This is a genomic window from Pseudomonas sp. NPDC088322, assembly GCF_044740745.1.
GTDB classification, from domain to species: Bacteria; Pseudomonadota; Gammaproteobacteria; order Pseudomonadales; family Pseudomonadaceae; genus Aquipseudomonas; species Aquipseudomonas shirazensis.
Map to the genome: position 1 here is coordinate 339883 of NZ_JBIURK010000001.1, position 55133 is coordinate 395015.

Below are 55133 nucleotides of genomic sequence, written 5' to 3' on the forward strand. Positions count from 1 at the left end.
ATGTTCGCCGTGCTGCTGTGGGCCGCTGAATGGGGTGTCATGTGAGCCGTAGGCAACGGATCACGGTGCTTGGCGCTACCGGTTCGATTGGTCTGAGCACGCTTGACGTGATTGGCCGTCACCCAGAGCGCTACCAGGTATTTGCGCTCAGCGGCTATTCCCAGGTCGAGCAGCTGCTGGCGCTGTGTTTGCGCCATAGCCCAGCGTTTGCTGTGGTACCAAGCGCTGACGCTGCGCTGCGGCTGCGTGCGGATCTGGCGGCGGCGGGCAGTGCTACCGAGGTGCTCGAAGGCGAGGCCGGCCTGTGTCAGGTGGCTGCAGCCAGCGAAGTCGACGCGGTAATGGCTGCGATCGTCGGTGCTGCTGGCTTGCGTCCAACCCTGGCGGCGGTTGAGGCCGGCAAGAAGGTCCTGCTCGCCAACAAGGAAGCGCTGGTTATGTCCGGCGCATTGTTCATGGACGCAGTGCGGCGCAGTGGCGCGGTGTTGCTGCCGATCGACAGCGAGCACAATGCTATTTTCCAATGCTTGCCCGGCGATTATGCGCGTGGTCTGGGTGCAGTTGGCGTGCGCCGCATCTTGCTGACGGCCTCCGGCGGGCCGTTCCGCGAAACGCCATCGGCGCAGCTCGAAGCAGTCACGCCCGAGCAGGCCTGTGCCCATCCCAACTGGTCGATGGGGCGCAAGATTTCGGTCGACTCGGCGAGCATGATGAACAAGGGCCTCGAGCTGATCGAGGCGTGCTGGCTGTTCGATGCTGCGCCAGCTCAGGTCGAAGTCGTGGTGCATCCGCAAAGCGTGATCCACTCATTGGTGGATTACGTCGATGGTTCGGTGCTCGCCCAATTGGGTAATCCGGACATGCGCACGCCGATTGCCAATGCGCTGGCCTGGCCAGAGCGGATCGACTCCGGCGTTGCCCCGCTTGACCTGTTTGCCATCGCCCGGCTGGATTTCCAGGCGCCCGATCCGCAACGCTTCCCCTGCCTGCGCCTGGCGCGTCAGGCGGCAGAAGCCGGCGACAGTGCACCTGCGGTACTCAATGCGGCCAATGAAGTGGCAGTTGAGGCATTTTTGCAGCGGCGTATCCGCTTCCCGGAGATCGCGGGTATGATCGAGCAGGTGCTCGAACAGGAGCCAGTTGTGCCACTGACGTCGCTGGATGCGGTGTTTGCTGCCGACCAGCGCGCGCGGGAGCTGTCCCGGGAATGGCTGCGGCGGAACGGCCGCTGATGCGTGCTCGCTCCAGGGTTGTCCTGAACGTCTTTCGGAGATGGATATGACTGCGCTCTACATGATCATCGGTACCCTGGTTGCGTTGGGCGTGCTGGTCACCTTCCATGAATTTGGTCATTTCTGGGTTGCGCGCCGTTGCGGGGTCAAGGTGCTGCGTTTCTCGGTAGGCTTCGGCACCCCGCTGCTGCGCTGGCACGACCGGCATGGCACGGAATTCGTGGTTGCGGCCATTCCGCTGGGCGGTTACGTGAAGATGCTCGACGAGCGCGAGGGCGAAGTGCCGCCGGCGCTGATCGAGCAGTCGTTCAATCGCAAGCCGGTCGGCCAGCGCATCGCCATTGTCGCCGCTGGGCCGATCGCCAACTTCCTCCTGGCAATCGTGTTCTTCTGGCTGCTGGCCATGCTTGGCACCCAGCAGGTACGGCCGGTCATCGGTGCGGTCGAGGCGGGTAGCCTGGCCGCCAGTGCCGGCCTCGCTGCTGGCCAGGAAATCGTCTCGGTGGACGGCAAGGCGACCAATGGCTGGTCTGCGGTCAACCTGCAACTGGTGCGCCGCCTTGGCGAGAGCGGCACCCTGCGCGTGGGTGTGCTGGACGAGGGCAGCACTGCCGAGAAGCAACACGAGATCAACTTGAACCAGTGGCTGCGCGGGGCGGATGAACCCGATCCGATCCAGTCGCTGGGTCTGCGCCCGTGGCGCCCGGTGATTGCCCCGGTACTGGCCGAAATCGACCCGAACGGGCCGGCGGCGGCAGCGGGGCTGAAAACCGGTGACAAGCTGCTGAGCCTGGATGACATTGCCCTTAACGACTGGCAACAAGTGGTCGACAGCGTGCGTGCCCGCCCAGAGGCCAAGGTGCAGCTGCGGATCGAGCGCGATGCTGCGGTGCTGGATGTCGCGGTAACCCTGGCGCGCAAAGGCGAAGGCCAGGCCTCCGGTGGTTACCTCGGGGCAGGGGTCAAAGGTGGCGAATGGCCGGCGACGATGCTGCGCGAAGTCAGCTATGGGCCGCTGGCCGCGATGGGCGAAGGCCTGACGCGGACCTGGAACATGAGCATTCTGACCCTTGAGTCGTTGAAGAAAATGCTGTTCGGCGAGCTCTCGGTAAAAAACTTGAGCGGACCGATAACCATTGCTAAAGTGGCGGGCGCTTCAGCCCAGTCGGGCGTTGGGGATTTCCTGAATTTCCTGGCCTACCTGAGCATAAGCCTGGGGGTTCTGAACCTGCTGCCCATTCCAGTACTGGATGGGGGGCATCTGTTGTTCTACCTGATCGAGTTGGCACGCGGCCGTCCGCTGTCGGATCGGGTGCAAGGTTGGGGGGTCCAGATCGGTATAAGTTTGGTCATAGGGGTGATGTTGCTCGCCCTGATCAACGATCTGGGTCGACTATAAAGCTTCGCTCAATTGCAAACCTGCCGCCTTTTTGCGGCGGGTTGTTTATTGCCAGTTGGAATAAAAGGACTTCATGAAACGTCTGCTGCTAACTGCGGTCCTCTCCGCACTGATGATCGCTGAAGTTCACGCTGAGTCCTTCACCATCTCCGATATCCGCGTCAACGGCCTGCAGCGGGTTTCCGCCGGCAGCGTGTTCGGCGCACTGCCTCTGAACGTGGGCGATCAGGCTGACGACCGTCGCCTGGTGGATTCCACCCGCTCGCTGTTCAAGACTGGCTTCTTCCAGGATATCCAGCTGAGCCGCGACGGCAACGTCTTGATCATCAATGTGGTCGAACGTCCGTCGGTAGCCAGCATCGAGATCGAAGGCAACAAGGCGATCAGCACTGAAGACCTGATGAAAGGTCTGAAGCAGTCTGGTCTGGCCGAAGGCGAGATCTTCCAGCGCGCCACCCTCGAGGGTGTGCGTAACGAACTGCAACGTCAGTACGTGGCCCAGGGCCGCTACTCGGCCGAGGTCGAAGCTGAAGTCGTGCCACAGCCGCGTAACCGGGTTGGCCTGAAGATCAACATCAACGAAGGCACGGTTGCCGCGATCCAGCACATCAACGTGGTGGGCAACACCGTGTTCGATGATGACGAACTCGGCCAGTTGTTCGAGCTGAAAACCACCAACTGGTTGTCGTTCTTCAAGAACGACGACAAGTATGCCCGCGAAAAACTCTCCGGTGACCTCGAGCGTCTGCGCTCCTACTACCTGGACCGCGGCTACATCAACATGGACATCGCTTCTACCCAGGTGTCGATCACCCCGGACAAGAAGCACGTCTACATCACCGTCAACATCAACGAAGGTGAGAAGTACACCGTTCGTGACGTGAAGCTGTCCGGTGACCTCAAGGTTCCGGAAGACCAGGTCCAGTCGCTGCTGCTGGTGCAGCCAGGCCAGGTCTTCTCGCGCAAGGTGATGACCACCACGTCTGACCTGATCACCCGTCGTCTGGGTAACGAAGGCTATACCTTCGCCAACGTCAACGGCGTGCCGCAGGCGCACGATGAAGACCACACCGTCGACATCATGTTCGTGGTCGACCCGGGCAAGCGTGCCTACGTCAACCGCATCAACTACCGCGGCAACACCAAGACCGAAGATGAAGTGCTGCGTCGCGAAATGCGCCAGATGGAAGGCGGCTGGGCTTCGACCTACCTGATCGACCAGTCCAAGACTCGCCTTGAGCGTCTGGGCTTCTTCAAGGAAGTCAACGTCGAGACCCCGCCTGTGCCGGGTACCGATGACCAGGTCGACGTCAACTACAGCGTTGAAGAGCAGGCCTCCGGTTCGATCACCGCCAGCGTCGGTTTCGCCCAGAGCGCTGGTTTGATCCTCGGTGGTTCGATCAGCCAGACCAACTTCCTCGGTACCGGTAACAAGGTTTCGATCGGTTTGACCCGCAGCGAATACCAGACCCGCTACAACTTTGGCTTCGTTGACCCCTACTGGACTGCCGATGGCGTCAGCCTGGGCTACAACGCCTTCTACCGCAGCACCGACTACGACGACCTCGACGTCGACGTGGCCAGCTATGCAGTAGACAGCCTGGGTGCCGGTGTCAGCGTCGGTTACCCGATCAGCGAGACATCGCGTCTGACCTACGGCCTGAGCGTGCAGCAGGACAAGCTGAAGACCGGTCGCTACACCGTTGACGAGATCTTCGACTTCGTCGACAAAGAGGGCGACAACTTCCTCAACTTCAAGGCGTCTGTCGGCTGGTCCGAATCGACCCTGAACAAAGGTGTACTGGCTACCCGTGGTCACTCCCAGAGCCTGACCCTGGAAAGCACCGTGCCGGGCAGCGACCTGTCGTTCTACAAACTGGACTACCGTGGCCAGCTGTTCAAGCCGCTGTCCAACGATTACACCCTGCGTCTGCACACTGAGCTGGGTTACGGTGACGGTTATGGCAGTACCTCTGGTCTGCCGTTCTACGAGAACTACTACGCCGGTGGTTTCAACTCGGTACGTGGCTTCAAGGACAACACCCTCGGCCCGCGCAGTACGCCGAGCAAGGGTAACCGTCCGGGTACCGCGGCTGACCCCGATCAGGATCCGTTGGCCTTCGGTGGCAACGTGCTGGTCCAGGGTGGTGTCGAGTTGCTGTTCCCGCTGCCGTTCGTCAAGGACCAGCGCTCGCTGCGCACCTCCGTGTTCTGGGACGTGGGTAACGTGTTCGACACCAACTGCGGTTCCAAGCCTGATTGCACCAAGGTCGGCTTCTCGGACATGGCCAGTTCGGTTGGCCTGGGCGTAACCTGGATCACTGCGCTGGGCCCGTTGAGCTTCAGTTTGGCAATGCCGATCAAGAAGCCGGCAGAAGCCGAAACCCAGGTGTTCCAATTCTCTCTGGGGCAGACCTTCTAAGGTCGGCCCCGTGCTTAACGACAACGGATTCTCCAGGAGTGCATCGTGCGTAAGTTGACCCAACTGGCCTTCGTGGCTGCGGCGCTGGTCGCCACCCCCGCTTTCGCCGAAATGAAAGTGGCTGTGCTGAACTATCAGATGGCACTGCTCGAGTCGGACGCCGCCAAGCGTTACGCCGTCGATGCCGAGAAGAAGTTCGGCCCGCAACTGACCAAGCTCAAGGGCCTGGAAAGCAGCGCCAAAGGCATCCAGGACCGTCTGCTCAAAGGCGGCGACAAGATGCAGCAGCAAGAGCGTGAGCGTCTTGAGCTCGAGTTCAAGCAAAAAGCCCGTGACTTCCAGTTCCAGTCCAAGGAACTCAACGAAGCCAAGGCCGTTGCCGACCGTGACATGCTCAAGCAGCTCAAGCCGAAGCTGGACGGTGCTGTTGAAGAAGTGATCAAGAAAGGCGGCTTTGACCTGGTACTCGAGCGCGGCGCAGTGATCGATGTCAAACCGCAGTACGACATCACTCGCCAAGTCATCGAGCGCATGAACCAAGCCCGTTGATATGACCGTGACCATGACGCTCGGCCAATTGGCCGAGGCGCTCGGCGCTACCCTCAAGGGGCCCGAGGCGCTGCAGATTACCGGGCTGGCCACCTTGCAGGAGGCCGGTCCCGGGCAATTGAGCTTTCTCGCCAACCCGCAGTACCGCAAGTACCTGGACAATTCCCAGGCTTCTGCGGTTCTGCTCAAGGCAGCAGACGCCGAAGGCTTCGCCGGCAACGCCGTGATCGTCGCCGACCCGTATCTGGCTTACGCGCGCATCTCTCACCTGTTCGACCCAAAGCCCAAGGCTGTAGCGGGGATTCACCCCAGCGCCGTGGTTGCTGATGACGCTCAGGTCGATGCCAGTGCCAGCATTGGGCCGTTTGCGGTGATCGAGAGCGGTGCGCGCATCGCTGCCAATGTCACCGTGGGTGCGCACTGCTTCATTGGTGCGCGCTGTGTGATTGGCGAAGGCGGCTGGCTGGCCCCGCGGGTCACGCTGTATCACGACGTGACCATTGGTGCGCGGGTGACGATTCAGTCCGGTGCGGTGATCGGCGGCGAGGGCTTCGGCTTTGCCAATGAGAAGGGCGTCTGGCGCAAGATTGCCCAGATCGGCGGTGTGAGCATCGGTGATGATGTCGAGATCGGCGTCAATACTGCGGTAGACCGCGGTGCATTGGCGGATACCCAGATCGGCAACGGGGTCAAGCTCGACAACCAGATCCAGATCGCGCACAACGTGCAGATTGGCGATCACACGGCCATGGCCGCGTGTGTCGGCATCTCTGGCAGCACCCGCATTGGCAAGCATTGCACCATTGCTGGCGGTGTCGGCATGGTTGGCCATATCGATGTCTGCGACAACGTGTTCGTCTCCGGCATGACCATGGTTACCCGTTCGATCACCGAGCCGGGTGCCTATTCTTCCGGCACGGCCATGCAGCCGCTGGGTGATTGGCGCAAGAGTGCGGCGCGGATTCGCCAGCTCGACGATATGGCCAAACGCCTGCAGCAGATGGAAAAACGCTTCGAGACCGTGACCTCAGGTGGCCAGCCGACATCAGAAGGCTGATACCATTTCCTGAGCCAAGAGTGATCCGTTGCTAGCTGGCTCCTCTATTGGATTGCTAAAGGAGCGTGTGGTCAGCACCTGCGCTCCCTATTCTTACTACAGGCTTCCCCCCGAAATGATGGACATCAACGAGATTCGCGAATACCTGCCTCACCGTTACCCGTTCCTGCTGGTGGACCGGGTCACGGAGCTGGACTTCGAGGCCCAGAGCATTCGTGCCTACAAGAATGTCAGCATCAACGAGCCGTTCTTCAATGGCCACTTCCCGGCCCACCCGATCATGCCAGGCGTGCTGATCATCGAAGCCATGGCCCAGGCAGCCGGGATTCTCGGGTTCAAGATGCTCGATGCCAAGCCGGCAGACGGCACGCTGTACTACTTCGTTGGCTCCGACAAGCTACGCTTCCGTCAGCCAGTGTTGCCAGGCGACCAGTTGGTCCTGGAAGCCAAGTTCCTCAGCCGCAAGAGCATGATCTGGAAGTTTGAGTGCCGTGCCCTGGTTGACGGCAAGCCGGTATGCTCGGCGCAGATTACCTGTGCGGAACGCTCCCTATGAATTCAATTGATCCGCGGGCTATCGTCGATCCTTCTGCCAGGCTGGCGGACGGTGTCGAGGTGGGCCCCTGGTCGATCATTGGTCCCGATGTCGAAATCGGGGAGGGCACAGTAATCGGCCCACATGTGGTACTCAAAGGGCCGACCCGGATCGGCAAGAACAACCGTATCTACCAGTTTTCCTCGATTGGCGAAGACACCCCTGACCTCAAGTACAAGGGTGAAGCGACGCGTCTGGTGATCGGCGACCACAACGTGATCCGCGAAGGCGTGACCATTCACCGCGGAACCGTTCAGGACCGTGCTGAAACCACCCTCGGCGATCACAATTTGATCATGGCCTATGCCCACATCGGCCATGACAGTGTGATCGGCAACAATTGCATTCTGGTCAACAACACTGCGCTGGCTGGCCATGTGCATGTGGGCGACTGGGCAATTCTGTCTGGTTACACCCTGGTTCATCAGTACTGCCATATCGGCGCTCACGCGTTTTCCGGCATGGGCACCGCGATCGGCAAGGACGTACCCGCGTTCGTCACTGTATTTGGCAGCCCGGCCGAAGCCCGCAGCATGAACTTCGAAGGCATGCGTCGGCGTGGATTCAGCGAGGAAGTCATCCTCGCGCTGCGCAAGGCCTACAAAATGGTCTATCGCCAGGGCTTGACGGCTGACGAGGCTATCAACGAGTTGCAGGAGTTGGCTGCATTGCACCCTGAGGTCGAGCTGTTCCGTGCCTCCATCCAGAGCTCCGCTCGCGGCATCACCCGCTGATATGAGTGAGCTTTGTGTAGCGTTGGTCGCAGGTGAGGCCAGCGGCGATATCCTTGGCTCCGGTTTGATGCGCGCACTCAAGGCGCGCCATCCTGGTGTGCGCTTTATCGGTGTCGGCGGCCCGTTGATGGAGGCCGAGGGCATGCAGTCCTACTTCCCCATGGAGCGCCTGGCAGTGATGGGTCTGGTTGAGGTGCTCGGGCGTCTGCGTGAGCTGCTCAAGCGACGCAAACTGCTGATCGAGACCCTGCTTGACGCGAAGCCCGATGTGTTCATCGGCATCGATGCACCCGACTTCACCCTCAATATTGAACTGAAACTGCGCCAGCACGGCATCAAGACCGTGCACTACGTCAGCCCGTCGGTCTGGGCCTGGCGGCAGAAGCGGGTGCTGAAGATCCGCGAAGGCTGCGACCTGATGCTGACCCTGCTGCCATTCGAGGCGCGCTTCTATGAAGAGCAGGGTGTACCGGTGCGCTTTGTCGGCCATCCGCTGGCCGATACGATTCCGCTGGAGGCTGACCGTCAAGCCGCTCGTGCCGAGCTGGGCCTGCCCGCCGGGCCGCTGGTGGCATTGATGCCCGGCAGCCGCGGCGGCGAAGTCGGCCGGCTGGGTGCGCTGTTCCTAGAGGCCGCCGAGCGTTTGCAGCAGTTGATCCCGGGTGTGCGGTTTGTCTTGCCCTGCGCCAACCAGACCCGCCGTGAGCAGATCGAGCAGATGCTGGCAGGTCGCGACCTGCCGCTGACTCTGCTTGATGGTCAGTCACATCAGGCACTGGCCGCCTGCGATGCAGTGCTGATTGCGTCGGGTACCGCTACGCTGGAAGCGATGCTGTACAAGCGGCCAATGGTTGTCGCCTATCGCCTGGCGCCGCTGACCTACTGGATTCTCAAACGCATGGTCAAAAGCCCCTACGTGTCGCTGCCTAATCTGTTGGCGCAGCGCATGTTGGTGCCGGAACTGCTGCAGGACGCCGCCACCAGCGAGGCCCTGGCGCAGACCCTGGCACCGTTACTTGCCGATGGTCAGCATCAGACTGACAGCTTTGATCAGATTCACCGCACCCTCCGCCGTGACGCCTCGAACCAGGCGGCGGACGCAGTGCTGGCCTTGTTGGAGCGACGCTAGATGCAGCTGGGACTGGATTTCAACCTGGTCGAAGAACTCGTTGCAGGCGTCGACGAAGTTGGCCGCGGGCCACTCTGCGGTGCGGTGGTCACGGCAGCGGTGATCCTCGATCCACGGCGGCCGATCCTCGGTTTGAACGACTCCAAGAAGCTCACCGAAGCCAAGCGTGAAGCGTTGTTCGATGAAATCTGCGAAAAAGCCCTGAGCTTTTGCATTGCGCGGGCTGAGGTTGATGAAATCGACCGGCTGAACATTCTCCATGCCACCATGCTGGCCATGCAGCGCGCGGTCGAGGGCTTGAGCATCACGCCCAAGCTTGCCTTGATCGATGGCAATCGCTGCCCGGTGCTGGCTGTGCCATCCGCCCCAGTGGTGCAGGGCGACGCCAAGGTGCCTGCGATCGCTGCCGCGTCGATCCTGGCCAAGGTCACCCGCGACCGTGAGATGAGTGCCTTCGAGTTGATCTACCCCGGCTACGGCATGGGTGGTCACAAAGGCTATCCGACCCCCGTGCACCTTGAGGCGCTGGCCCGGCTTGGGCCTACGCCGATCCACCGGCGCTCCTTCGCGCCGGTGCGGGTGGCCTGGGAAGCCCGCGCGGGTGTGCCTACCTCACTGATCTGATTGCCTGCGCGGGTCGCGCTGCGACCCTGCAGGCCGTCACGTGGCAGCGCAGCCGTTCACATTTGCGGTACAATCCCGCGCTTGTCCGCTGCTCTGCTATAGGCCCCCTTACATGTCGGTTTCTTTCGTTCACCTTCGTGTGCACTCCGAATTCTCCCTGGTCGATGGCCTGGTGCGGATCAAGCCGCTGGCCAAGGCCTTGGCCGGACTGAACATGCCGGCAGTGGCGATTACCGACCAGAGCAACATGTGCTCGTTGGTGAAGTTCTACAAGAGCGCGATGGGCAACGGCATCAAGCCGATTTGCGGCGCCGATTTGTGGCTGGCCGGGGCTGATCCGGAAGCGCCATTGTCGCGTATCTGCTTCCTGGCGATGAACCCCAAGGGTTATCGCAACCTCACCGAATTGATTTCGCGCGGCTGGGTCGACGGCCAGCGCAATGGCTTGGTGGTCATCCAGCGCGACTGGATAGCCCCGGCCAGCGAAGGCTTGATCGCACTGTCTGCCGCCCGCGAAGGGGATATCGGCATGGCCCTGCTCAGCGGCCGCAGCGCAGAGGCCGAAGCGTTGCTGCGCGACTGGCTGGGCATGTTCCCCGGGCGCTTCTACGTCGAGCTGCAGCGCACCAATCGCCCTGGCGATGAAGACTACCTGCACGCCGCTGTAGCCCTGGCGGACCGGGTTGGCGCGCCGCTGGTCGCGACCAACGATGTCCGCTTCATCAAACAGACTGATTTTGACGCCCACGAAACCCGCGTCTGCATCGGCGAGGGCTGGACCCTCGACGACCCGCGCCGACCGCGCCTGTACAGCGATCAGCAATACCTGAAAAGCCAGGAAGAGATGGTCGAGCTGTTCAGCGATCTGCCCGACGCCGTGGCCAACACGGTGGAAATCGCCAAGCGCTGCAACATCGAGGTGCAACTGGGCAAGCACTTCCTGCCCGACTTCCCGACGCCCAATGGCATGGGCATCGATGACTACCTGCGCCACGTTTCCCACGAGGGCCTGGAAGAACGCCTGACTGTGATCCTGCCCAAGGACACTACCGAGGACTACGAGGCCAAGCGTCAGGTCTATCTGGACCGGCTCAAGTTCGAGCTGGATATCATCATCCAAATGGGCTTCCCCGGTTACTTCCTGATCGTTATGGACTTCATCAAGTGGGCCAAGAACAACGGCGTACCGGTCGGCCCTGGCCGGGGTTCGGGTGCCGGTTCGCTGGTCGCCTACGTGTTGAAGATTACCGACCTGGACCCGCTGGCCTACGACCTGCTGTTCGAGCGCTTCCTCAACCCTGAGCGGGTATCGATGCCCGACTTCGACGTCGACTTCTGCATGGATGGCCGCGACCGAGTCATCGAGTACGTCGCCGACGCCTATGGGCGTAACGCGGTAAGCCAGATCATCACCTTTGGCACCATGGCTGCGAAAGCGGTGGTGCGCGATGTGGCGCGGGTGCAGGGCAAGTCCTACGGGCTGGCTGATCGTCTGTCGAAGATGATCCCGTTCGAAGTCGGCATGACCCTGGAAAAGGCCTACGAGCAGGAGGAGGTGCTGCGCGACTTCCTCAAGAGCGACGAGGATGGCCGCGAGATCTGGGACATGGCCCTCAAGCTCGAGGGCGTCTGCCGCGGTACCGGCAAGCACGCGGGTGGTGTGGTTATCGCACCGACCAAGCTCACCGACTTTTCGCCGATCGCTTGTGACGAAGAGGGCGGCGGCCTGGTAACCCAGTTCGACAAGGACGACGTCGAGGCGGCGGGGCTGGTCAAGTTCGACTTCCTCGGCCTGCGCACCCTGACCATCATCAAGTGGGCGATGGAGACGATCAACCGCGAGCAGGCCAAGGAAGGCTTGCCTGATCTGAACATCGACTTCATCCCGCTGGACGACAAGAAAACCTACGAGCTGCTGCAAAAGGCCGAGACCACTGCGGTATTCCAGCTCGAGTCGCGCGGCATGAAAGAGCTGATCAAGAAGCTCAAGCCCGACTGCCTGGAAGACCTTATCGCATTGGTGGCGTTGTTCCGCCCAGGCCCACTGCAGTCGGGCATGGTTGATGACTTCATCAACCGTAAACACGGTCGCGCCGAGCTGGCCTACCCACACCCGGACTACCAGTACGAAGGCCTGCAGCCTGTATTGGCACCGACCTACGGCATCATCCTGTATCAGGAACAGGTGATGCAGATCGCGCAGGTCATGGCCGGCTACACCCTCGGCGGCGCTGACATGCTGCGTCGGGCGATGGGTAAGAAAAAGCCCGAAGAGATGGCCAAGCAGCGTGGCGGCTTCATCGAGGGTTGTGCCAACAACGGCATCAGTGCGGATCTGGCCGGTAACATCTTCGATCTGGTAGAAAAATTCGCCGGCTACGGCTTCAACAAGTCGCACTCGGCCGCCTACGGCCTGGTTTCTTATCAGACCGCCTGGCTCAAGACGCACTACCCGGCGCCGTTCATGGCGGCCGTACTTTCTGCGGATATGCACAACACCGACAAGGTGGTGGTGCTGATCGAAGAAGTGCGCACCATGAAACTGCGCCTTGACGCCCCGGATGTGAACGCCTCCGAGTTCAAGTTCACAGTCGACGACGATGGCCGCATCATTTATGGCCTGGGCGCGATCAAGGGTGTAGGTGAAGGGCCGGTGGAGGCCATTGTCGAGGCGCGCAGTGCCGGCGGGCCGTTCAAGGATCTGTTCGACTTCTGTGAGCGCATCGACCTCAAGCGGGTCAACAAGCGTACTCTCGATGCACTGATCCGCAGCGGTGCGCTGGATCGCCTCGGGCCGCACTTCCACGACGAGATCAAGGCCTACCAGGCCAACATCGACCGCAACCGGGCAGCGCTGATGTCGGCGCTCGAAGAGGCGGTGAAGTCGGCCGAGCAGACCGCGCGGACCGCCGATAGCGGCCACATCGACCTGTTTGGCGGGCTGTTCGTCGAAGCCGATGTCGACGTTTATGCCAACCACCGCAAGGCGCGCGAGCTGACCCTCAAAGAGCGCTTGAAAGGTGAAAAGGACACGCTGGGGCTGTACCTGACCGGCCACCCGATCGACGAGTACGAAGGCGAAATCCGCCGCTTCGCCCGCCAGCGGATCATCGACCTGAAACCGTCGCGCGAAGTGCAGACGGTGGCCGGGATGATCATTGCCTTGCGCGTGATGAAGAACAAGAAGGGTGACAAGATGGGCTTCGTCACCCTCGATGACCGCTCCGGACGCATCGAAGCCTCGCTGTTCGCAGACTCGTTCATGGCCGCCCAGGCACTGTTGCAGAACGATGCCATGGTCGTGGTCGAGGGCGAGGTCAGTAACGATGATTTCTCTGGCGGTCTGCGCCTGCGCGTCAAGCAGGTGATGACCATGGAAGACGCGCGCACGCGGCTGGCCGAGAGCCTGCGCCTGAAGGTCGCCCATGATGCACTCAAAGGTGACCGCCTGCGCTGGCTGGGTGAACTGATCACCCGCCATCGTGGCGGTTGTCCGATCACCCTTGAATACACCGGTAACGACGCCAAGGCCATGCTGCAGTTTGGTAATGACTGGGCGATCGACCCGGCGGACGGGCTGATTCAAGCCCTGCGTGACCAGTTCGGGCGTGAGAACGTCTTCCTGCAATACCGCTAATGCGATGAATTTTTAATCTCGACCTGAATGCGCCTGATCCTTTAAGGTAGGGCGCCAAACGGATCAACCGGCCGGCCGCCTGGCCGTAGACCCAAGACGGATGCCTATGAACCCGAATTTCCTCGATTTCGAACAGCCGATTGCCGACCTGCAAGCCAAGATTGAAGAGCTGCGTCTGGTTGGCAATGACAACTCGCTGAACATCAGCGATGAGATTGCCCGTCTGCAAGACAAGAGCAGCACCCTCACCGAAAGCATCTTCAGCAATCTGACCAGCTGGCAGATTGCGCGCCTGGCTCGTCACCCGCGCCGGCCGTACACACTGGACTACCTGCAGCACATCTTCACCGAGTTCGAAGAGCTGCACGGCGACCGCCACTTCTCCGACGACGCTGCCATTGTTGGTGGTACTGCGCGTCTGGACGGCAAGCCAGTGATGGTCATCGGTCACCAGAAAGGCCGCGAAGTGCGCGAGAAGGTGCGTCGCAACTTCGGTATGCCGCGTCCGGAAGGCTACCGCAAAGCTTGCCGCCTGATGGAAATGGCCGAGCGCTTCAAGATGCCGATCCTGACCTTCATCGATACTCCGGGTGCCTACCCAGGCATCGACGCCGAAGAGCGCAACCAGAGCGAGGCTATTGCCTGGAACCTGCGTGTCATGGCGCGGCTGAAAACCCCGATTATCGCCACCGTGATTGGCGAAGGTGGTTCGGGCGGTGCGCTGGCCATTGGTGTCTGTGACCAGTTGAACATGCTGCAGTACTCCACCTATGCGGTGATCTCGCCGGAAGGTTGCGCTTCGATCCTGTGGAAAACCGCCGACAAGGCTGCCGATGCAGCCGAAGCCATGGGTATCACTGCCGAGCGCCTGAAGAGCTTGAATATCGTCGACCAAGTGATCGAGGAGCCGCTGGGCGGCGCCCATCGTGATCCAGTCAAGGTTTCGCAAACCATTCGTGGCGAGCTGATTCAGCAGCTGGATATGCTCAGTGGACTGGACCATGACACGCTGCTCAAGCGTCGTTATGACCGCCTGATGAGCTACGGTCTCTGATCTGAGTTGATGCCGTCGGGGTCGCGCAGCGACCCCAGCTTCTCAGTGAGGCACACATGATCGACCTCACCCACAGCCTTTCCCCCTGGCAGCACGCTCCCGCGTGGTATGTCGCCCTCTCCGGCGGCCTCGACTCCAGCGTCCTCCTGCACCTTCTCGCTGACTACGCCCGCCACCACCACGCGCCCCCCCTGCGTGCCATCCACATCCACCACGGCCTGCAAGCCGCCGCCGACAGCTGGCCAGCCCATTGCCAATCCCTGTGCGACAAGCTCGCCATCGAACTGCAGGTCATCCACGTCACGGTCGCGCCCGGCGCCAGCCTCGAGCAAGCCGCGCGCAATGCTCGTTATCACGCCTTTGCCGACATTCTGCGCCCCGGTGAAGTCCTGTTCACCGGCCAGCACCGCGACGATCAGGCTGAAACCCTGCTGTTCAGGCTATTGCGCGGCGCCGGCTTGCGTGGCCTGGCGGCAATGCCAGCAGCCAGGCCGCTTGGCCAGGGGCAGTTGGTCAGGCCGTTGCTGGCCCTGTCGCGGCAACAATTGCACAGCTATGCCGAGCAGTCCCAACTGTGCTGGATAGAAGACCCGAGCAATGCCGACACCCACTATGCCCGTAATTTTCTGCGCGGCGAGGCTTTGCCGCTGCTGCACCAGCGCTGGCCGCAAGCCAGCCAGAGCCTGGCGCGCAGTGCCGATCATCTGGGCGAGGCGCTGAGCCTGCTCAACGAACTCGCCGCTGACGACCTGGCGCTGGCAGGGCAGGGCGCTCCGAGCGCATGGCCTGGGCTGGACTCACTCGCTCTGGAAGCGCTCAAGGCACTCTCGCCCGCCCGTCAGCGCAATGCTTTGCAGTACTGGTTAAGCACTCGCACGCGGTTGCCGGATAGCCGCCATTGGGTCGGTTGGGAAGCGTTGCGCGACGCCGCCGATGACGCGCAACCCATCTGGCGCCTGGCCGACGGTCAGTTGCAACGCAGCCACGGCCGCATCTGGTGGCTCAGCGGCGATTGGCTGGCCGCCCCTTCAGGCGAGCTTGCCTGGCCGGATCATGGCCGGCCGCTAGAGTTGCCGGGCAACGGCCGCGTACGCCTGTGCGGTACGTTGCCGCAGGCAGCGCTGCGGATTGCCTATCGTCAGGGCGGCGAACGGCTGGCGCTACCCGGCCGCGGCCACCGCGACCTCAAGCGCTTGCTCAACGAACATCAGGTGCCACACTTCATTCGGCCAAGGCTGCCGCTGCTGTGGCAGGGCGAGCGCCTGCTGGCAGTGGCCAACCTGCCGCAACTGGCCCAGGGCGACTGTACCTTGGAGTGGCGGATGCCGAGCAACGCGCAAGGTTTGAGCTGAGGATTAGATTCCGGTAGACTACCCTCCCTTCTTGATACAACTTCTGTGGCTTCATCGAAAACACAGCAGTTGCCGATTACCAAGCAGTTTTTTGCTGGGCTGATTTCCTAAAATGACGAGCGAGCTCCATGCCGGGTATGCACCTGGTCTGTACAGACGCGGCAGTTTTTCGAGATGCACTGTGATTGACGCAGGTGATCGGGGGCTTCGGCCTTCCTTCGCTTTCTCCGGCGGCGCTAGCCGCTTTAACGCAGACTTCTAGGGTTTTTCATGACGCGCTACATATTCGTCACGGGCGGTGTTGTTTCTTCATTGGGGAAAGGCATTGCCTCGGCTTCCCTGGCGGCCATCCTGGAAGCGCGGGGGCTTAAGGTCACCATGCTCAAACTGGATCCGTACATCAACGTCGATCCAGGCACCATGAGCCCGTTCCAGCATGGTGAGGTGTTCGTCACCCATGACGGCGCCGAGACCGACCTTGACCTGGGCCACTATGAGCGGTTCATCCGCACCACGATGACCCAGAACAACAACTTCACCACTGGCCGTGTCTACGAGCACGTGCTGCGCAAAGAGCGCCGTGGTGATTACCTGGGCGCGACCATTCAGGTCATCCCGCACATCACCGACGAAATCAAGCGCCGCATCATCAAGGGTGCTGGCGACGCTGACGTGGCCCTGGTCGAAATCGGCGGCACGGTCGGCGACATCGAGTCGCAACCGTTCCTCGAGGCGATCCGCCAGTTGCGCTTCGAAGTCGGCGCCAAGCGCGCGATGCTGATGCACCTGACGCTGGTGCCGTACATCGCCACTGCTGGCGAGACCAAGACCAAGCCGACTCAGCACTCGGTCAAGGAACTGCGCTCGATCGGCCTGCAGCCTGACGTGCTGGTATGCCGTTCCGATCACCCGATCGACAACTCGTCGCGCCGCAAGATCGCCCAGTTCACCAACGTTGAAGAACGTGCGGTGATCGCGCTGGAAGATGCCGACACCATCTACAAGATCCCGGGCATCCTGCATGCACAGGGTCTGGACGACTTCGTCACCGAGCGCTTTGGCCTGCAGTGCGACAGCGCTGACCTGTCCGAGTGGGACAAGGTGGTCGACGCCAAGCTCAACCCTGAGCATGAAGTCACCATCGCCATGGTCGGCAAGTACATGGAGCTGCTGGATGCGTACAAGTCGCTGATCGAAGCGATGAGCCACGCCGGCATTCAGAATCGCACCAAGGTCAACCTGCGTTATATCGACTCCGAAGACATCGAGAACCAGGGCACCAGCCTGCTCGAAGGTGCTGATGCCATTCTGGTCCCGGGCGGCTTCGGTCTGCGCGGTGTCGAAGGCAAGATCAAGGCGGTCCAGTTCGCTCGCGAGAACAAGGTGCCGTACCTGGGTATCTGCCTGGGCATGCAGGTTGCCGTGATCGAGTTCGCCCGTAACGTAATGGGCTGGGCTGACGCCAACTCCACCGAGTTCGACCGCAACAGCGAGCACCCGGTGGTGGGTCTGATTACCGAGTGGGCCGACAACACCGGTTCCGTCGAAACCCGTACCGAAGCCTCCGATCTGGGCGGCACCATGCGTCTGGGCGCCCAGGAATGCCAGCTGATCGGCAACTCCAAGGTCCACGATTGCTATGGCAAGGACGTCATCGTCGAGCGTCACCGCCACCGCTACGAGGTCAACAACAACCTGCTGCCGCAGATGATTGAAGCTGGCCTGCAGATTTCCGGGCGTTCCGGTGACGGCGCGTTGGTCGAAGTGGTCGAGTCGAAGGACCATCCGTGGTTCGTTGCTTGCCAGTTCCACCCCGAGTTCACTTCCACCCCGCGTGACGGTCATCCGCTGTTCAGCGGCTTCGTCAAGGCGGCACTGGTCCAGAAGAACAAGGCCTGATCCATGACCCAGAAGATCATTCGCGTCGGTAACATCGAGATCGCCAACGACAAGCCGTTCGTTCTGTTCGGTGGCATGAACGTGCTGGAGTCGCGTGATCTGGCCATGAAGGTTTGCGAAGAGTACGTGCGGGTTACCGAAAAGCTCGGTATCCCTTACGTGTTCAAGGCCAGTTTCGACAAGGCCAACCGCTCTTCGGTCAGCTCCTACCGCGGCCCGGGCATGGAAGCAGGGCTGAAGATCTTCGAAGAGATCAAACAGACCTTCCACGTGCCGGTCATCACCGACGTGCACGAGCCGTATCAGGCTGCACCGGTTGCCGAAGTCTGCGACATCATCCAGTTGCCGGCCTTCCTCTCGCGTCAGACCGATCTGGTCGTGGCGATGGCCAAGACCGGCGCAGTGATCAACATCAAGAAAGCCCAGTTCCTTGCACCTCAGGAGATGAAACACATCCTGGCCAAGTGCGTCGAGGCGGGTAACGATCAGTTGATCCTGTGCGAACGTGGCTCGAGCTTCGGCTACAACAACCTGGTTGTGGACATGCTCGGCTTTGGCCTGATGAAGCAGTTCGAGTACCCGGTGTTCTTCGACGTGACCCATGCCCTGCAGATGCCGGGTGGTCGCTCGGACTCTGCCGGCGGCCGCCGCGGCCAGGTCACCGACCTGGCCAAGGCTGGCATGAGCCAGGGTCTGGCCGGGTTGTTCCTGGAAGCACACCCGGACCCGGACAACGCCAAGTGCGATGGTCCATGCGCGCTGCGCCTGGACAAACTGGAGCCATTCCTGGCCCAGCTCAAGCAATTGGACGACCTGGTGAAAAGTTTTCCGACGGTAGAAACCGCGTAACACTCATTTCTCGGGTAAAGTACCGCCCGTTCTACCCCTGACCCTCGGGTCAGGGGCTCCCCTTCGCCAGGTCTGCCCTCTGCATATTCGCCTGGTGAAAGGCTCGAATTCCCTAAGCTGCGTTGTTTTCGTCAATTCTGGAGTGCTTACAACAATGGCAAAGATCGTCGACATCAAAGGTCGTGAAGTTCTCGATTCGCGTGGCAACCCCACCGTGGAAGCCGATGTACTGCTCGACAACGGCATCATCGGCAGCGCGTGCGCGCCGTCCGGTGCTTCCACCGGCTCGCGCGAAGCGCTGGAGCTGCGTGATGGCGACAAGAGCCGTTACATGGGCAAGGGCGTACTCAAAGCCGTTGCCAACATCAACGGCCCGATCCGCGACCTGCTGCTGGGCAAGGACCCGGTTGACCAGAAAGCCCTCGACCGCGCCATGATCGAACTGGACGGCACCGAGAACAAGGCCAAGCTGGGCGCCAACGCTATCCTCGCCGTGTCGCTGGCAGCTGCCAAAGCCGCCGCACAGGACCAGGACCTGCCGCTGTACGCGCACATTGCCAACCTCAACGGCACTCCAGGCCAGTACTCGATGCCAGTACCGATGATGAACATCATCAACGGCGGCGAGCACGCCGACAACAACGTCGACATTCAAGAGTTCATGGTCCAGCCGGTTGGCGCCAAGACCTTCTCCGACGGCCTGCGCATGGGCACCGAAATCTTCCATCACCTCAAAGCAGTGCTCAAGGCCCGTGGCCTGAACACCGCAGTCGGTGACGAAGGTGGTTTCGCACCAAACCTGGCCTCCAACGAAGACGCTCTGGCAGCCATCGCCGAAGCCGTTGCCAACGCTGGCTACAAGCTGGGCACCGATGTCACCCTGGCCCTGGACTGCGCTGCCAGCGAATTCTACGAAGACGGCAAGTACAACTTGTCCGGTGAAGGCAAGTCGTTCGACTCCGAAGGCTTTGCCGAGTACCTCAAAGGCCTGACCGAGCGCTTCCCGATCATCTCCATCGAAGACGGTCTGGACGAGTCCGACTGGGCTGGCTGGAAGATCCTCACCGACAAGATCGGCGAGAAGATCCAGTTGGTTGGCGATGACCTGTTCGTCACCAACACCAAGATCCTCAAGGAAGGCATCGACAAGAGCATCGGTAACTCGATCCTGATCAAGTTCAACCAGATCGGCTCGCTGACCGAAACCCTCGAAGCCATCCAGATGGCCAAGGCTGCCGGCTACACCGCAGTGATTTCGCATCGCTCCGGCGAAACTGAAGACTCGACCATCGCTGACCTGGCTGTCGGCACTGCCGCTGGCCAGATCAAGACCGGCTCGCTGTGCCGTTCCGACCGCGTCTCCAAGTACAACCAGCTGCTGCGCATCGAAGAGCAACTGGGCGCCAAGGCGGTGTACCGTGGTCGCGACGAGTTTCGCGGCTAAGCAAGAGATGGTAAAAAGGCAGCTGCCGAGGCTGTCTGAGCGTTCTTACTGAGCTTTCAGACACCTCCTACGGGTTTCTGTCAACGAAGCCTGGCCTCGGCCAGGCTTCGTGCTATCGGAAGCCCCGCAGCGGCGGCCTTTTAATCCTGGATACTTTGATGCGCAGTCCTTATTGGTTGTTTCTCATCTTGCTCCTGTTGCTGGGTGGCCTGCAGTACCGCCTTTGGGTGGGCAGTGGCAGCCTCGCGCAAGTGACCGAGCTCAAGCAGCAGATCGACGAACAGCACGCCGAAAACGAACGGCTGCTGGAGCGTAATCGCGTGCTCGACGCAGAAGTCATGGAGTTGAAGAAAGGTATGGAGACCGTCGAGGAACGGGCCCGTCACGAATTGGGCATGGTCAAAGAGGGCGAAACCCTCTTCCAGTTGCCACAGAAATGACCTCGCCACTGCCGGCCTTCTGGGCCGTGATCCCCGCTGCCGGGGTCGGTGCGCGAATGGCTGCCGACCGTCCCAAGCAGTACCTGCAGTTGGGCGGGCGGACGATTATCGAGCACAGCCTCGACTGTTTTCTAGGCCATCCCTCGCTCAAAGGGGTGGTGGTCAGCATTGCTGGCGACGATCCGTACTGGCCAGGCCTGGCCTGCGCCAACGATGCGCGTATCCAGCGTGCTGCCGGCGGGCGCGAGCGGGCCGACTCCGTGCTCAATGCCTTGTTGTTGCTGCACGCTCAAGGCGCGGCAGATGGCGACTGGGTGCTGGTACACGACGCCGCACGGCCTAACCTGGCTCGCAGTGACCTCGACCGGTTGCTGGCGGAACTGGCTGACGATGCGGTGGGCGGCTTGCTTGCAGTGCCGGCCCGCGACACCCTCAAGCGCGCCGACAGCAATGGCCGGGTCAGCGCCACGGTTGACCGCAGCACCATCTGGCAAGCCTTCACGCCGCAGATGTTCCGCCTCGGTGCCCTGCACCGGGCACTGGCCGAATGCCTGGTATCCGATGTGACGGTGACCGACGAGGCGTCGGCGATGGAGTGGTCGGGATTGGCTCCGCGCCTGGTGGAAGGGCGCAGCGACAACATCAAGGTTACCCGCCCCGAAGATCTGGAGTGGTTACGCCAGCGTTGGTCGGCACGCGGTTGACACTCAGGCACTGCCTGCGTATTCCGGCAACTGTCCAAGCTCCGCCTTCAAGTAATCCACCAGCCTTCTGACCTTGGGCGAGAGATGCCGTTGCTGCGGATACAGCGCCCACACCGCGGTATTGGGCGGCTGATGCGCTTCGAGCAGCGATACCAGTGCGCCGCTACGCAAATGCTCCTGCACGTAATAGTCCGGCAACTGACACAATCCAATCCCCTGCAGTGCGGCATCCAGCACTGCCTGACCACTGTTGCAGCGCCAGTTGCCCTGCACCCGTTGGCTCAGTTCACGACCTTCCTGTTTCAACGCCCAGACATCACTGCTGCCAATCAGGCAGTTGTGCCGAGCCAGTTCCGATAGGCTGTGCGGCCGGCCGTAGCGCTCCAGATAAGCCGGCGAGGCGCACAGGTACATCTGTCGCGGTGCCAGGCGTGTGGCGACCAGACGTGAGTCCTGCAGGCGGCCCAGGCGGATCGCCAGGTCCATGCCCTCGTGGAGCAGGTCCAGGGTGCGATTGCTCAACTCGACCTCGACCCGCAGCTGCGGGTACTGGGTCATGAAGCGCGTCACCAGTGGCACGATGAAACGCTCGCCATAGGCCACGGCGCAGGTCATGCGCAACAGCCCCTTGGGCTCGCTGGCAAGATCGCCCATCGCCCGCAGAGCCTCCTCGTGGCCATCCTGCAAGCGCTGGCAGTGCTGCAGGAAAGTCTGCCCGGCCTCGCTCAAGGTTACCCGGCGGGTGCTGCGGTAGAGCAAGCGGGTCTGCAAGCGTTCTTCGAGGCGAGCGATTTGGCGGCTGACATGCGAGGACGATACGCCCAGGCGCTCCGCTGCGGCGGTGAACTGGCCAAGCTCGGCCACGGCCACGAATTCATCGATGCCTTCCCAGCGATTGATCATTGATTATCCCTGTATGGCAATAATGTTTTGTCTTGGTCAGGATTATTAATCAAAGTGCGCTGAATTACACTGGATGGATTGCCCACCACTCGCTGGAGATCCTGATGATCAAGTCCCGTGCCGCCGTAGCCTTCGAGGCCAACAAACCGCTGGAAATCGTTGAAGTCGATGTCGCCATGCCAAAAGCCGGTGAAGTGCTGGTGCGCATCGTTGCCAGCGGTGTCTGCCATACCGACGCCTACACCCTGTCGGGCGCTGACCCGGAAGGCATTTTTCCGTCGATTCTCGGCCATGAAGGTGGCGGTATTGTCGAGGCAGTAGGCGAGGGCGTGACCTCGGTTGCCGTAGGCGATCATGTGATCCCGCTGTACACCCCCGAGTGTGGCCAGTGCAAGTTCTGCCGTTCTGGCAAGACCAACCTGTGCCAGGCAATCCGTGCGACCCAGGGTAAAGGCCTGATGCCTGATGGCACTACGCGCTTCTCCTACAAGGGCCAGCAACTGTTCCACTACATGGGCACCTCGACGTTCTCCGAGTACACCGTGTTGCCGGAAATATCCGTGGCCAAGATCCAGAAAGAAGCGCCATTGGAAAAAGTCTGCCTGCTCGGCTGTGGCGTGACCACCGGCATCGGCGCCGTGCTCAATACCGCCAAGGTCAAAGAAGGCGACACCGTGGCCATCTTCGGCCTGGGCGGTATCGGCCTGTCGGCGATCATCGGTGCGGCCAAGGCCAAGGCCGGGCGCATCATCGCCGTCGATATCAATCCGAGCAAATTCGAGATCGCCCGCCAGTTGGGTGCCACCGATTGCATCAATCCGAAGGACTATGACCGGCCTATCCAGGAGGTCATCGTCGACCTCACCGATGGCGGTGTGGATTACTCGTTCGAGTGCGTCGGCAACGTGCAACTGATGCGAGCGGCGCTGGAATGCTGCCACAAGGGCTGGGGCGAGTCGGTGATCATCGGCGTGGCCGGTGCCGGCCAGGAAATCGCCACCCGTCCGTTCCAACTGGTGACCGGGCGCGTCTGGCGCGGTTCGGCGTTCGGTGGCGTGCGTGGTCGCAGCGAACTGCCAAGCTACGTCGAGATGTCGCAGCAGGGCGAGATCCCGCTGGATACCTTCATCACCCACACCATGGGCCTGGAAGACATCAACAAAGCCTTCGACCTGATGCACGAAGGTAAAAGCATCCGCAGCGTGATCCACTTCTGAGGTCAGCCATGAGCCTGGAAAACATCTCCTGCCAGAAAAGCTTCGGCGGCTGGCACAAGCGTTACCGGCATCAGTCCAAGGTGCTCGGCTGCGACATGGTGTTTGCCGTGTACCTGCCGCCGCAGGCCGAACAAGGTGCCAAGCTGCCGGTGCTGTACTGGCTGAGCGGCCTGACCTGCAACGACGAAAACTTCATGCAGAAGGCTGGCGCCCAGCGCCTGGCTGCCGAGCTGGGGCTGATCATCGTTGCACCCGACACCAGCCCGCGGGGCGAGCAGGTACCGGCTGATCCCGATGGCGCCTGGGATTTCGGCCTCGGCGCAGGTTTCTACCTGAATGCCACTCAGCAGCCCTGGGCGCAGCACTACCGCATGCATGATTACGTGGTCGAGGAACTGCCCGCGCTGGTCGAGGCGCACTTCCCGGCGTCGGATCAACGCAGTATCAGCGGCCACTCCATGGGCGGCCACGGCGCGCTGGTGTGCGCCCTGCGCAACCCTGGCCGCTATCAGTCGGTGTCGGCGTTTTCGCCGATCTGCAACCCGATGGACTGCCCGTGGGGCGAGAAGGCGTTCTCCCGTTATCTGGGCGAAGACCGCGCCCGCTGGCGCGAGTGGGATGCCAGCGTGCTGTTGGCCGAAGCCCCGGCCGGGCAATGCCCGCCGTTGCTGATCGAGCAGGGGGATCGGGATGATTTTCTCGCCACCCAGCTCAAACCCGAGGCGCTCGAGCAGGCCGCCCGCAAGGCTGGTCATACGCTGACCTTGCGCCTGCAGCCGGGCTACGATCACAGCTACTACTTCATCGCCAGCTTCATCGATGACCACCTGCGCCACCATGCCGCTGCGCTGGGTCGCCTGTAACTGCTACGTGGGCCGCACTGCGGCCCAACAACTGCGCCCAAGCCTGTGCAAAGCAGGTAGAATCCCGCCCTGACTTTATCAGGGCGTTTTTCTATGCGTATTGGCCATGGCTGCGATGTGCACCGGTTTACCGACGGTGATTTCATTACCTTGGGTGGGGTGCAGATTCCTCACAAATACGGCCTGCTGGCCCATTCCGATGGCGACGTAGTGCTGCATGCACTGAGCGACGCCTTGCTCGGCGCCGCTGCGCTGGGTGACATCGGCAAGCACTTTCCGGATACCGACCCGCAGTTCAAGGGCGCCGACAGCCGCGTGCTGTTGCGTCACGTGCTGGCTGTGGTCCATGCCAAAGGCTGGAAGGTCGGCAACGTCGACGCCACCATTGTTGCCCAGGCGCCGAAAATGGCCCCGCATATCGAAACCATGCGCCAGTTGATCGCCGCCGACCTGCAGGTCGAGCTCGACCAGGTCAACGTCAAGGCCACCACCACCGAGAAGCTCGGTTTCACTGGCCGTGAGGAAGGGATCGCCGTGCATGCGGTAGCCCTGCTGCTGGCGCTATGACCGAATTGGAACTGCTCGGGCCACGCGCTTCGGGTGAAGCGCTGGGCAGCGCTGTGCTCAAGGCAGTCGCGGAAGACTTCCAGGTCGATGAAGTGCTCGACATTCCGCTGACCGGGCAGGGTGAACACCTCTGGCTGTGGGTCGAGAAACGCGACCTCAACACCGAAGAAGCCGCCCGCCGCTTGGCCCGCGCCGCCGGTGTGCCGCTGCGCGCGATCAGCTATGCCGGCCTCAAGGACCGTCAGGCGTTGACCCGCCAGTGGTTCAGCCTGCACCTGCCGGGCAAGGCCGACCCTGACCTGAGCCGCGCCGAAGACGACACCCTGCGCATCCTCAAGCGCGACCGGCACCTGCGCAAGCTGCAGCGCGGCGCGCATTCGGCCAACGGTTTCACTCTGCGCCTGACAGCGTTGACGGCTGACCATGCCGCGCTGGATGCGCGCTTGCACCAGCTCAAGGCCCAAGGCGTGCCCAACTACTTCGGTAGCCAGCGCTTTGGCCATGGCGGCGGCAATGTCCAGGATGCGCAGAGCTGGGCCGAGCGTGCCGCCCTGCCCGAGCAGCGCAATGTGCGTTCGCGGCTGCTCTCGGCCGGACGCAGCTACCTGTTCAACCAGGTGCTGGCAGCGCGGGTCGCCGACGGCAGCTGGCAGCGGGCACAGGTGGGCGACTTGCTGGCGTTCACCGATAGCCGCAGCTTCTTCCCGGCGGGCGAGGCCGAGTGCGCCGATCCGCGTCTGGCCATTCTCGACCTGCACCCGACCGGTCCGCTGTGGGGGGAGGGGCCTACGCCAACCACCGGCGCCACCGCCGAACTGGAGTCCGCTGTCGGTGCACAACATGCTGCATTGGGACATTGGCTGGCGCGGGCGGGCATGAGTCACGAACGGCGCATCCTGCGGCTCCCTATTGGCGGCCTGACGTGGCATTATCCCGAGCTTGATATCCTGCAACTGGAATTCGTCCTGCCGGCCGGATGCTTCGCCACCGTCGTGGTGCGCGAGCTAGTCGATCTGGTGCCGGTAGGGCAGACGGACAGCCCATGCGTATTCTGATTTCCAACGACGACGGTGTTACCGCCCCGGGCCTCGCCGCGCTGCATGCAGCGCTGGCGGACTATGCCGAGTGCGCGGTGATCGCCCCGGACCAAGACAAGAGCGGCGCCGGCAGTTCGCTGACGCTGGACCGGCCACTGCATCCGCAGGTTCTGGCCAATGGCTTCATCAGCCTCAATGGCACGCCCACCGATTGTGTCCACCTGGGGCTCAACGGGCTGTTGCCGCAAACGCCGGAGATGGTCGTCTCGGGGATCAACCTGGGCGCCAATCTGGGCGATGACGTGCTGTATTCCGGCACCGTCGCCGCTGCGCTGGAAGGGCGTTTTCTCGGTGGCACCTCGCTGGCGTTCTCGCTGGTGTCGCGCCAGCCCGACAACCTGCCCGCTGCAGCCCATATTGCCCGGCGCCTGGTCGAGGCGCAGTCGCGCCTGCAGTTGCCCCCGCGCACCGTGCTCAACATCAATATCCCCAACCTGCCGCTGGAGCATATCCGCGGTATTCAGGTCACCCGGCTGGGCCATCGTGCACGTGCGGCGGCGCCCACCAAGGTGGTCAACCCGCGCGGCAAGGAAGGCTACTGGATCGCCGTGGCCGGGGACGCCGAGGATGGCGGCCCGGGTACCGACTTCCATGCCGTTATGCAGGGCTATGTGTCGATCACCCCGCTGCAGCTCGACCGCACCTTCAACGATGCCTTCGACCAGCTCAGCGGCTGGCTGGAGGGCGTGCTCTGATGCGCGAACAGGACGATCTGCAACGCCGCGGAATTGGCATGACCTCGCAACGTACCCGCGAACGGCTGATCCAGCGTCTGACCGAAGAGGGCGTATCCAACCCCAAGGTGCTTGACGTGATCCGCCGTACGCCGCGTCATCTGTTCGTCGATGAAGCACTGGCGCACCGCGCCTACGAAGACACCGCGCTGCCGATCGGGCACAACCAGACCATCTCCCAGCCGTTCATGGTTGCGCACATGAGCGAGCTGCTGCTCGAGGCCGGCCCCTTGGACAAGGTGCTGGAAATCGGCACAGGCTCGGGATATCAGACGGCGGTGCTGGCGCAGTTGGTCGAGCGAGTGTTCTCGGTAGAGCGGATCAAGGTCCTGCAGGACCGGGCCAAGGAGCGGCTGCTCGAACTCAACCTGCGCAATGTCGTGTTCCGCTGGGGCGACGGCTGCGATGGCTGGCAGGCGCTGGCGCCCTACAACGGCATTATCGTGACGGCCGTGGCGCCTGAGGTGCCGCAAGCGCTGCTCGATCAACTGGCACCTGGCGGGCGCCTGGTGATCCCGGTTGGCCCCGCTGGCGAGCAACAGCAGCTGTTGATGATCGTCCGTGAAGAGCACGGCTTCTCTCGACGAGTCATGGGTACGGTGCGCTTTGTGCCGCTGCTCAATGGCCCGCTGGCCTGAGTCACAGGGAATATTTGCAGCTGCAACGAATTCCTGTGGCGTGTACCTGTCTATGTGGCGGGCGAGTGCTGAAAAAACCAAGCACGTCCTGAAAGACTTTTGATGTTTTGCCTGCGCGCCCACACTTCAGTGGGCTCGGTTATAATTGCAACATTATTGCATTTTGTTTAGTCGGTTTTCGGCACCATGAGGGGAGCGCGGGTGGGTCACACAATCAGTCTGCAGCGCAAGGATCGGTCGTTTTTCAAGCTCCTGGTGGTGGCACTCGCCATGGGCACGCTGCTGACGGGCTGTTCCAGTACCGGCTCGAGCAGCGCCCGGGTGGTGGACCGCAACAACGCAGCGCCCAAGCGGCCGACCGTGACCACTGGTCAATACATCGTCAAACCGGGCGACACGATGTTCTCGATCGCCTTCCGTTACGGCTGGGACTACAAGGAGCTGGCAGCGCGCAACAACATTCCGGCGCCTTACACCATTCGCCCAGGTCAGCCGATCCGCTTCAACAGTGGTTCGACCGGTAGTACCACCGTGGTTTCCAGCCCTTCGTCCTCGAGCAAGACCACCGTTACCCGGCGCCCGGTGGGCACACCTGTACCGTCCGTCAGTGGTGGCAAGGTGATAACCAGCGCCCCATCGAGCACCACCACGACCGTTACCACAGTCCCCGCCGCAGAGCGTACGGCTGGCGGCTGGACATGGCCCGCCAACGGCGTATTAATTGGAAAATTTGCTTCAAACGGTAGTTTGAATAAAGGCATTGATATCGCCGGTGATTTGGGACAGCCTGTTTTTGCTGCGTCTGGTGGTGCAGTGGTATACGCCGGGAGTGGATTAAGGGGCTACGGCGAACTGATCATCATCAAACACAGCGATACCTACGTCAGTGCCTACGGTCACAACCGCAGGCTGTTGGTACGGGAAGGGCAGCAGGTCAAGGCAGGGCAGGCTATTGCTGAAATGGGGTCCACGGGCACTGACCGGGTGAAACTGCATTTTGAAATCCGCCGTCAGGGCAAACCCGTCGATCCGCTCCAGTTCTTGCCACGTCGTTGAATGTTGCACCCGGCCTGTTCCTTGGATGTAGAGGGGACAGGCTCCAGCGCTGCCACGGAATCAGGTGCCGCTAGAGTCTGAGTTCGAACTCAGCAAAGGACTATAACAATGGCTCTCAGCAAAGAAGTGCCGGAGTTTGACATCGACGATGACCTTCTCCTGATGGAGACCGGCATCGTTTTGGAAACGGATGTGGTGTCAGACGAACCTGCTGTATCTGCGGTTCGGACCAAGGCCAAATCGGCCTCATCGCTCAAACAGCACAAGTACATCGACTACACTCGGGCACTCGATGCGACTCAGCTGTACCTCAATGAGATCGGCTTCTCGCCGTTGCTCTCTCCCGAAGAGGAAGTGCATTTCGCACGGCTTTCGCAAAAAGGCGACCCTGCAGGTCGCAAGCGCATGATCGAAAGCAACCTGCGCCTAGTTGTGAAAATCGCCCGTCGTTACGTCAATCGCGGCTTGTCACTGCTCGATTTGATCGAAGAAGGCAACCTTGGCCTGATTCGAGCGGTAGAGAAATTCGACCCAGAGCGTGGCTTCCGTTTCTCCACCTACGCCACTTGGTGGATACGTCAGACCATCGAACGCGCCATCATGAACCAGACGCGCACCATTCGCCTGCCGATCCATGTGGTCAAGGAACTCAACGTCTACCTGCGCGCTGCGCGTGAGCTGACGCAAAAGCTCGATCACGAGCCGTCCCCCGAAGAAATCGCCAACCTGCTCGAGAAGCCGGTTGCAGAGGTCAAGCGCATGCTCGGGCTCAACGAGCGGGTGTCTTCGGTCGATGTTTCCCTGGGGCCTGACTCCGACAAGACCCTGCTCGATACCCTCACCGATGATCGCCCGACCGACCCTTGCGAACTGCTGCAGGACGATGATCTGTCGCAGAGCATCGATCAGTGGCTGGGTGAGCTGACCGACAAGCAGCGTGAAGTGGTGGTACGCCGCTTTGGTCTGCGCGGCCATGAAAGCAGCACCCTTGAGGATGTCGGCCTGGAGATTGGCCTGACCCGTGAGCGGGTTCGGCAGATTCAGGTCGAGGGGCTCAAGCGTCTGCGCGAGATTCTCGAGAAGAACGGTCTGTCCAGCGAGTCGCTGTTCCAGTAGCGCTGATTGCGTCGAACAACGCCCCGATTTCTCGGGGCGTTTTTTTTTTCCTTGAGAATGTTGTAGCTGCCACCCTTGTTGCAGCTAGCGTACGAGATTGCTTACGGCCAGCGTAGGACATTGGCCTATGGGTAAGTAAATCATTGTCGTTTTTAGTAGTTATGAATTCGTAAGTAGCTGATAAATAAAGAATTATTAGACATGTGGAAATATGTCCGCTGTAACAATCAGAGAAATCTCCACGTTGTCTGTTCCGCTGAAATCGCTAGTATCTGAACTGTGCCAACGGACAGGCACAGGCTCTCAGGATGAAGGCCAAGGACATCGCAGGACGCGATTCATCAGGATGATGTACAGGGACAAGCAGGGACTACGGAAAAAAATGTGGGCGGTTCATACCGCCCCTTTTTTTTGCCTGCGATTTGAGCTCGCGATTCTCGCCGGGCACAAAAAAAGCGACCCGAGGGCCGCTTTGTTCGAACCAGATGCGCCAAGCGTATCAGCGTTCCAGATCAGCAATCTTGCCAGGCTTGCCATCCCACTCTTCAGCGTCGGCCATGGCATCTTTGCGCTCGGTGATGTTCGGCCAGATCTCCGCCAGCTCGGCGTTCAACTCGATGAAGTTCTCCATGCCGGCAGGCACTTCGTCTTCCGAGAAAATCGCCTGTGCCGGGCACTCTGGCTCGCACAGCGCGCAGTCAATGCACTCGTCCGGATGAATGACCAGGAAGTTCGGGCCTTCATAGAAGCAGTCCACCGGACACACTTCCACACAGTCGGTGTATTTGCACTTGATGCAGTTGTCGGTGACGACGAAGGTCATTCTAATTTTCTCCTCAGGCAACGGCTGCATGCCCTTCCTTGCAGGGCAGCACGGTTCACAGGTATGTGGCTGCAGGCCAGGCTAATAACCTGCAGCACCAGCAAACCGCGCGGGATTCTACCAGCTTGCGCAGACAGCCGTTATAACAGGTTCTTCAGTTGATATAGCATTTCGATAGCTTGGCGCGGGGTCATGCCATCCAGGTCGAGCTTGCCCAACTTGTCGATGGCAGGATGCGGCAGGCTGGCAAACAGGTCGCTCTGGTGCGGGACATGCGGGTCATGCACAGCTTTGCCTGGGCTGGTTACAGTCTCGCCAGGCAGGCTGGCAGTTTCCAGTCGGCTCAGGTGCTCGCGTGCACGTTGAATCACCGGGCCGGGTACGCCGGCCAGTTGCGCCACCGCCAGGCCGTAACTCTGGCTGGCAGGGCCTGGCAGGACGTGGTGCAGGAAGACAATGCGTTCGTTGTGCTCGGTGGCGTTCAGATGCACGTTGGCCACCAGCGGCTGGCTCTCGGGCAGTACCGTCAATTCGAAGTAATGCGTGGCGAACAGGGTATAGGCGCGCAGTTGCGCCAGGCGCTCGGCGGCGGCCCAGGCCAGCGACAGGCCGTCGAAGGTGCTGGTGCCACGACCGACTTCATCCATCAGCACCAGGCTGCGGTCGGTCGCGTTATGCAGGATGTTGGCAGTCTCGCTCATCTCGACCATGAAGGTCGAACGGCCGCCGGCCAGATCATCACTGGAGCCGATACGGGTGAAGATGCGGTCGACCAGCGACAGCTCGCAGCGCGCCGCCGGGACGAAACTGCCAATGTGCGCCATCAGCACGATCAGTGCGGTCTGGCGCATATACGTCGATTTACCGCCCATGTTCGGGCCGGTGATGATCAGCATACGCGTGCTGTCGTCCAGGCCCAGGTCGTTGGCCACGAACGGCGTGGTCAACACCTGCTCGACCACGGGGTGGCGGCCTTGCTCGATACGCAGGCAGGGCTCGTCAACAAAGCTTGGGCAGTTCAGGTCGAGGGTCAGAGCGCGCTCGGCGAGGTTGCTCAGCACGTCCAGCTCGGCCAGTGCTGCGGCGCTGTCCTGCAGCGGCGCGAGGTGACCGATCAAGTTTTCCAGCAACGCATCGTAGAGCATCTTCTCACGCGCCAGGGCTCGGCTCTTGGCCGACAGCGCCTTGTCTTCGAAGGCTTTCAGTTCTGGCGTGATGAAGCGCTCGGCGCCCTTGAGGGTCTGCCGACGGATGTAGTCGGCAGGCGCTTGTTCGGCCTGCTTGCTGGGCAGCTCGATGAAGTAACCATGCACCCGGTTGTAGCCCACCTTGAGGTTGGGCAGGCCGGTGCGGGCTTTTTCCCGCACTTCCAGGTCGATCAGGAACTGGCCGGCGTTTTCGCTCATGGCCAGCAACTCGTCGAGCTCGCTGTCGTAGCCGGTCTTGAGCACACCACCGTCGCGGATAACTGCGGGCGGGTTGTCGATAATGGCTCGCTCGAGCAGGCTGGCCAGCTCCGGGTAAGTGCCGGTGATGGCCGCCAGGCGGGCCAGGTGCGACGCCTCCAGATCTGCCATGGCATTTTGCAGCTCAGGCAGGGCGGCGAGGGCGTCGCGCAGTCGCGCCAGGTCGCGCGGACGGGCGTTACGCAGGCCGATCCGGGCCAGGATCCGCTCCAGGTCGCCAATCTCTTTGAGTTGCGGCTGCAGCTTTTCATAGCGATAGCCGTCGAGCAGGCAGCGGATCGATTCCTGACGCGCTTGCAGCACCTTCTGGTCGCGCAGCGGGCGGTTCAGCCAACGGCTCAGCAGGCGGCTGGCCATGGCGGTCTGGCAACGGTCGATGACCGATTGCAGAGTGTTGTCGCGGCCACCGGCCAGGTTGATGTCCAGCTCCAGATTGCGCCGGCTGGCGCCATCGAGGATCACCGTGTCGTCCATGCGCTCGTGGCGCAGGCTGCGCAAGTGCGGCAGGGTGGTGCGCTGGGTTTCCTTGGCGTAGGTCAGCAGGCAGCCTGCGGCACCGATCGCCAGGGTCAGCTTGTCGCAACCAAAGCCCTTGAGGTCCTTGGTCGCGAACTGCTGGCACAGGCCCTTGCGCGCCGAATCGCGGTCGAAGTCCCACGGGGCGCGGCGCCGGCAACCGCGGCGCTTCTCGGCCGGCAGGTCGCGTGGCCAGTCATCCGGGATCAGCAGCTCGACCGGGTTGATCCGCTCAAGCTCGGCCAGCAGATTTTCCCAGCCTTTGATTTCCTGCACGCTGAAGTTGCCGCTGGTAATGTCCAGCACGGCCAGGCCGAACAGCCGCTCATCGCCGAGCACGGCGGCAATCAGGTTGTCGCGGCGCTCATCGAGCAGCGCCTCGTCGCTCACCGTGCCAGGAGTGATGATACGCACCACCTGACGCTCGACCGGGCCCTTGCTGGTCGCCGGATCACCGATCTGCTCGCAGATCACCACCGACTCGCCGAGCTTGACCAGCTTGGCCAGGTAGCCCTCTGCCGAATGGAACGGTATCCCGCACATCGGGATCGACTGGCCGGCCGACTGACCGCGCGCGGTCAAGGTGATGTCCAGCAGCTTGGCGGCTTTCTTCGCGTCTTCGTAGAAGATCTCGTAGAAATCGCCCATGCGGTAGAACATCAACTGGTCCGGGTGCTGATTTTTCAGCCGCCAGTACTGTTGCATCATTGGAGTGTGCGCGGAGAGGTCAGACATTCGGGGCCTTACAGCGTGATTCGGTGGGCGATTTTGAAACCGGCAATGTTACAGACTTTTGCCCGGCGATGCAGGGACGATACGCCATTGGATTGCCGCGCTCTGCCAAGCGCAGGCTGGCCGGTGCGCTGCCGCATCAATTGCATTTGCGCACAACTCGTTGCATTATGCGGCTTATGCAAAAACGCAACGTAGCCTCCGTACTCAAGACCTTGCTCGACCGCCACGGCCTGTCTCCGACGGAGCTGCACCGGCGCACGGGCGTTCCCCAATCCACGCTTTCGCGGATTCTCAGCGAAAAGATCGTTGATCCGTCAGACAAGCACGTCTCCAAAATCGCCGAGTATTTCGCCGTCAGCACCGACCAGTTACGTGGCCGCGCCGAACTCGGCGAGTCGCGTGAAGCGGCGCAGCCGGCTCATGGTCATGCCGACATGAGCGATATCAGCCTGTGGGACGACGAAACCCCCGTCGAGGACGACGAGGTTAGCGTGCCCTTTCTTCGCGAGGTCGAGTTGGCAGCAGGATCAGGAAGATTCGTCATCGAAGAGAGCGAGCGTGCGCGCCTGCGTTTCGGCAAGCGTAGCCTGCGCCATAATGGCGTCCAGTTCGACAACGCCAAGTGCGTGACCGTGCGCGGCAACAGCATGCTGCCGGTGCTGCGTGATGGCGCCACGGTAGGGGTCAATACCGGTAAATGTGCGATCGGCGATATCGTCGACGGCGACCTCTATGCCATCAATCACAACGGCCAGTTGCGTGTAAAGCAGGTGTATCGCTTGCCAACCGGCATCCGCCTGCGCAGCTTCAACCGCGATGAGCACCCCGACGAGGACTACACTTTCCAGCAGATGCAGGATGAGCAGATCAGCCTGCTGGGCCACGTCTTCTGGTGGGGGATGTACGCCCGCTGAGTGAACATCGTCAGAACAAACCCGCTTCGGCGGGTTTTTTTTCGCCTGCAGAAAAGTCCTACAGCCAGCGTGATGCATGGCCTTCATGCATATCAGCAAATCCTCATGTGAAATTCTATGAATAAATGCATTGACTGCATATGCGTATGCGCATAACGTGTTTCTCAAGCCGGGCAGAAACCGGTTGTTGCAAAGGCAGCGATGAACAGGCCTCAACTGTTCAGAGGGTTGGCAACTGGCCCGGGTGTGCAGCGTAAAGCACCACGAACAGTTTTCCGGCGGGCAGGCGGCCGCGGTCGGAGTTAACAGTTTTGGACATGACCGCAGGTGTCACCAGTAGTGGCCTGCGGTTGACCACGCATTACTGAAAAGCCGGCGATGGCGGGCTTTTTGGAATGCCGAGTTTAAGCGTAAACCGACCTGTCGACAGTCGTCGGCGGGCATCACACAGGAGACAGGGCAGTGACGAACGAGCAACAAGCGTTACTGGAAATGCCGCTCTGGCTGGTAATCGTCCTGGCGTTGCTGGGCGGTGTTTCCGGCGAAATGTGGCGGGCCGACAAGGCTGGAGCAAAAGGCTGGTCGCTGATGCGCCGGCTGGCGCTGCGTTCCGGGGCATGCATGATCTGTGGCGTGTCGACGGTGATGCTGCTGTACGCCAGCGGCATGTCGATCTGGAGCGCCAGCGCCTTTGGCTGCCTGACGGCGATGGCGGGAGCCGATGTTGCCATCGGCCTTTATGAACGCTGGGCAGCCAAGCGGCTTGGGCTGCGCGACGGCGCGCGGGCAGATGTGCGAGAGGAGCCCTGAACATGAGCGAACTGACAACCTTACACGCGGCAGTGACCGCAACCATTCGTGAGGCGATCCCGGAACTTGCGTCAGTCGATGCATATTCATCTGTAGGAAATAGCACGGCATTACCTGCACTGCGCCATGGCGTGGTGCGCATGACGGCCGACCCTGCCCCCCGCGATGGGCGCTCGGTGCTGCTCGCCAGTTTCGAGGCGGACATTACCGCGGCGGATAGCGCCCAGGCCGAGGCGCGTCTGCAGGGCAGCCTCCTTGCAGCGCAATTGATCGACGTGCTGCGCCAGCAGTTCTGGGAGCTGGATTTCGTCGAAGCGAGCCGCAATGTCGAGGCTCAGTTCGACGGTAGTGGCTGGACGGTGCGCTGGGACCAGCCGGTGCTGCTCGGCGAGCCACGCTGGGATTGGCCCGACCAGCCGCCTGGGCAGTTGATGCTGGGGATCAGCCCGGAAACCGGCCCTGGCAACGAGGGCAATTACTTCCCTGCACAGGAACTGTCATGAGTTACTCAAGTTCAATGCACGACCGCATGTTGGCCTGCCTGGTCATCCCTTGCCGCGTCGTGGCGGTGGACCCTGCCGCTGCGCGGGTACGGGTCTCGGATGGCAGCGGCTGGAGCAGCGCCTGGTTGCGCTGGCATGCACTGGCGGCAGGCCAGGCCCGCCACTGGCGCGCGCCAAGTATTGGCGAGCAGGGCGTGCTGTTGAGTCCCAGCGGCGAGCCGGCCCAGGGCACGTTCTTCCCAGGACTGTATGGCAATGCGGGGAGCCCACCAGATAACCGTGACCATCTTGAAGTGTGGCATTTCGCCGATGGCGGCTCACTGGCCTACGACTGGCAAGCACGGCGCTACGACATCCACTTGCCGACCGGCAACGCCAGCATCCGGGTCGGGGCCAGCACGCTGCAGGTCAGCGACGGCGCCATCAGCCTTGACGCAGCGGCGATCACCCTCACCGGTAGCGTCTCGATCAAGGGCCCGCTGGTGGTCAGCGGCGACATCAATGGTGGCGGCCAGATCATCGACACGGCCGGCAACACGGCCAATCACAAACATTAACAGACCCGCCGATGCGGGTTTTTTTCTGTCAGGAGACTGCTATGCAAACCTGCCCATGGGGCTCGACCATTGCTGTCCGGCCCTCGCCTGGAGGTGCGCCATGATCGGTATGGACCGGCGCACCGGCCAGCCGTTGGCCGGCATCGCCCACCTGCGTCAATCGATTGAAGACATCCTTTCTACCCCCCTCGGCAGCCGCCGCATGCGCCCGGAATACGGCAGCCAACTGCGCCGCTACGTCGACCTGCCGGTCAACGAAGGTTGGAAAAGCGCCGTCCAAGCTGAAGTCGCCCGTGCTCTGGGACGTTGGGAACCGCGTTTGCAATTGGAGCGCGTCAAGGTGATTGCGGTAATCGGCGGTCAGGTCAGCATGAGCCTGCGTGGCCGCTACCTGGGCACTGAAGCCATGCTCGAGGTGCAGGTATGAGCCAAGTCGATCTGGCCCAGTTGCCAGCACCTCAGTTGCTCGAAGACCTCGATTACGAGGCCTTGTATCAGGCTGATCTGCAGACCTTTCGCGCGCATCTGGGGGACGCTTGGACCGCACAGCTTGAAAGTGACCCGGTCTGCAAGCTGCTGGAAGTCGGGGCCTACCGCAAATTGCTCAACCGGGCACGCATCAACGACGCGGCCAAGGCACTGCTGTTGGCTTACGCTCAAGGCAGCGACCTCGACCAATTAGCGGCGAATGTCAGCCTGCAGCGTTTGCTCATCCAGACTGAAGACCGGACTCAGGTACCGCCGCTCGAGGCACTGTTCGAGTCTGACGCGGCACTGCGCGAGCGGGTGCAGTTGGTCTACGAGGGGCTCACCACTGCCGGGCCGCGCAACAGTTACATCCTGCACGCTCGCAACGCCTCGGGGCTGGTCGCTGACGCAACCGCCGAGAGCCCGTCGCCCGCGATCGTCGATGTCACTGTGTTGAGCCTGGAGGGCAACGGTGTAGCAGATGTGCAGTTGCTGGCCCAGGTGGCCGCGTACCTCAATGACGATGACATTCGCCCGGTAGCCGACCGCGTCAGCGTGCGTAGCGCCGAGGTCTTGCCGTACCGCATTGATGCCACCCTTTACATCGCTGACAGCGGCCCTGAGTCGGAGGCGGTGCTCGCCGAGTGCCGTCGTCGGCTGCAAGCCTGGATCAACCCGCGTCGACGCCTGGGCGTCGAAGTTGCACGCTCCGGGATCGATGCACAGCTGCACATTGGTGGGGTCAGTCGGGTTGAGCTCAGCGGCTGGGCCGACATCCGCCCGAGCCAGTCCCAGGCTGCGTGGTGCACGGGCTTCGATCTGAAGCGGGGCGGCTGATATGGACAGCCTGCTGCCGCTCAACCGCACCGCGCTGGAATGCGCCATCGAAGCCGCAGGCGATGAAGACCTCAAGGTCGACTTGCGCCTGCTCTACAGCCCCGAAAACTGCCCGCCGCACTTGCTCTATCAACTTGCCTGGGCCTGGTCGGTCGACCGCTGGGACGACAGTTGGAGCGACGCGATCAAGCGATCGGTGATTCGCTCGTCGTTCTTCGTACATGCCCACAAAGGCACCCTTGGCGCACTTCGGCGTGTGGTCGAGCCGTTTGGCTACCTGATTGAAGTGGAGGAGTGGTGGCAGGCCAAGCCGGCTGCTGTGCCTGGAACCTTCGCTTTGAAGATTGGCGTTTCCGATGCGGGCATCAGTGAGCAGACGTATGCCGAGTTGTCGGCGCTGATCGATGACGCTCGGCCGGTCAGTCGGCATATGACGGGGCTCGCCATCAGCTTGGAAAGCAGGGGCGCGTTATGCCTGGCTACAGCCGTCTTCGACGGCGAAACACTCGACGTATACCCGCCGCAGGCTGTTGACCTTGATGTCAGTGGCGAGATTGGTCGTGGCGGTCGTGATCACACAATTGACTATCTGGACGTTAACTATGGTTGACCAGACTTCGCAGTTTTACGCGATCCTGACTGACGTCGGGGCCGCCAAGCAGGCCAACGCGGATGCCTTGGGCATTGCTTGGACTTTTTCGCAAATGGGGGTAGGTGACGGAAATCCTACCGGCTTGGACAACCCGGCGTTGCCCATGCCGAACTCAAGTCAAAAAGCGCTGCTGAACGAGTGGCGCCGCGCGCCGCTGAATCAGTTGAAGGTCGACCCCAATAACGCGGCGGTGATCATCGCTGAGCAGATCATTCCCGCCGACGTGGGCGGTAAGTGGATTCGCGAAATCGCTTTATACGATGCGGACGGCGATATGGTGGCGGTGGCCAACTGCCCGCCGACCTTCAAGCCGCTGATGAGTCAGGGGTCTGGACGCACGCAAGTGCTGCGCCTGAATCTGATGGTTAAGAGTGCCAGCAATGTGCAGCTCAAGATTGACCCAAGCGTTGTGCTGGCCACTCGAGAATGGGTGACCGAGGAACTGGCCCGGCAGGACTTCAAATACTCTGTTCTTGCGGCTACCACCGCCGCGATCACACTGAGCGGCCTGCAGACGGTCGACGGCGTGCCGCTCACGGCCGGGGCGCGGGTGTTGGTGAAAAATCAGGCGGCCGGCAGGGACAACGGCCTGTATCTGGTCGTTGCCGGCGGCGCCTGGACGCGCTGCACCGATGCTGACGCCAGTGCCAAGGTGACGCCGGGCATGTTGGTGCTGGTCGAGCGAGGCACCGCCAACGGCGACAGCGCGTGGCAGTTGGTGACCGATGCGCCGATTACCCTGGGCGTCACGGCGCTGGCGTTTGAAATGGCGTTTGGGCGCACCGGTGTGGCCGCTGGTACTTATCGCAGCGTGACGGTCGACGCCTATGGGCGCGTAACCGCTGCGAGCAACCCGACCACGGTTTCCGGCTACGGCCTGACCGATGTGTACACCAAGGCCCAGATTGACCAAGCTTTGGCCCTCAAGTCGCCGCTTGATAGTCCAAGTTTCACCGGCGACCCCAAGGCGCCGACGCCGCCCGTGACTGATAACGACACTTCGTTGGCGACGACTGCATTCGTCCGTTCATTGATGGCTCGCTATGGTTTAGGTGCGGCCAGTGGCGAGAACGTGGCCGCCAACATCAACAATATCGTTGAAGGTGGCTCGTACATGGTGACGAGTACCACCCTTGGCACCAAGCCGATTTATCCAAGCGGTTTGGGTACTGGTGCGATTCCGAACGGGAACATCCTTCATGTAGAGCGCTGGAGTGGCAATATGGCCACCCAGATTTGGGACTCTCTTGTAACCACGGTGGTACCACTCACCTTCATGCGCACTCGTAACAATGGTGGCGTTTGGAGTGAATGGGCGCAGGTCTGGACAAGTCAGAACACGCCAAAGCAATCAAACCTAACTGACAAGACCTCTGGCGCCATGCTTACCGTCGGATCGTTCGGCGTTGGCGCTGGCCTCCTGAGTACTGAGAAGGACATGAACAACTATGTCATTCCTGGTAACTACACGACGCCAATTGTAGGGCTCCTCAACCTGCCAGAGGGTTGGCCGGTAACGCACCGTTATGTAGTGGTTGTTGAGGGCTTTAGTAACGAGAACTACTTAATTCAGCGGATCACTGGTGGCTTGGCCAATGGTCATGCGCCACTTTATGCCAAGCGCACCATGTCCAGCTCCGGAACCTGGACGCCCTGGCGTGATGAGTGGCATTCCGGCAACACTCCTAAGCAGACAAGTCAAACCGATGTAACGCCAGGCGCAATGCTCACTGTCGGCTCGTTTGGCGCAGGCTCCGCCATTGTCACCACTGAAGTGGATATGAACAGTTTTCAGGTTCCGGGTAACTACCTGACTGCCGCTTCGGGACTGTTGAACCTGCCTGCGGGTTGGAATACGGCCCAGCGTCACTGCATGGTAGTCGGTGGGCTTGGCGCTTCTGGTCACTTGGTACAGACCTTGAGCGCGGGGCTTGCTGGCGGCGATGTTAAGCAAGCTATACGCACTTTAACCTCGGGGAGAACTTGGACCGATTGGGAAGAAGTCACTACCAGCCGTCATGGACCTTTTCGCGGCACGCAGGTCTACAAGACCAATTCTGGCGTCTTCACATGGACCGTGCCCCCTGGCGTGAAAAAGGTTTGGGTGACGGTGATCGGGGGCGGCGGAGGCGGTGGGCGCTCTGGTACCGCTGGCCAAGGGTCAGGTGGCGGCGGGGGCGGCGGCTTCGCGCAAAAGCTGGTCGATCTGACTGGAGTGACCAGCGTAACCGTTACCGTCGGTGCCGGCGGTGCCGGGGCCACTGTTGCTGGCGAGTCGGGCGAGACCGGCGCTACATCGTCTTTTGGTACTTACCTGTCTGCGACTGGCGGGGTCGGCGGCATGGGGAACTCGCCCGGTGGTACGCCAAACGGCCCCGGGGGTGGGGGTGTAGGCAGTGGTGGCGATTTCGTTTCCAGCCTTGGTGTAGGCCAAGTCGCTTATGGCGTGGTGGGCGGATCGGGTGGTGGCCCGGGCGGTCGCTGTACTCAAGGTAACTACCCAGGCAATGGCGGAGTAGGCCCAGGCGGCGGCGGTTCGGGCGCGTACTACGGCTATAACGGCGGCGTCGGTGCCGGCGGCAACGTAATCATTCAGTGGTGATCGGTATGTGGGCATTGATACAGGATGGCGTCGTTATGGAAACGACGGATATTGACCCTGACGGGCGCTATCACCCTGACCTAAATTGGCAGGCGTGTGAATCCGAGGTGCGGCCCGGCTGGCTGTTCGAGAATGGGGCCTTTGTTGAGCCGTTTGAGACGCTGGAGCAGCGAACGAGCGCTGAAAGGCAATGGCGCGACGCTGAGCTGGCGGCACGACAATGGCTGCGCGACCGTCACCGCGACGAGCAGGATTTGGACCGCGAAACCACCCTGTCAGCCGACCAGTTCGCCGAGCTGCTGGCCTACTTGCAGGATCTGCGCGACTGGCCCCAGTCAGATCAATTTCCCGTCGTCGAGCACAGGCCGGTCGCGCCGTCCTGGATCGCCGACCAATCCCAATAACGCCCCGCACCGACGGGGCGTTTTCTTTTCTGCTGTACCCCTAATGGCCTCGCTGACGCGGGGCCTTTTCATATCTGGAGAGTCTATGTCTGGCTTCTTTCACGGCGTTACCGTAACAAACGTTGACACCGGCGCGCGCACTATTGCCTTGCCGTCGTCCTCGATCATTGGTTTGGTCGATACCTTCACCCCGGCGCCAGCGCTTACCGCGCAGCCCAATGATCTGATGCTGATCACCAGCGAGCGCGAGGCGCTTGCCGCGTTTGGCCCTGACGCGGCGATCACCAAGGCTTGCCAAGCCGTCTTTACCCGTGCCAAGGCGGTGATTGTCGCCTGCGGCGTGGCCAAGCTCGAGGACGCGGCCGAGCAGACCTCGGCGATCATCGGCGGCACCTTGGCGGACGGCAAGCGGACCGGCCTGCAGGCGCTTCTCGACGGCAAAAGCCGCTTCAACGCCCAGCCGCGCCTGCTGGTCACCCCCAAGCACAGCGCGACCCAGGCGGTCGCTACTGCCCTGATCGCGCTGGCTGACAAGCTGCGCGCAATTGCCATCATCGACGGCCCCAACACCACCGATGAAGCGGTCATCGCCTACGCCGGCGAGTTCGGCGCCAAGCGCGCCTATATGGTTGATCCGGGTGTGCAGTACTGGGACACCAGCAAAAACGCCACGGTCGATGCACCAGGCTCGGCGTATGTGGCTGGGCTGTTCGCCTGGACCGACGCGGAGTACGGCTTCTGGGCCTCGCCATCGAACAAGGAATTCGTCGGTATCACCGGCACCGGTCGTCCGATCGAATTCCTCGACGGTGACGAAACCTGCCGAGCCAACCTGCTCAACAACGCCAACATCGCCACCATCATTCGCGACGACGGCTTCCGCCTGTGGGGCAACCGCACCTTGTCGGCCGACGCGAAGTGGGCCTTCGTCACCCGTGTACGGACCATGGATATCGTCATGGACGCGATCCTCTATGGCCACAAATGGGCGGTCGATCGCGCCATTACCGCGACCTACGTCAAGGACGTCACCGAGGGCCTGCAGGCGTTCATGCGCGACCTGAAGAACCAGGGCGCGATCATCAATTTCGAGGTGTTCGCCGACCCTGAGCTGAACACTGCCAGCCAGCTCGAGCAGGGCAAGGTGTACTGGAACATCCGCTTCACCGACGTCCCACCTGCTGAAAACCCCAACTTCCGCGTTGAAGTCACCAATCAGTGGCTGACCGAAGTCCTCGATTCCGTCGCTTAAGGAGCGCATCTACATGGCAATGATTCCCGAAACCCTGGCCAACCTGAACCTGTTCGTCGATGGCGTCAGCTTCCAGGGCGATGTACCCAGCCTGACCCTGCCCAAGCTCACCCTGAAAATGGAAGAGCACCGCCCAGGCGGCATGGACATGCCGGTCGAAATGGACCAAGGCATGGAGAAACAGGAGGCGGCGTTCACCACCACCGGTGTGCGCCGCGACGCCCTGAAGTTCTTCGGCCTGGCCGATGGCAGTGGCTTCAACGGCACCTTCCGCGGCGCCTTCAAAGGCCTCAAAGGCAAGATCAATCCGGTGGTGGTGACGCTGCGCGGCGCCCTCAAGGAAGTCGATATGGGCGACTGGAAGTCCGGTGACAAAGCTGAAATCAAGCACAGCGTGGCCGTGACCTACTACAAGCTCGAAGTCGATGGCCGACTGGTCTACGAGATCGATGCGCTGGGTATGAAGCGTGTGATCAATGGTGTCGATCAACTGACTGCGCAACGCATTGCGCTCGGCCTTTAAGGAGAAGCCCATGGCTCAAGCGAAAAAACTGCCGCAATGGCTGACCCTGAGCGCTGAACGCGTCAGCGTGCAGCTGTCCCGGCCCAGCCAGGCCAACGGCGTCCAGGTCGATAGCCTGTCGTTGCGCGCACCCACCGTGCGCGATATCCGCAACGCCCAGGCGGGTGGCGCCAATGATGACGAACAGCGTGAGCTGAACCTGTTCGCCTCGCTGGCCGAGGTCGGTATCAAGGACCTCGAAGGCCTGGCCCTGAAGGACTACAGCCGTCTGCAGGCGGGCTATTTTCGCCTGGTGCAGGACGACGAACTTTGACCCGGTCCGGCACAAGGCCGCTGCCAAGCGGCTGGCCAAGGAGCTGAACTTTTCCGCGAGCGAAATCATGACCATGTCGTACAGCGACATGGTCTGGTGGCTTTCGGAATGAGCAGGAGTAAGCCATGGCAGAGACAATAGGGCCATTCAACCTGGGGCGCAGCGTCAACTTCAGCCCGCCGCTGGGGGCTGCGCTTGACGCGCTGCGCATCAGCATCGATCTGTTACGCAAGCAAATGAATACCACCCGGCTCGGTCTGATCATCGGCGCGTGGACCGGTGTCGGGCCTGTGCTTGAACCGGGGCGCCGACTCGGCAGCTCGACCGAGCCGGACCCTTCGCAGGGGTCAGAGGCACAGCGTCTGACGCTAGCGCCTGTGAACGATCAGCTGGGTCGCCTGCATCAAAACTTGACCCGGCTGGACCAGGTGATATCCGGCCTGATCTGGGTCAAGCGGCAGGATCAGCCAGCGCAGTGGCGCGCGCCTTTGAAATATCCCTTTGGGAAGAGTGCCTCACCCGTGCCAGAGCAGCGCTCCGCTGAGGGGGCGCCGAATCTCGAAACGCCTAAAGTAAGTGGGTCTTTCAGCCCGCCGCTGGGGGCTGCGCTTGACGCACTGCGCATCAGCATCGATCTGTTACGCAAGCAAATGGATACCACCCGGCTCGGTCTGATCATCGGCGCGTGGACCGGTGTCGGGCCTGTGCTTGAACCGGGGCGCCGAATCGGTAGTTCGACCGAGCCGGATCATTTGCAGGGGCCAGGCGCACAGCGTCTTAAGCTAGCTCCTGTGAACGATCAGCTAGGTCGCCTGCATCAAAACCTGACCCGGCTGAACCACGCAATTTCTGGACTGGCTTTGGTCGATCAGCGGACATCCAGCTCGCCGGCGGATGACTCATCCAACTCGCAGCAGCGCTCCGCTGCGGGAGCGGAGGAACTCGCACCGGCTGCGGCGGGAGAGGCTGAACAAGCCAATACGCTGCCAGTGTATGCGGCAGTTGCCACCATTGTTGCTGGCGTAGGCCATGTATTGAGCCAACAAGCTCCCGCAAAGGATCAACAGCAGGCGGTAAAGGCCGGGAAAAAAGTTTTCAAGGACAACGCGTTCGAGGCTTTGCTCGGTGTTGGCAAGGCATGGGCCACAGGCGAGGATGGCAAGGAGCAAGCCGAAGAGGTTGGTGCAGTTGCGGGAGGGTTCGGCGGGAAATTAATCGGAACAGCATTGGGAGTCCTTTTTTCCAAGAAAGAGCGAGTTCAACAGCGCTCCGCGTCGGTCGGCAGCGCCTTGGGTGAGGTGTTGGGTCGACTGGTAGGCCGCGACGTGTTCAATTCTTTCCAGGACCAGCCAAAGTCGGCTGCTGCCAAAGCCCAAGCAGCCGCGCAAGCAGATGAAGCAAACCCCGCAGTTGCAGGGCAACAGGGACAGGAGCCACACGATAAGAAAGTTGAGAGGAATACGACGTCACCGAAACTTGACTGCAGTTGTCTAGGCCGCCTGGGTCAGTCTGCAGTTGTTCCTACTGCCGTTACATTTGGCCGTTCGTCCGCCCGGCCGCGAGCAGCTGGACTTGGTCGGGCGCTCAGTCTTGCGGCAGCAACAGCATTCAGTGTGATGCCAGTCAAAGATCGGCCCGCTGCAACACCTGCTCGTTCAAACAAAAAGCGTGGCCGGAAAAGTGCTTCAGGTACTGCGCCAGGCCGGTCGCGACGTGGCGCTGCCAAGGTCGGCACCAGCTCACCTCTCGGCCTGCCACAGACAGTCTTGAAAAAGCTGCCAGGCCTGGCGCTGCTGGGCACCACCCTTCAACTCGCCGACACCTACAGCAGTAATGCCACGCCTGAGCAGAAGCTCGAAGGCTATGGCACTGCTCTGGGCGGCTTGGGCGGAGGCTTGGCCGGCGCTGCAGCGGGCGCTGCAATCGGCTCGGTGGTGCCAGTGATCGGCACCGCCATCGGCGGGCTGGTTGGCGGCGTGCTTGGGAGCATGGGTGGCGAGCAGGTTGGCGGCTGGTTGGCCAGGCTCGTGACCTCAGACACCCCCCCAGCAGAGCAGGCTGCGGCCCATCGCGAATCCGACCCGGCGACATCACTTGGAGACGCGTCCCGATCGTTGGCCGAGTGCGCCAAGCAGCCAACGCTGTTGACCGATCCCGCACAGACCGCGCCAACAGCACCCACTCCCACTATCAATCAGCAAGTCACCTTCACCGCGAATATGCCGGTCACCTTCAACAACAGCCTCTATGACCCCAGCACGCTGCACCAGTTGGAGGCGATAGCCCGTGGTCAGCTGGAAGAGCTGATGCGTCAGGCCCGCGCAGTGCAGATGTTTGAAACACCCCACGTTTCAATTTGAGGACCACTCATGAACTATCAGGAACAGCTGCAGGCTGGCCTGCACGCGCTGGTCAAGGCGGGCGAAGCGGGGCGTCGGCGTGCCGACGCCATGCTCGAGCCGATGGATCAGGCCATCGACCATGTACAAGGCGCCGTCGCCAGCCTGGAGGGTCTGCCGGTAGTGGGGCCGGCGATCGGTGCGCGCCTGCAACGCAGCTTGCGCGCAATCACCTCGGCCCAGGCCAAGGTGGCCAAGGTCATCGACAAATACGATCAGACCCTCAGCGTGGTGCGCCAGGTGCGTGATCGCCTCGGCACCTTCGCCGAGCAAGTGGACAAAGCCGGGGCCGCGGTGCGTCGGGTGGTGGGGGGCGTGCGCGCGGCAGTTACCGGCGCACTCTCGACCCTGGGCTTCGCCCCCGACAGTACCCCGGCAGCGGAGGCGGTCAAGCCGTTTGCCCACCTGCTCGTGTTGCAACCGCTCAAGCCCGGCGCCGCGGCGTACTACTTCAACCTGGATACCGCCGCCTTCGACCAACTGCGGCGGCAGACTCGCTTTCGCTGGGCGGGCCAGGAGCGCCTAAGCCGCGCCAGCGCGCAACAGGCGGTGGGCCTCGGCGAGGAGACCATCAGTATCCGTGGGGCGATCTTCCCCACCTTCAAAGGCGGGCTCGGCCAGTTGCAGGCACTGCGCAGCATCGGTCGGCAATTGCTGCCGCTGTCGTTGATCAGCGGGTACGGCGAGGTGCTTGGCAACTGGTGCCTGACCAGCGTTGAAGAAGAGCAGAGCAGCCTGCTGGCCGGCGGAATCCCGCGTAAACAAACCTTCTCACTGGAGTTCATCAGCTATGGGCAAGACCTGCATGACGTCTGAGGGGGACCTGCTCGACAGCCTCTGCCAGCACTATTACGGCCACCTCAACGGCAGCGTCGAGGCAGTCCTGGCGGCCAACTCCGGCTTGGCAGATGAGACTCAGCCGTTTGCCGGCGGGGTGCTGATCAGTTTGCCAGAGCTCCCGCACGCCGCCGCCGGCACAACGGTCCAGTTGTGGGACTGACCCTGCTTCGGAGCCACCCCCATGCAACCAAAGTTTCGTATCGTTGCCGACGGCAACGACATCACCACGCTGATCAACCAGCGCCTGCTACTGCTGCGCACCAGCGACAAGCCGGGTATGCAGTCGGATGATTTCGAACTGCGTATCGACGCCCGCGACGGCGCACTTGCATTACCTTCCCGAGGCGCCTCGATCGAGGTTCATCTCGGCTATGCCGGGCAACCGCTGACCCGGCTTGGGCGCTTTACGGTCGATGAAGTCGAGCTGTCCGGCCCGCCTGACACTCTCGTCATCCGCGGCAAGGCCAGCGACCTTTGCGGCAGCGGCAAGACCACCCGCAGCGGCAGTTGGGAAGCACTGCCGCTGCAACGGATCGTCAGTGAAATTGCTGCGCGTAACGGCTGGCAGGCGGTGTGCCCGCTGACCGTGCTGGTCGCGCGGGTCGACCAGTACGCGGAGTCTGATCTGGCCTTCATCACGCGTCTGGCGCGGCTCTACGATTGCACCGCCAAACTTGCCAACGGCCAGTTGCTGGTGCTGCCTCGCCAGGCTGGCAAGAGCGCCAGCGGCAAGCCGCTTGGCGTGGTCACGCTTGACCGCAGCATGGTCAGTAAATGGCAGTTTCGGCTGGATGACCAGCAGACCCACAAGGCCGTACGTACCCGTCACCAGGACCCTGCCAGCGGCGCGCTGCAGGTGGTCGAGCTGGCTAACAGCGCGGTGTCGCCGGACGACCAGCCGGTGCATACCGACCGCCACGTCTACCCCAATCGCGCCGCTGCCGAACAGGCCGCCAGGGCGCGGCTGGCCAGCTTCAACCGTGGCACCGCCAGCCTGCGCCTGGAGATGGCCGGACGAACCGATCTGTTTGCCGAGCGCAGCATCGAAACCAGCGGCTTCTGCGCCGGGCTGGACGGGCTGTACCTGATCGATTCAGTTGAACAGCTGTTCACCAACAGCGGTTGGCAGACCACGGTGCACTGCAATGGAGGCAGCGAGGGCAAATCCAACAGTAAGGGCGTCGCGCCGCGGCGAGGCACGGCTATCAAGGTCTGAGCAACGTGTGCGCGGCTCATCGTCGCGGCTCAAGCCCAAGACCTCGTCCTGGGCTTTTTTTGTTAAACAAGGAGGTGCAGCATGCTTACCGAAGGCCAACTCAGCCAGATATTTCCCCTCGCCGGCCAGCGGGTCGGCACCTTTCTCGCAGCGCTCAACGAAGCTTTGCCGCGTTGGCAAATCGATCATCCGAGGCGCATCGCGGCGTTTCTCGCACAGATCGGCCATGAATCCGGCCAACTGCGCTATGTGAAGGAGCTGGGTGGCGATCGCTACCTATCCCGTTACGACACCGGCAGCCTTGCGCGGCGTCTGGGTAATACGCCGCAGGCTGACGGTGATGGCCAGCTGTACTGCGGTCGCGGCCTGATTCAGATCACCGGCCGCAACAGTTATCAGGCCTGTAGCCGGGCCCTGTTTGGCGATGAGCGCTTGCTGGCGCAGCCGCAGTTGCTCGAACAACCGCGCTGGGCCTGCGAGTCGGCGGCCTGGTTCTGGCATTCACGCGGGCTCAACGCGCTGGCGGATCGCGGCGAGTTCAACCGCATCACCCGTCTTATCAATGGCGGCCTGAATGGCCTGGACGATCGCCTGGCGCTGTGGGCGCGAGCACGCGAGGTGCTCTGTTGAGCCGCAGTTGGCTGGGGCTCTGCCTGCTGCTCATGCTTGCATCCGCTTTGCTGGCCTGGCAGGTCCAGGGGTGGCGTTACGGTCGGCAGTTGGCCGACCAGGCTACCCGCCACGCCCAACAGATGCGTCAGCAGGCTGATGCACTGGCCGATCAGCTGCTCGCCGAGCGCGCCCGACAGCACGACCTGCAGCAGCGTCTACAGGCCAGCGAATCGCGATATTTTCAGGAGCTTTCCGATGCCCAACAAATTCAGGCTCGCTTGCGTGATCGGCTTGCCACTGCTGATCTGCGGTTGTCGGTTCTGGTCGAGCGCGACAGCGCTTGCGCCACTGTGCCCGCCGCCAGCGCCCCCGGCAGCGTGGATCATGGCGCCGTACGCGCCCGACTTGAGCCAGCGCATGCTCGACGAATTATCGCCATCACCGATTTCGGCGACCGCGGATTGATCACATTGCGTGCCTGCCAGGACTACGTCCGCGAACTCACACGCTGACCCCTTGTCTGACCCTCTCAGGGTGATAGGGTAGGGCGCATTCCCGTCAGGAGCCGACCATGGACCCGATCACCGTTCTTTCAAGCAGTCTGGGCGAGCACCTGCAGCAGCTCAATGCGCAGGTCACCACCGCCGAATCTTGCACCGGTGGCGGCATCGCCGAGGCCATCACGCGGGTTGCCGGCAGTTCGGCGTGGTTCGAGGCCGGCTACGTGACCTATTCCAATAGCCAGAAGACTCGCCAGTTGGGCGTGCCAGCGCAGTTGTTCGAGCAGGTGGGCGCGGTTAGCCGCGAGGTTGTCGAAGCCATGGTGCGGGGCGCGCAAGCCGCCAGTGGCGCGCGCTTTGCCGTGGCCGTCAGCGGTGTGGCCGGGCCAGGCGGCGGTTCAGCAGAGAAACCGGTCGGCACCGTCTGGCTGGCCTGGGCTGATGGCGACCGCGTCAGCAGTGTGCGCAAGCACTTTGCCGGCGACCGTGAAGCGGTGCGCCGACAAACGGTGATCGCCGCGCTAGACGGCTTGTTACAGCTTGGCACCGAGTAAATTGCCAACAGGGGTTTGCTCAGGCGCCTTGCTGTGGAATAATACTGGCTACTTATACAGTTATTCGGGCCGTCAGGGCCAGTCGATCACGTGAGGATTTCAATGGACGACAACAAGAAGCGCGCCTTGGCTGCGGCCCTGGGTCAAATCGAACGTCAATTCGGTAAAGGCGCGGTCATGCGCATGGGCGATCAGGATCGCCAGGGCATGCCTGCTATTTCCACCGGCTCGCTGGGCCTGGACATCGCGCTGGGCATTGGCGGTCTGCCGAAAGGCCGTATCGTCGAAATCTACGGCCCAGAGTCTTCGGGTAAAACCACGCTGACCCTGTCGGTCATCGCTGAAGCGCAAAAAGCCGGCGCCACCTGCGCCTTCGTCGATGCCGAGCACGCGCTGGATCCAGAGTACGCCGGCAAGCTGGGTGTCAACGTCGAAGACCTGCTGGTCTCGCAGCCGGACACCGGCGAGCAAGCGCTGGAAATCACCGACATGCTGGTGCGTTCCAACGCAGTAGACGTGATCATCATCGACTCCGTGGCAGCGCTGGTACCCAAGGCTGAAATCGAAGGCGAAATGGGCGACATGCACGTGGGTCTGCAGGCACGTCTGATGTCTCAGGCGCTGCGCAAGATCACCGGCAACATCAAGAACGCCAACTGCCTGGTCATCTTCATCAACCAGATCCGGATGAAGATCGGCGTGATGTTCGGCAGCCCGGAAACCACCACCGGTGGTAACGCGCTGAAGTTCTACGCTTCGGTACGTCTGGACATTCGCCGTACCGGCGCGGTCAAGGAAGGCGACGAAGTAGTCGGCAGCGAAACCCGCGTCAAGATCGTCAAAAACAAGGTTTCGCCGCCGTTCCGTCAGGCCGAATTCCAGATTCTGTACGGCAAGGGTATCTACCGTAACGGCGAGATCATCGACCTGGGCGTTGCCCACGGCATGATCGAGAAATCCGGTGCCTGGTACGCTTACCAGGGCAACAAGATCGGTCAGGGCAAGGCCAACGCCGCCAAGTACCTGCAAGACAACCCGGCCGTTGGTGCAGACCTCGAGAAGCAGATCCGCGACAAGCTGCTCAACCTGGGTGCTGTTGCTGCAGCCGGCAAAGCAGCCGCTGCTGCCGAGCCAGCGGGTGCCGACGCCGACGCAGAAGCTTGACCGATGCCCGCCGTACTCGACACCCCGGTTGCGGTTCGGCGGACAGCCATGGACCTGCTCGCGCGCCGCGAGCATGGTCGCGTGGAGCTGACGCGCAAGTTGCGTCAGCGCGGTGCTACAGATGACCTGATCGAGCCTGCGCTCGATCGGCTCACCGAAGACGGCTTACTCAGTGAAGCCCGTTATCTCGAGAGTTTCATTGCCTATCGTTCCAACGCCGGTTATGGCCCTGCACGTATTCGTGAAGAGCTGACCCAGCGTGGCCTCAACCGTGCTGATGTCGAGCAGGCCCTGCGTGACAGCGGGGTGAACTGGGCTTCACGGTTGCAGGATGTCTGGCAGCGCAAGTTTGCCGGGCAGCTCCCTCATGATCCGCGCACTCGCGCACAGCAAACCCGCTTTCTGGTCTACCGTGGCTTTGCCATGGACATGGTCGGCCGCCTGTTGAACGGCCGAGACCTGGACGACTACTGAATTTCCCTGATCAACTGGCTTTCAGCGCTTGGCGGGCTCGTTGAGTGGTTTGTATCGGCTCTGGCCTGGCCCAGTTTTCGCTAAGGTTGATAAAGTCGATCAGCTCCCGCAAGCGTCCTTGGTCACGCCCGGTGAAGGCGAAGGTGAGCCGGGTCAGATGATCAAAGCTATCCACTTCGTGTTCTGCGCTGGCATCGGCTTGCTGCTGGAATGTGCCGCTCAGGCGTAGATCGGCAAATGCCTCTTGGGCGTCGAACAGCGCGGCCTCGCTGAGCGGGTGATGCATGCGAATGACGAATTGATTCTTCAGCCAGCGGCTGGAGTGGTAGTTGTTGTAGAACTGGGTGATCTCTTCCACCGCCTCGTCAGCGCTGTGCACCAGCCGCACCAACTTCAGGTCACGGGGCAGAATGTAGTGGTTCTCTTCAAGTTGCCGGCTGATAAACGTCAGGCAATCTCGCCAGAACGTCCCTCCGGGAGAGTCCAGCAGCACCACCGGCACCAATGGGCTTTTGCCCGTCTGGATCAGGGTCAGGACTTCCAGTGCCTCATCGAGCGTGCCGAAGCCGCCGGGGCAGAGCACCAAGCCGTCCGCTTCCTTGACGAAGAACAGCTTGCGGATGAAGAAGAAGTGGAACGGCAGCAGTTTGTCGGTGCCATCGACGGTGGCATTGGCGTGTTGCTCGAAGGGCAGGGTGATATTGAATCCCAGGCTGTTCTCGGTGCCGGCACCCTCATGTGCCGCGGCCATGATGCCGCCGCCGGCACCAGTGATCACCATCAGCTCATTGCGCGTCAGGCAGGCACCCAGTTCGCGGGCGAGTGCGTACATCGGGTGCTCCAGCGGCGTGCGCGCGGAGCCGAATACGGTGACTTTGCGCCGACCACGGTAGCGCTCGAGGGTGCGGAAGGCGTGGTCGAGTTCGCGCAGGGCCTGCAGGGTGATCTTGGCGTTCCAGCGGTTGCTGTCGTCCTGTGCCATGCGCAGCACGGTCAGCATCATGTCGCGGTAGAGCGGCAGGTTGGTGCTGTTGGGAGCCACCTGTTGTAACTGTAGGTCGATGTTGCTCAGATCGATGCCGCTGTTCTTGAAGTGGGTCAACAGAAGCTCGTTGGCTTGGTAGGGCATACAACTCCTCCTTGTGCAGCAGGACCTTCAGTGCCGGTTTCTACCAGGCGGCGCATGGGCCGGGCTTGGCAAAAAGGCACAAGGGCTGAATAACAATTTAGACGTTGTGGCGTGATTGTGCTGGAGCAGTCCGCTGGTCGGGACGCGAGCCACTGCCAGTGCGATGCTGTTCACTTGAAGTGCGGGGCAGTCACTTGCAACCAGCAGCACAGCGCCAGGCGCGGGAGGTGGCCAGATGCATCGTTTGGTTATCGAAGTCGACCAACAGCTATACCGGCTGCTGGAAAACGCTGCGCGCGCGCATCACTGGAGTCTGGAAGTCGAGTGCCGGCGCCGGTTGGGCGGCGCAGAAGGGCACTCGAGGTATCTGCAGGCGTTGCTGGCAGAGTTGCGCGCTGAAGACGAGCAGCGGCGCGCCAAGTGAGGCCGTCAGCGGCAGACGATCACTTCTTCTTGTTGCCGGCCGTGCAGCTGGCAGCATCAAAGGCCTGGTCCATGACCGGGCTGTTGCTCTTGTACACCGTGAAGCGGTAAACCAGCACCGCGCCTTTGGACAGCAACTGACGGTAGCCATTGTTGCGGCAAACGCTGTCGCCCAGTTGGCTGCGCACCTGCTGCGGGTTGCTCTGCATGCGCTCGGCATGCTCCTGGCGTACGCTCAGGTGGTTGATCAGCGCTTTACCTTCAACGGTGTAACCCTGATCGAGGATGTCTTCGTTGATAGCGCGAGGGGTGCCGACGCTGCTTTCCTTGGCGACCTTCTGCAACAACTGAGTCAACTCATACTCTTGCTTGGACGCGGCCTGAGCTGCGATGGGCAACATGAGCAGCAGGCTCAAGGTCGGGACGATAACACGCAGCATGGATCTCTCCTGATTCAATGACTGGCGCTTTGACCGGCACCTGCGGCTGGCGTTCCGTTGGCGCCGAGTGCTTGATTATAAGGCGCGCAGGCGCTGCACGGCAAAACAGCGCTGCTCTGATAGACTGGCGCCTTCGATTTGTGCCGAGTTGTTGAAGTGATCATCGTTAATCTGTCCTGCGGTGTGGCCTCGTGAGCCATGCGGTGGCGCGGCTGCGCGCCGAGCGCCTGGCCCGTAGCGTCAAACCCTTTTTAGCCCGTGGTTCGCGCGCGGTGCGCTGCGCCCACTGTCGGGTCATTGCCAGTCACTGCCTGTGTGCGCTGAAGCCTACCGTCACGGCTGAAGCGGGCGTGTGCCTGCTGATGCATGACACCGAGCCATTGAAACCGACCAATACCGGTTGGTTGATCGCTGATTTGATCGAAGACACCTCGGCCTTTGGCTGGCAGCGCACGGCGGTCGATCCCGCCTTGTTGGCGCTGCTGGAACAGCCGCAGTGGCAACCGTACATCGTCTTCCCCGGCGAGTTCGTCGCCGAGCAGCGGGTGGTCAATGAGGTCAGCCTGCCGCCCGGCAAGCGACCGCTGTTCATCCTGCTCGACGCGACCTGGACCGAAGCGCGCAAGATGTTCCGTAAAAGCCCGTATCTGGACCGCTTCCCGGTGCTCAGCCTGGAAGCCGAACAGATGTCGCGCTACCGGCTGCGCCGCTCCAAGCGCGATGATCACTTCTGCACTGCCGAAGTGGCGGCGATGTGCCTGGAACTGGCTGGTGACGTGCGTGCGGCGCAAGCACTGGATGCCTATCTGGACGTGTTCAGCTTGCATTACCTGAGCGCCAAGCGGCATTTGCCGCTGGACCTGCAGGATGAACCGCATCAGCGCTTGCATACCTTTCTATAGTCCAAGGGGCAGCCGGCCGGGTTTGCTTCATAATGACGAGCACCGTGCCTCGGCACAGAACAGGATCGATTGATCGATGGCCACTTACGAAATCCTCATCGCTGATGACCACCCGCTGTTTCGCAGCGCCTTGCGCCAGGCGGTCACGCTGGGCCTGGGCCCGGACGTGCGGCTGGTCGAGGTGGCGAGCATCGCCGAGCTGGAAACCCACCTCGGCGACAAGTCCGACTGGGATCTGGTCCTGCTCGACCTGAACATGCCAGGCGCTTATGGCTTCTCCGGCCTGGTTCTGCTGCGCGGGCAGTATCCGCAGATTCCGGTAGTGATGGTCTCGGCCCAGGAAGAAGCGGCGGTGGTGGTCAAGTCGCGCGAGTTTGGCGCCAGTGGCTTCATTCCCAAGTCGAGCACCCTCGAGCAGATCCAGGACGCCGTGCAAAAAGTTCTCGATGGTGAGGTGTGGTGGCCGCCACAGGCATTCGAGAAAGTCGATGTTTCAGCCGAAGCCAAAGCCGCCAGTGAAGGCCTGGCAAGCCTCACGCCGCAGCAATTCAGGGTGCTTACCATGGTTTGCGAAGGTTTGCTGAACAAGCAGATTGCCTACGAGCTGAGCGTCTCCGAGGCGACCATCAAGGCCCACGTCACGGCGATCTTCCGCAAGCTCGGCGTGCGTACCCGGACCCAGGCCGCGCTGCTGCTGCAACAGCTTGAATCAGTTGCCAGCAATTAAAACCTGCGGCTTCACGCTTTTTTGACCCGGCTCCGGCTAGCCTTCTGGCCTTTTTCTCGTGAAATGACACCCATGTCGCCATTCAAAGGCCAGACCGGCCTTAAACGTATCTTCAACGCCGCCGGCTATTCGCTGGATGGGCTGCGCGCAGCATTCAAAGGCGAAGCGGCCTTTCGCCAACTGGTGCTGCTCAATGTGGTGCTGGTGCCAACTGCCTTCTGGCTGCCGGTCAGCCGCGCCGAGCGGGCCATCATGATTGCCGTGTGCATGCTCGGGCTGATCGTCGAGCTGTTCAATTCGGCGATCGAAGCGGCCATCGACCGCATCTCGCTGGACCGCCACCCGCTGTCGAAAAACGCCAAGGACATGGGTAGCGCTGCCCAGTTCGTGTCGCTGTTGATGGTGGCGCTGGTCTGGGGCGTGATCCTGCTCTAGGCAATCGGCGGTAGGACGATCTCGTCGCTGCGACGCACACCGGCGGTGAAGTTGCGGCACAGTTCAAGAAACTCGCGCATGGCTGAGGTCTGGTACTTCTGCTTGTGCCAGATGAAGTAGAACTGCCGCGACAGATCCAGCTCCGGTGTTTCCACGGCGACCAGGCTGCCACGGCGAAATGCATCGCGCAGGGCCAGCCGCGAGATACAGCCAATGCCCAGCCCCGACTCGACTGCGCGCTTGATCGCTTCGGTGTGTTCAAGCTCAAGGCGGATGTTCAGGTTGGCGCGGTGGTGGCGCATTTCCTGATCGAACGTCAGCCGCGTGCCCGAGCCCTGCTCGCGCAGGATCCACGCCTCCTGGGACAGTGTGGCAATGTCTGCCCGGCCAGCCTTGGCCAGTGGATGCTGCGGTGCGCAGAACACCACCAGCTCGTCCTCGACCCACGGCTGCACCTCAAGGTCGGGGTGGTTGCAGTCACCTTCGATCAGACCCAGATCAATTTCGTAGTGGGCAACCTGTTGCACAATGTGCGCAGTGTTCTGTACATGCAGTTTGACCTGGCTCTCCGGATGCATCTGCATGAAGCTGCCGATCAGCAAGGTTGCCAGGTAATTGCCGATGGTCAGGGT

Annotated in this window: 56 protein-coding genes and 1 pseudogene (2 of these 57 only partly in view); 51 read left to right on the forward strand and 6 right to left on the reverse strand. The window is 61.7% G+C overall.

All coding sequences use genetic code 11. The features are described 5' to 3' along the window. From ACIOAU_RS01545 to ispD, 18 genes are all read left to right on the forward strand, one after another. A protein-coding gene (locus tag ACIOAU_RS01545; RefSeq protein WP_101317247.1) for a phosphatidate cytidylyltransferase crosses the window boundary here: on the forward strand, positions 1 to 45 show its 3' end. The gene continues 771 nt to the left of window position 1, outside the view; only the last 45 of its 816 coding nucleotides appear in the window; the start codon falls outside the window, past its left edge; it ends in the stop codon at positions 43 to 45. Next, a complete protein-coding gene (gene ispC / locus ACIOAU_RS01550; protein ID WP_101317249.1) occupies positions 42 to 1232 on the forward strand; it encodes a 1-deoxy-D-xylulose-5-phosphate reductoisomerase in 1191 nt (396 codons plus the stop codon). Before ACIOAU_RS01545 ends, ispC begins: the two co-directional genes overlap by 4 nt. Before the next feature lie 46 nt (positions 1233 to 1278). Continuing rightward, positions 1279 to 2631 carry an RIP metalloprotease RseP gene (gene rseP, locus ACIOAU_RS01555; protein ID WP_150572026.1) on the forward strand — a complete coding sequence of 451 codons (1353 nt, stop codon included), beginning with the start codon at positions 1279 to 1281 and terminating at the stop codon, positions 2629 to 2631. A 73-nt stretch (positions 2632 to 2704) separates the two neighbouring features. Then, positions 2705 to 5053 (forward strand): outer membrane protein assembly factor BamA, encoded by a 2349-nt coding sequence (gene bamA / locus ACIOAU_RS01560; protein ID WP_101317252.1) that lies wholly within the window; start codon positions 2705 to 2707, stop codon positions 5051 to 5053. 45 nt (positions 5054 to 5098) lie between these two features. Beyond that, complete coding sequence (locus tag ACIOAU_RS01565; RefSeq protein WP_101317254.1) at positions 5099 to 5602, forward strand: OmpH family outer membrane protein; 504 nt, start codon at positions 5099 to 5101, stop codon at positions 5600 to 5602. Position 5603: 1 nt separating this feature from the next. Next, a complete protein-coding gene (gene lpxD, locus ACIOAU_RS01570; protein WP_220633205.1) occupies positions 5604 to 6659 on the forward strand; it encodes a UDP-3-O-(3-hydroxymyristoyl)glucosamine N-acyltransferase in 1056 nt (351 codons plus the stop codon). 115 nt (positions 6660 to 6774) lie between these two features. Continuing rightward, entirely contained in the window at positions 6775 to 7215 is a 441-nt protein-coding gene (gene fabZ, locus ACIOAU_RS01575; RefSeq protein WP_101317259.1) for a 3-hydroxyacyl-ACP dehydratase FabZ, read from the forward strand. Continuing rightward, positions 7212 to 7988 (forward strand): acyl-ACP--UDP-N-acetylglucosamine O-acyltransferase, encoded by a 777-nt coding sequence (gene lpxA, locus ACIOAU_RS01580; protein ID WP_401179524.1) that lies wholly within the window; start codon positions 7212 to 7214, stop codon positions 7986 to 7988. The genes fabZ and lpxA overlap by 4 nt, the downstream gene beginning before the upstream one ends. A 1-nt stretch (position 7989) precedes the next feature. Further along, entirely contained in the window at positions 7990 to 9117 is a 1128-nt protein-coding gene (gene lpxB / locus ACIOAU_RS01585) for a lipid-A-disaccharide synthase (protein ID WP_181088546.1), read from the forward strand. Beyond that, the gene (rnhB, locus tag ACIOAU_RS01590) at positions 9118 to 9741 is read left to right on the forward strand and encodes a ribonuclease HII (RefSeq protein WP_150570849.1); all 624 of its coding nucleotides are present in this window, start codon (positions 9118 to 9120) and stop codon (positions 9739 to 9741) included. It abuts the gene before it with no gap. Positions 9742 to 9853: 112 nt separating this feature from the next. After that, a complete protein-coding gene (dnaE, locus tag ACIOAU_RS01595; protein WP_150570850.1) occupies positions 9854 to 13378 on the forward strand; it encodes a DNA polymerase III subunit alpha in 3525 nt (1174 codons plus the stop codon). A gap of 106 nt (positions 13379 to 13484) precedes the next feature. After that, positions 13485 to 14432, forward strand: a complete 948-nt coding sequence (locus tag ACIOAU_RS01600) for an acetyl-CoA carboxylase carboxyltransferase subunit alpha (protein ID WP_101317270.1) — start codon at positions 13485 to 13487, stop codon at positions 14430 to 14432. 56 nt (positions 14433 to 14488) lie between these two features. Continuing rightward, positions 14489 to 15784: a tRNA lysidine(34) synthetase TilS gene (tilS, locus tag ACIOAU_RS01605; RefSeq protein WP_401179530.1), complete on the forward strand. Its 1296-nt coding sequence runs from the start codon at positions 14489 to 14491 to the stop codon at positions 15782 to 15784. Between the two features lie 270 nt (positions 15785 to 16054). Then, positions 16055 to 17683 carry a CTP synthase gene (locus tag ACIOAU_RS01610; protein WP_101317274.1) on the forward strand — a complete coding sequence of 543 codons (1629 nt, stop codon included), beginning with the start codon at positions 16055 to 16057 and terminating at the stop codon, positions 17681 to 17683. A gap of 3 nt (positions 17684 to 17686) precedes the next feature. Beyond that, the gene (gene kdsA / locus ACIOAU_RS01615) at positions 17687 to 18532 is read left to right on the forward strand and encodes a 3-deoxy-8-phosphooctulonate synthase (RefSeq protein WP_401179535.1); all 846 of its coding nucleotides are present in this window, start codon (positions 17687 to 17689) and stop codon (positions 18530 to 18532) included. A 154-nt stretch (positions 18533 to 18686) separates the two neighbouring features. Beyond that, positions 18687 to 19976 (forward strand): phosphopyruvate hydratase, encoded by a 1290-nt coding sequence (gene eno / locus ACIOAU_RS01620; RefSeq protein ID WP_101317278.1) that lies wholly within the window; start codon positions 18687 to 18689, stop codon positions 19974 to 19976. A 158-nt stretch (positions 19977 to 20134) separates the two neighbouring features. Further along, on the forward strand, positions 20135 to 20416 hold the full coding sequence (gene ftsB / locus ACIOAU_RS01625) for a cell division protein FtsB (RefSeq protein WP_101317280.1): 282 nt from the start codon (positions 20135 to 20137) through the stop codon (positions 20414 to 20416). Beyond that, positions 20413 to 21120, forward strand: coding sequence for a 2-C-methyl-D-erythritol 4-phosphate cytidylyltransferase (gene ispD, locus ACIOAU_RS01630; protein ID WP_259075548.1), 708 nt, complete (start codon positions 20413 to 20415; stop codon positions 21118 to 21120). Before ftsB ends, ispD begins: the two co-directional genes overlap by 4 nt. A 3-nt stretch (positions 21121 to 21123) precedes the next feature. Here ispD and ACIOAU_RS01635 read toward each other — a convergent pair whose 3' ends face one another. Beyond that, entirely contained in the window at positions 21124 to 22020 is an 897-nt protein-coding gene (locus ACIOAU_RS01635) for a LysR substrate-binding domain-containing protein (protein ID WP_181088645.1), read from the reverse strand. A 107-nt stretch (positions 22021 to 22127) separates the two neighbouring features. Between ACIOAU_RS01635 and ACIOAU_RS01640 the strand changes: the two genes are divergently transcribed. The 8 genes from ACIOAU_RS01640 (at position 22128) to rpoS (ending at position 29311) form a co-directional block, all read left to right on the forward strand. Further along, entirely contained in the window at positions 22128 to 23240 is a 1113-nt protein-coding gene (locus ACIOAU_RS01640) for an S-(hydroxymethyl)glutathione dehydrogenase/class III alcohol dehydrogenase (RefSeq protein WP_103436338.1), read from the forward strand. Positions 23241 to 23248: 8 nt separating this feature from the next. Next, positions 23249 to 24103, forward strand: coding sequence for an S-formylglutathione hydrolase (gene fghA, locus ACIOAU_RS01645; protein WP_150572019.1), 855 nt, complete (start codon positions 23249 to 23251; stop codon positions 24101 to 24103). Positions 24104 to 24196: 93 nt separating this feature from the next. Beyond that, entirely contained in the window at positions 24197 to 24670 is a 474-nt protein-coding gene (gene ispF, locus ACIOAU_RS01650) for a 2-C-methyl-D-erythritol 2,4-cyclodiphosphate synthase (RefSeq protein ID WP_401179542.1), read from the forward strand. Further along, positions 24667 to 25725 carry a tRNA pseudouridine(13) synthase TruD gene (gene truD / locus ACIOAU_RS01655; RefSeq protein WP_150572018.1) on the forward strand — a complete coding sequence of 353 codons (1059 nt, stop codon included), beginning with the start codon at positions 24667 to 24669 and terminating at the stop codon, positions 25723 to 25725. Before ispF ends, truD begins: the two co-directional genes overlap by 4 nt. Then, the gene (gene surE, locus ACIOAU_RS01660) at positions 25713 to 26462 is read left to right on the forward strand and encodes a 5'/3'-nucleotidase SurE (RefSeq protein WP_150570857.1); all 750 of its coding nucleotides are present in this window, start codon (positions 25713 to 25715) and stop codon (positions 26460 to 26462) included. The genes truD and surE overlap by 13 nt, the downstream gene beginning before the upstream one ends. A 38-nt stretch (positions 26463 to 26500) precedes the next feature. Further along, positions 26501 to 27139: a protein-L-isoaspartate(D-aspartate) O-methyltransferase gene (locus ACIOAU_RS01665; RefSeq protein WP_178080818.1), complete on the forward strand. Its 639-nt coding sequence runs from the start codon at positions 26501 to 26503 to the stop codon at positions 27137 to 27139. A 201-nt stretch (positions 27140 to 27340) separates the two neighbouring features. Beyond that, positions 27341 to 28195 carry a peptidoglycan DD-metalloendopeptidase family protein gene (locus tag ACIOAU_RS01670; protein ID WP_103436343.1) on the forward strand — a complete coding sequence of 285 codons (855 nt, stop codon included), beginning with the start codon at positions 27341 to 27343 and terminating at the stop codon, positions 28193 to 28195. Between the two features lie 108 nt (positions 28196 to 28303). Beyond that, the gene (gene rpoS / locus ACIOAU_RS01675) at positions 28304 to 29311 is read left to right on the forward strand and encodes an RNA polymerase sigma factor RpoS (RefSeq protein ID WP_101317301.1); all 1008 of its coding nucleotides are present in this window, start codon (positions 28304 to 28306) and stop codon (positions 29309 to 29311) included. A gap of 499 nt (positions 29312 to 29810) precedes the next feature. Here rpoS and fdxA read toward each other — a convergent pair whose 3' ends face one another. Beyond that, positions 29811 to 30134: a ferredoxin FdxA gene (gene fdxA, locus ACIOAU_RS01680; RefSeq protein ID WP_101317303.1), complete on the reverse strand. Its 324-nt coding sequence runs from the start codon at positions 30132 to 30134 to the stop codon at positions 29811 to 29813. Positions 30135 to 30274: 140 nt separating this feature from the next. Continuing rightward, on the reverse strand, positions 30275 to 32851 hold the full coding sequence (mutS, locus tag ACIOAU_RS01685; protein WP_401179549.1) for a DNA mismatch repair protein MutS: 2577 nt from the start codon (positions 32849 to 32851) through the stop codon (positions 30275 to 30277). Positions 32852 to 33027: 176 nt separating this feature from the next. On the opposite strand from mutS, the gene ACIOAU_RS01690 reads away from it, so the two are divergent. From ACIOAU_RS01690 to recX, 21 genes and pseudogenes are all read left to right on the forward strand, one after another. After that, positions 33028 to 33765, forward strand: coding sequence for an XRE family transcriptional regulator (locus tag ACIOAU_RS01690; RefSeq protein WP_150572037.1), 738 nt, complete (start codon positions 33028 to 33030; stop codon positions 33763 to 33765). 462 nt (positions 33766 to 34227) lie between these two features. After that, positions 34228 to 34575: a phage holin family protein gene (locus ACIOAU_RS01695; protein ID WP_401179552.1), complete on the forward strand. Its 348-nt coding sequence runs from the start codon at positions 34228 to 34230 to the stop codon at positions 34573 to 34575. A gap of 2 nt (positions 34576 to 34577) precedes the next feature. Then, positions 34578 to 35078 carry a hypothetical protein gene (locus ACIOAU_RS01700; protein ID WP_181088539.1) on the forward strand — a complete coding sequence of 167 codons (501 nt, stop codon included), beginning with the start codon at positions 34578 to 34580 and terminating at the stop codon, positions 35076 to 35078. Then, a complete protein-coding gene (locus tag ACIOAU_RS01705; protein WP_101317313.1) occupies positions 35075 to 35635 on the forward strand; it encodes a phage baseplate assembly protein V in 561 nt (186 codons plus the stop codon). The genes ACIOAU_RS01700 and ACIOAU_RS01705 overlap by 4 nt, the downstream gene beginning before the upstream one ends. Positions 35636 to 35735: 100 nt before the next feature. Continuing rightward, positions 35736 to 36062 carry a GPW/gp25 family protein gene (locus tag ACIOAU_RS01710; protein ID WP_101317315.1) on the forward strand — a complete coding sequence of 109 codons (327 nt, stop codon included), beginning with the start codon at positions 35736 to 35738 and terminating at the stop codon, positions 36060 to 36062. Then, positions 36059 to 36940: a baseplate J/gp47 family protein gene (locus ACIOAU_RS01715; RefSeq protein WP_401179557.1), complete on the forward strand. Its 882-nt coding sequence runs from the start codon at positions 36059 to 36061 to the stop codon at positions 36938 to 36940. The genes ACIOAU_RS01710 and ACIOAU_RS01715 overlap by 4 nt, the downstream gene beginning before the upstream one ends. A 1-nt stretch (position 36941) precedes the next feature. Then, the gene (locus tag ACIOAU_RS01720) at positions 36942 to 37550 is read left to right on the forward strand and encodes a phage tail protein I (protein WP_401179560.1); all 609 of its coding nucleotides are present in this window, start codon (positions 36942 to 36944) and stop codon (positions 37548 to 37550) included. Next, a pseudogene (locus ACIOAU_RS01725) lies at positions 37543 to 38394 on the forward strand (phage tail protein); the annotation flags it as partial. The gene ACIOAU_RS01720 and the pseudogene ACIOAU_RS01725, both read left to right, overlap by 8 nt. A gap of 1805 nt (positions 38395 to 40199) precedes the next feature. Beyond that, positions 40200 to 40598, forward strand: a complete 399-nt coding sequence (locus ACIOAU_RS01730) for a hypothetical protein (RefSeq protein ID WP_401179563.1) — start codon at positions 40200 to 40202, stop codon at positions 40596 to 40598. 85 nt (positions 40599 to 40683) lie between these two features. Continuing rightward, positions 40684 to 41850 (forward strand): phage tail sheath subtilisin-like domain-containing protein, encoded by a 1167-nt coding sequence (locus ACIOAU_RS01735; protein ID WP_401179566.1) that lies wholly within the window; start codon positions 40684 to 40686, stop codon positions 41848 to 41850. A gap of 13 nt (positions 41851 to 41863) precedes the next feature. After that, positions 41864 to 42373 (forward strand): phage major tail tube protein, encoded by a 510-nt coding sequence (locus ACIOAU_RS01740; protein ID WP_101317328.1) that lies wholly within the window; start codon positions 41864 to 41866, stop codon positions 42371 to 42373. Positions 42374 to 42383: 10 nt separating this feature from the next. Next, complete coding sequence (locus tag ACIOAU_RS01745) at positions 42384 to 42686, forward strand: phage tail assembly protein (protein ID WP_101317330.1); 303 nt, start codon at positions 42384 to 42386, stop codon at positions 42684 to 42686. Positions 42687 to 42811: 125 nt separating this feature from the next. Further along, positions 42812 to 45046 carry a hypothetical protein gene (locus ACIOAU_RS01750; protein ID WP_401179571.1) on the forward strand — a complete coding sequence of 745 codons (2235 nt, stop codon included), beginning with the start codon at positions 42812 to 42814 and terminating at the stop codon, positions 45044 to 45046. Between the two features lie 9 nt (positions 45047 to 45055). Further along, positions 45056 to 45901: a phage tail protein gene (locus ACIOAU_RS01755; RefSeq protein WP_101317334.1), complete on the forward strand. Its 846-nt coding sequence runs from the start codon at positions 45056 to 45058 to the stop codon at positions 45899 to 45901. Then, positions 45876 to 46085 (forward strand): tail protein X, encoded by a 210-nt coding sequence (locus tag ACIOAU_RS01760; protein WP_401179574.1) that lies wholly within the window; start codon positions 45876 to 45878, stop codon positions 46083 to 46085. Before ACIOAU_RS01755 ends, ACIOAU_RS01760 begins: the two co-directional genes overlap by 26 nt. Positions 46086 to 46106: 21 nt before the next feature. Continuing rightward, positions 46107 to 47141 (forward strand): phage late control D family protein, encoded by a 1035-nt coding sequence (locus ACIOAU_RS01765; RefSeq protein WP_401179577.1) that lies wholly within the window; start codon positions 46107 to 46109, stop codon positions 47139 to 47141. 81 nt (positions 47142 to 47222) lie between these two features. Further along, positions 47223 to 47771, forward strand: coding sequence for a glycoside hydrolase family 19 protein (locus ACIOAU_RS01770; RefSeq protein WP_101317340.1), 549 nt, complete (start codon positions 47223 to 47225; stop codon positions 47769 to 47771). After that, a complete protein-coding gene (locus ACIOAU_RS01775; RefSeq protein ID WP_258197111.1) occupies positions 47768 to 48265 on the forward strand; it encodes a lysis protein in 498 nt (165 codons plus the stop codon). Before ACIOAU_RS01770 ends, ACIOAU_RS01775 begins: the two co-directional genes overlap by 4 nt. 59 nt (positions 48266 to 48324) lie before the next feature. Beyond that, positions 48325 to 48807: a CinA family protein gene (locus ACIOAU_RS01780; protein WP_101317344.1), complete on the forward strand. Its 483-nt coding sequence runs from the start codon at positions 48325 to 48327 to the stop codon at positions 48805 to 48807. 102 nt (positions 48808 to 48909) lie between these two features. Next, positions 48910 to 49971 (forward strand): recombinase RecA, encoded by a 1062-nt coding sequence (gene recA / locus ACIOAU_RS01785; protein ID WP_101317346.1) that lies wholly within the window; start codon positions 48910 to 48912, stop codon positions 49969 to 49971. 3 nt (positions 49972 to 49974) lie between these two features. Then, positions 49975 to 50445: a recombination regulator RecX gene (gene recX, locus ACIOAU_RS01790; RefSeq protein ID WP_101317349.1), complete on the forward strand. Its 471-nt coding sequence runs from the start codon at positions 49975 to 49977 to the stop codon at positions 50443 to 50445. Between the two features lie 10 nt (positions 50446 to 50455). Here recX and ACIOAU_RS01795 read toward each other — a convergent pair whose 3' ends face one another. After that, positions 50456 to 51574: an LOG family protein gene (locus ACIOAU_RS01795; RefSeq protein ID WP_401179583.1), complete on the reverse strand. Its 1119-nt coding sequence runs from the start codon at positions 51572 to 51574 to the stop codon at positions 50456 to 50458. A gap of 235 nt (positions 51575 to 51809) precedes the next feature. Between ACIOAU_RS01795 and ACIOAU_RS01800 the strand changes: the two genes are divergently transcribed. Further along, entirely contained in the window at positions 51810 to 51998 is a 189-nt protein-coding gene (locus tag ACIOAU_RS01800; RefSeq protein ID WP_101317353.1) for a hypothetical protein, read from the forward strand. Between the two features lie 19 nt (positions 51999 to 52017). Here ACIOAU_RS01800 and ACIOAU_RS01805 read toward each other — a convergent pair whose 3' ends face one another. After that, positions 52018 to 52437, reverse strand: a complete 420-nt coding sequence (locus tag ACIOAU_RS01805; protein WP_101317355.1) for a quorum-sensing-regulated virulence factor family protein — start codon at positions 52435 to 52437, stop codon at positions 52018 to 52020. 191 nt (positions 52438 to 52628) lie between these two features. Here ACIOAU_RS01805 and ACIOAU_RS01810 point away from each other — a divergent pair, with 191 nt between their 5' ends. From ACIOAU_RS01810 to ACIOAU_RS01820, 3 genes are all read left to right on the forward strand, one after another. Next, positions 52629 to 53339, forward strand: coding sequence for a tRNA-uridine aminocarboxypropyltransferase (locus ACIOAU_RS01810; RefSeq protein ID WP_401179587.1), 711 nt, complete (start codon positions 52629 to 52631; stop codon positions 53337 to 53339). A gap of 76 nt (positions 53340 to 53415) precedes the next feature. Beyond that, the gene (gene erdR, locus ACIOAU_RS01815; protein ID WP_101317359.1) at positions 53416 to 54066 is read left to right on the forward strand and encodes a response regulator transcription factor ErdR; all 651 of its coding nucleotides are present in this window, start codon (positions 53416 to 53418) and stop codon (positions 54064 to 54066) included. Positions 54067 to 54129: 63 nt separating this feature from the next. Next, on the forward strand, positions 54130 to 54501 hold the full coding sequence (locus ACIOAU_RS01820; RefSeq protein ID WP_178080749.1) for a diacylglycerol kinase: 372 nt from the start codon (positions 54130 to 54132) through the stop codon (positions 54499 to 54501). Here ACIOAU_RS01820 and finR read toward each other — a convergent pair. After that, on the reverse strand, positions 54498 to 55133 hold the 3' portion of the coding sequence (gene finR, locus ACIOAU_RS01825; protein ID WP_101317363.1) for a LysR family transcriptional regulator FinR. Its footprint extends 291 nt past the window's final position; the window shows 636 of its 927 coding nt (coding positions 292-927); its start codon lies beyond the right edge, outside the window; the stop codon is at positions 54498 to 54500. The genes ACIOAU_RS01820 and finR overlap by 4 nt on opposite strands.

What these genes read in the sequence shown, in the direction of transcription:
- rseP (WP_150572026.1), top strand. Translation starts at nt 1,279, where the DNA reads ATGACTGCGCTCTACATGATCATCGGTACCCTGGTTGCGTTGGGCGTG.
- bamA (WP_101317252.1), top strand. Translation starts at nt 2,705, where the DNA reads ATGAAACGTCTGCTGCTAACTGCGGTCCTCTCCGCACTGATGATCGCT.
- lpxD (WP_220633205.1), top strand. Translation starts at nt 5,604, where the DNA reads ATGACCGTGACCATGACGCTCGGCCAATTGGCCGAGGCGCTCGGCGCT.
- fabZ (WP_101317259.1), top strand. Translation starts at nt 6,775, where the DNA reads ATGATGGACATCAACGAGATTCGCGAATACCTGCCTCACCGTTACCCG.
- lpxA (WP_401179524.1), top strand. Translation starts at nt 7,212, where the DNA reads ATGAATTCAATTGATCCGCGGGCTATCGTCGATCCTTCTGCCAGGCTG.
- lpxB (WP_181088546.1), top strand. Translation starts at nt 7,990, where the DNA reads ATGAGTGAGCTTTGTGTAGCGTTGGTCGCAGGTGAGGCCAGCGGCGAT.
- rnhB (WP_150570849.1), top strand. Translation starts at nt 9,118, where the DNA reads ATGCAGCTGGGACTGGATTTCAACCTGGTCGAAGAACTCGTTGCAGGC.
- dnaE (WP_150570850.1), top strand. Translation starts at nt 9,854, where the DNA reads ATGTCGGTTTCTTTCGTTCACCTTCGTGTGCACTCCGAATTCTCCCTG.
- ACIOAU_RS01600 (WP_101317270.1), top strand. Translation starts at nt 13,485, where the DNA reads ATGAACCCGAATTTCCTCGATTTCGAACAGCCGATTGCCGACCTGCAA.
- tilS (WP_401179530.1), top strand. Translation starts at nt 14,489, where the DNA reads ATGATCGACCTCACCCACAGCCTTTCCCCCTGGCAGCACGCTCCCGCG.
- ACIOAU_RS01610 (WP_101317274.1), top strand. Translation starts at nt 16,055, where the DNA reads ATGACGCGCTACATATTCGTCACGGGCGGTGTTGTTTCTTCATTGGGG.
- kdsA (WP_401179535.1), top strand. Translation starts at nt 17,687, where the DNA reads ATGACCCAGAAGATCATTCGCGTCGGTAACATCGAGATCGCCAACGAC.
- eno (WP_101317278.1), top strand. Translation starts at nt 18,687, where the DNA reads ATGGCAAAGATCGTCGACATCAAAGGTCGTGAAGTTCTCGATTCGCGT.
- ftsB (WP_101317280.1), top strand. Translation starts at nt 20,135, where the DNA reads ATGCGCAGTCCTTATTGGTTGTTTCTCATCTTGCTCCTGTTGCTGGGT.
- ispD (WP_259075548.1), top strand. Translation starts at nt 20,413, where the DNA reads ATGACCTCGCCACTGCCGGCCTTCTGGGCCGTGATCCCCGCTGCCGGG.
- ACIOAU_RS01640 (WP_103436338.1), top strand. Translation starts at nt 22,128, where the DNA reads ATGATCAAGTCCCGTGCCGCCGTAGCCTTCGAGGCCAACAAACCGCTG.
- fghA (WP_150572019.1), top strand. Translation starts at nt 23,249, where the DNA reads ATGAGCCTGGAAAACATCTCCTGCCAGAAAAGCTTCGGCGGCTGGCAC.
- ispF (WP_401179542.1), top strand. Translation starts at nt 24,197, where the DNA reads ATGCGTATTGGCCATGGCTGCGATGTGCACCGGTTTACCGACGGTGAT.
- truD (WP_150572018.1), top strand. Translation starts at nt 24,667, where the DNA reads ATGACCGAATTGGAACTGCTCGGGCCACGCGCTTCGGGTGAAGCGCTG.
- surE (WP_150570857.1), top strand. Translation starts at nt 25,713, where the DNA reads ATGCGTATTCTGATTTCCAACGACGACGGTGTTACCGCCCCGGGCCTC.
- ACIOAU_RS01665 (WP_178080818.1), top strand. Translation starts at nt 26,501, where the DNA reads ATGACCTCGCAACGTACCCGCGAACGGCTGATCCAGCGTCTGACCGAA.
- rpoS (WP_101317301.1), top strand. Translation starts at nt 28,304, where the DNA reads ATGGCTCTCAGCAAAGAAGTGCCGGAGTTTGACATCGACGATGACCTT.
- fdxA (WP_101317303.1), bottom strand. Translation starts at nt 30,134, where the DNA reads ATGACCTTCGTCGTCACCGACAACTGCATCAAGTGCAAATACACCGAC.
- mutS (WP_401179549.1), bottom strand. Translation starts at nt 32,851, where the DNA reads ATGTCTGACCTCTCCGCGCACACTCCAATGATGCAACAGTACTGGCGG.
- ACIOAU_RS01690 (WP_150572037.1), top strand. Translation starts at nt 33,028, where the DNA reads ATGCAAAAACGCAACGTAGCCTCCGTACTCAAGACCTTGCTCGACCGC.
- ACIOAU_RS01700 (WP_181088539.1), top strand. Translation starts at nt 34,578, where the DNA reads ATGAGCGAACTGACAACCTTACACGCGGCAGTGACCGCAACCATTCGT.
- ACIOAU_RS01705 (WP_101317313.1), top strand. Translation starts at nt 35,075, where the DNA reads ATGAGTTACTCAAGTTCAATGCACGACCGCATGTTGGCCTGCCTGGTC.
- ACIOAU_RS01710 (WP_101317315.1), top strand. Translation starts at nt 35,736, where the DNA reads ATGATCGGTATGGACCGGCGCACCGGCCAGCCGTTGGCCGGCATCGCC.
- ACIOAU_RS01715 (WP_401179557.1), top strand. Translation starts at nt 36,059, where the DNA reads ATGAGCCAAGTCGATCTGGCCCAGTTGCCAGCACCTCAGTTGCTCGAA.
- ACIOAU_RS01720 (WP_401179560.1), top strand. Translation starts at nt 36,942, where the DNA reads ATGGACAGCCTGCTGCCGCTCAACCGCACCGCGCTGGAATGCGCCATC.
- ACIOAU_RS01730 (WP_401179563.1), top strand. Translation starts at nt 40,200, where the DNA reads ATGTGGGCATTGATACAGGATGGCGTCGTTATGGAAACGACGGATATT.
- ACIOAU_RS01735 (WP_401179566.1), top strand. Translation starts at nt 40,684, where the DNA reads ATGTCTGGCTTCTTTCACGGCGTTACCGTAACAAACGTTGACACCGGC.
- ACIOAU_RS01740 (WP_101317328.1), top strand. Translation starts at nt 41,864, where the DNA reads ATGGCAATGATTCCCGAAACCCTGGCCAACCTGAACCTGTTCGTCGAT.
- ACIOAU_RS01745 (WP_101317330.1), top strand. Translation starts at nt 42,384, where the DNA reads ATGGCTCAAGCGAAAAAACTGCCGCAATGGCTGACCCTGAGCGCTGAA.
- ACIOAU_RS01750 (WP_401179571.1), top strand. Translation starts at nt 42,812, where the DNA reads ATGGCAGAGACAATAGGGCCATTCAACCTGGGGCGCAGCGTCAACTTC.
- ACIOAU_RS01755 (WP_101317334.1), top strand. Translation starts at nt 45,056, where the DNA reads ATGAACTATCAGGAACAGCTGCAGGCTGGCCTGCACGCGCTGGTCAAG.
- ACIOAU_RS01760 (WP_401179574.1), top strand. Translation starts at nt 45,876, where the DNA reads ATGGGCAAGACCTGCATGACGTCTGAGGGGGACCTGCTCGACAGCCTC.
- ACIOAU_RS01765 (WP_401179577.1), top strand. Translation starts at nt 46,107, where the DNA reads ATGCAACCAAAGTTTCGTATCGTTGCCGACGGCAACGACATCACCACG.
- ACIOAU_RS01770 (WP_101317340.1), top strand. Translation starts at nt 47,223, where the DNA reads ATGCTTACCGAAGGCCAACTCAGCCAGATATTTCCCCTCGCCGGCCAG.
- ACIOAU_RS01780 (WP_101317344.1), top strand. Translation starts at nt 48,325, where the DNA reads ATGGACCCGATCACCGTTCTTTCAAGCAGTCTGGGCGAGCACCTGCAG.
- recA (WP_101317346.1), top strand. Translation starts at nt 48,910, where the DNA reads ATGGACGACAACAAGAAGCGCGCCTTGGCTGCGGCCCTGGGTCAAATC.
- recX (WP_101317349.1), top strand. Translation starts at nt 49,975, where the DNA reads ATGCCCGCCGTACTCGACACCCCGGTTGCGGTTCGGCGGACAGCCATG.
- ACIOAU_RS01795 (WP_401179583.1), bottom strand. Translation starts at nt 51,574, where the DNA reads ATGCCCTACCAAGCCAACGAGCTTCTGTTGACCCACTTCAAGAACAGC.
- ACIOAU_RS01800 (WP_101317353.1), top strand. Translation starts at nt 51,810, where the DNA reads ATGCATCGTTTGGTTATCGAAGTCGACCAACAGCTATACCGGCTGCTG.
- ACIOAU_RS01805 (WP_101317355.1), bottom strand. Translation starts at nt 52,437, where the DNA reads ATGCTGCGTGTTATCGTCCCGACCTTGAGCCTGCTGCTCATGTTGCCC.
- erdR (WP_101317359.1), top strand. Translation starts at nt 53,416, where the DNA reads ATGGCCACTTACGAAATCCTCATCGCTGATGACCACCCGCTGTTTCGC.
- ACIOAU_RS01820 (WP_178080749.1), top strand. Translation starts at nt 54,130, where the DNA reads ATGACACCCATGTCGCCATTCAAAGGCCAGACCGGCCTTAAACGTATC.